This window comes from Anaerostipes sp. 992a (assembly GCF_001940245.1).
In the GTDB taxonomy this organism is placed as follows: domain Bacteria; phylum Bacillota; class Clostridia; order Lachnospirales; family Lachnospiraceae; genus Fimousia.
Window position 1 is genome coordinate 1,037,124 of record NZ_MJIG01000004.1, and the last position, 57,671, is coordinate 1,094,794.

Annotated in this window: 50 protein-coding genes and 2 pseudogenes (2 of these 52 cut by a window edge); 10 read left to right on the forward strand and 42 right to left on the reverse strand. The window is 40.7% G+C overall.

Annotation, left to right across the window (positions count from 1 at the left end):
- The 10 genes and pseudogenes from kdpB to treP all read right to left on the reverse strand — a co-directional run.
- On the reverse strand, nt 1–784 hold the start of the coding sequence (gene kdpB, locus BHF69_RS09250) for a potassium-transporting ATPase subunit KdpB (protein ID WP_075670891.1). The gene continues 1,205 nt to the left of window position 1, outside the view; the window shows 784 of its 1,989 coding nt (coding positions 1–784); it begins with the start codon at nt 782–784; its stop codon lies off the left edge, out of view.
- 22 nt (nt 785–806) lie between these two features.
- Nucleotides 807–2,321 (reverse strand): annotated as a pseudogene (locus tag BHF69_RS14765) (potassium-transporting ATPase subunit KdpA).
- A gap of 194 nt (nt 2,322–2,515) precedes the next feature.
- Nucleotides 2,516–3,916 carry a TrkH family potassium uptake protein gene (locus BHF69_RS09260; RefSeq protein WP_143249525.1) on the reverse strand — a complete coding sequence of 467 codons (1,401 nt, stop codon included), beginning with the start codon at nt 3,914–3,916 and terminating at the stop codon, nt 2,516–2,518.
- On the reverse strand, nt 3,903–4,595 hold the full coding sequence (locus BHF69_RS09265; RefSeq protein ID WP_075670893.1) for a potassium channel family protein: 693 nt from the start codon (nt 4,593–4,595) through the stop codon (nt 3,903–3,905). The genes BHF69_RS09260 and BHF69_RS09265 overlap by 14 nt, the downstream gene beginning before the upstream one ends.
- Complete coding sequence (locus BHF69_RS09270) at nt 4,585–5,022, reverse strand: NAD-binding protein (RefSeq protein WP_075670895.1); 438 nt, start codon at nt 5,020–5,022, stop codon at nt 4,585–4,587. Before BHF69_RS09270 ends, BHF69_RS09265 begins: the two co-directional genes overlap by 11 nt.
- A 13-nt stretch (nt 5,023–5,035) precedes the next feature.
- Nucleotides 5,036–5,392 (reverse strand): tetratricopeptide repeat protein, encoded by a 357-nt coding sequence (locus BHF69_RS09275; RefSeq protein ID WP_075670897.1) that lies wholly within the window; start codon nt 5,390–5,392, stop codon nt 5,036–5,038.
- 240 nt (nt 5,393–5,632) lie between these two features.
- Nucleotides 5,633–6,352 (reverse strand): response regulator, encoded by a 720-nt coding sequence (locus BHF69_RS09280; RefSeq protein ID WP_075670899.1) that lies wholly within the window; start codon nt 6,350–6,352, stop codon nt 5,633–5,635.
- Entirely contained in the window at nt 6,345–7,850 is a 1,506-nt protein-coding gene (locus tag BHF69_RS09285) for a DUF4118 domain-containing protein (RefSeq protein WP_158022575.1), read from the reverse strand. Before BHF69_RS09285 ends, BHF69_RS09280 begins: the two co-directional genes overlap by 8 nt.
- Nucleotides 7,851–7,989: 139 nt before the next feature.
- Nucleotides 7,990–9,627 (reverse strand): alpha,alpha-phosphotrehalase, encoded by a 1,638-nt coding sequence (gene treC / locus BHF69_RS09290; protein ID WP_075670901.1) that lies wholly within the window; start codon nt 9,625–9,627, stop codon nt 7,990–7,992.
- A 69-nt stretch (nt 9,628–9,696) separates the two neighbouring features.
- Complete coding sequence (treP, locus tag BHF69_RS09295) at nt 9,697–11,604, reverse strand: PTS system trehalose-specific EIIBC component (RefSeq protein WP_075670903.1); 1,908 nt, start codon at nt 11,602–11,604, stop codon at nt 9,697–9,699.
- A 210-nt stretch (nt 11,605–11,814) separates the two neighbouring features.
- On the opposite strand from treP, the gene treR reads away from it, so the two are divergent.
- Complete coding sequence (gene treR, locus BHF69_RS09300; protein WP_075670905.1) at nt 11,815–12,540, forward strand: trehalose operon repressor; 726 nt, start codon at nt 11,815–11,817, stop codon at nt 12,538–12,540.
- A 157-nt stretch (nt 12,541–12,697) separates the two neighbouring features.
- Here treR and BHF69_RS09305 read toward each other — a convergent pair whose 3' ends face one another.
- The 15 genes and pseudogenes from BHF69_RS09305 to BHF69_RS09375 all read right to left on the reverse strand — a co-directional run bounded on the left by BHF69_RS09305 (nt 12,698) and on the right by BHF69_RS09375 (nt 29,804).
- Entirely contained in the window at nt 12,698–14,029 is a 1,332-nt protein-coding gene (locus BHF69_RS09305) for an IS4 family transposase (protein ID WP_075670907.1), read from the reverse strand.
- Nucleotides 14,030–14,229: 200 nt separating this feature from the next.
- Complete coding sequence (locus BHF69_RS13815) at nt 14,230–14,352, reverse strand: DUF2292 domain-containing protein (RefSeq protein WP_083651196.1); 123 nt, start codon at nt 14,350–14,352, stop codon at nt 14,230–14,232.
- A 172-nt stretch (nt 14,353–14,524) separates the two neighbouring features.
- Entirely contained in the window at nt 14,525–15,496 is a 972-nt protein-coding gene (locus BHF69_RS09315) for an ADP-ribosylglycohydrolase family protein (protein WP_075670909.1), read from the reverse strand.
- A 37-nt stretch (nt 15,497–15,533) separates the two neighbouring features.
- Nucleotides 15,534–16,211 (reverse strand): vWA domain-containing protein, encoded by a 678-nt coding sequence (locus tag BHF69_RS09320; RefSeq protein ID WP_075670911.1) that lies wholly within the window; start codon nt 16,209–16,211, stop codon nt 15,534–15,536.
- Nucleotides 16,212–16,312: 101 nt separating this feature from the next.
- On the reverse strand, nt 16,313–17,362 hold the full coding sequence (locus tag BHF69_RS09325) for a macro domain-containing protein (RefSeq protein ID WP_075670913.1): 1,050 nt from the start codon (nt 17,360–17,362) through the stop codon (nt 16,313–16,315).
- Between the two features lie 23 nt (nt 17,363–17,385).
- Entirely contained in the window at nt 17,386–20,415 is a 3,030-nt protein-coding gene (locus BHF69_RS09330) for a CotH kinase family protein (RefSeq protein WP_075670915.1), read from the reverse strand.
- 122 nt (nt 20,416–20,537) lie between these two features.
- Nucleotides 20,538–20,750 (reverse strand): hypothetical protein, encoded by a 213-nt coding sequence (locus BHF69_RS09335; RefSeq protein ID WP_075670917.1) that lies wholly within the window; start codon nt 20,748–20,750, stop codon nt 20,538–20,540.
- 475 nt (nt 20,751–21,225) lie between these two features.
- Nucleotides 21,226–22,689, reverse strand: a pseudogene (gene lysS, locus BHF69_RS09340) (lysine--tRNA ligase); the annotation flags it as partial.
- 13 nt (nt 22,690–22,702) lie between these two features.
- A complete protein-coding gene (greA, locus tag BHF69_RS09345) occupies nt 22,703–23,179 on the reverse strand; it encodes a transcription elongation factor GreA (protein WP_075670920.1) in 477 nt (158 codons plus the stop codon).
- A 56-nt stretch (nt 23,180–23,235) separates the two neighbouring features.
- Nucleotides 23,236–24,219 carry a tRNA dihydrouridine synthase DusB gene (gene dusB / locus BHF69_RS09350; RefSeq protein WP_075670921.1) on the reverse strand — a complete coding sequence of 328 codons (984 nt, stop codon included), beginning with the start codon at nt 24,217–24,219 and terminating at the stop codon, nt 23,236–23,238.
- The gene (locus BHF69_RS09355) at nt 24,219–24,986 is read right to left on the reverse strand and encodes a type III pantothenate kinase (protein WP_075670923.1); all 768 of its coding nucleotides are present in this window, start codon (nt 24,984–24,986) and stop codon (nt 24,219–24,221) included. The genes dusB and BHF69_RS09355 overlap by 1 nt, the downstream gene beginning before the upstream one ends.
- A gap of 18 nt (nt 24,987–25,004) precedes the next feature.
- Nucleotides 25,005–25,337 (reverse strand): DUF6145 family protein, encoded by a 333-nt coding sequence (locus BHF69_RS09360; RefSeq protein ID WP_075670925.1) that lies wholly within the window; start codon nt 25,335–25,337, stop codon nt 25,005–25,007.
- A 45-nt stretch (nt 25,338–25,382) separates the two neighbouring features.
- A complete protein-coding gene (locus tag BHF69_RS09365; RefSeq protein ID WP_075670927.1) occupies nt 25,383–26,363 on the reverse strand; it encodes a biotin--[acetyl-CoA-carboxylase] ligase in 981 nt (326 codons plus the stop codon).
- Nucleotides 26,364–26,366: 3 nt separating this feature from the next.
- Nucleotides 26,367–27,359: an ornithine carbamoyltransferase gene (gene argF, locus BHF69_RS09370; RefSeq protein WP_075670929.1), complete on the reverse strand. Its 993-nt coding sequence runs from the start codon at nt 27,357–27,359 to the stop codon at nt 26,367–26,369.
- Between the two features lie 288 nt (nt 27,360–27,647).
- The gene (locus tag BHF69_RS09375) at nt 27,648–29,804 is read right to left on the reverse strand and encodes an iron-containing alcohol dehydrogenase (RefSeq protein WP_075670931.1); all 2,157 of its coding nucleotides are present in this window, start codon (nt 29,802–29,804) and stop codon (nt 27,648–27,650) included.
- Between the two features lie 342 nt (nt 29,805–30,146).
- Between BHF69_RS09375 and BHF69_RS09380 the strand changes: the two genes are divergently transcribed.
- The 3 genes from BHF69_RS09380 (at nt 30,147) to BHF69_RS09390 (ending at nt 34,295) form a co-directional block, all read left to right on the forward strand.
- Complete coding sequence (locus BHF69_RS09380) at nt 30,147–31,232, forward strand: LacI family DNA-binding transcriptional regulator (protein ID WP_075670933.1); 1,086 nt, start codon at nt 30,147–30,149, stop codon at nt 31,230–31,232.
- A gap of 161 nt (nt 31,233–31,393) precedes the next feature.
- Complete coding sequence (locus BHF69_RS09385) at nt 31,394–33,310, forward strand: PTS fructose transporter subunit IIABC (protein WP_075670935.1); 1,917 nt, start codon at nt 31,394–31,396, stop codon at nt 33,308–33,310.
- A gap of 223 nt (nt 33,311–33,533) precedes the next feature.
- Nucleotides 33,534–34,295: a PepSY domain-containing protein gene (locus tag BHF69_RS09390; RefSeq protein WP_075670937.1), complete on the forward strand. Its 762-nt coding sequence runs from the start codon at nt 33,534–33,536 to the stop codon at nt 34,293–34,295.
- Nucleotides 34,296–34,433: 138 nt separating this feature from the next.
- Here BHF69_RS09390 and BHF69_RS09395 read toward each other — a convergent pair whose 3' ends face one another.
- The 7 genes from BHF69_RS09395 to BHF69_RS09425 form a co-directional block, all read right to left on the reverse strand.
- On the reverse strand, nt 34,434–35,348 hold the full coding sequence (locus BHF69_RS09395) for an SPFH domain-containing protein (protein WP_075670939.1): 915 nt from the start codon (nt 35,346–35,348) through the stop codon (nt 34,434–34,436).
- Complete coding sequence (locus BHF69_RS09400; protein WP_075670941.1) at nt 35,345–35,791, reverse strand: NfeD family protein; 447 nt, start codon at nt 35,789–35,791, stop codon at nt 35,345–35,347. Before BHF69_RS09400 ends, BHF69_RS09395 begins: the two co-directional genes overlap by 4 nt.
- A gap of 30 nt (nt 35,792–35,821) precedes the next feature.
- Entirely contained in the window at nt 35,822–36,595 is a 774-nt protein-coding gene (locus BHF69_RS09405; protein ID WP_075670943.1) for a TrmH family RNA methyltransferase, read from the reverse strand.
- 148 nt (nt 36,596–36,743) lie between these two features.
- A complete protein-coding gene (pfkA, locus tag BHF69_RS09410) occupies nt 36,744–37,751 on the reverse strand; it encodes a 6-phosphofructokinase (protein ID WP_075670945.1) in 1,008 nt (335 codons plus the stop codon).
- Nucleotides 37,752–37,822: 71 nt separating this feature from the next.
- Nucleotides 37,823–41,290 (reverse strand): DNA polymerase III subunit alpha, encoded by a 3,468-nt coding sequence (locus BHF69_RS09415; RefSeq protein WP_075670947.1) that lies wholly within the window; start codon nt 41,288–41,290, stop codon nt 37,823–37,825.
- Nucleotides 41,291–41,311: 21 nt separating this feature from the next.
- Nucleotides 41,312–42,403 (reverse strand): zinc ribbon domain-containing protein, encoded by a 1,092-nt coding sequence (locus tag BHF69_RS09420; RefSeq protein ID WP_075670949.1) that lies wholly within the window; start codon nt 42,401–42,403, stop codon nt 41,312–41,314.
- A 44-nt stretch (nt 42,404–42,447) separates the two neighbouring features.
- Nucleotides 42,448–43,254 carry a hypothetical protein gene (locus tag BHF69_RS09425; RefSeq protein WP_075670951.1) on the reverse strand — a complete coding sequence of 269 codons (807 nt, stop codon included), beginning with the start codon at nt 43,252–43,254 and terminating at the stop codon, nt 42,448–42,450.
- Between the two features lie 133 nt (nt 43,255–43,387).
- Between BHF69_RS09425 and BHF69_RS09430 the strand changes: the two genes are divergently transcribed.
- From BHF69_RS09430 to BHF69_RS09455, 6 genes are read left to right on the forward strand one after another with little or no spacing between them, the layout of a single operon-like run.
- Nucleotides 43,388–44,857: a UDP-N-acetylmuramoyl-L-alanyl-D-glutamate--2,6-diaminopimelate ligase gene (locus tag BHF69_RS09430; protein ID WP_075670952.1), complete on the forward strand. Its 1,470-nt coding sequence runs from the start codon at nt 43,388–43,390 to the stop codon at nt 44,855–44,857.
- A gap of 31 nt (nt 44,858–44,888) precedes the next feature.
- On the forward strand, nt 44,889–46,244 hold the full coding sequence (locus tag BHF69_RS09435; RefSeq protein ID WP_075670954.1) for a UDP-N-acetylmuramoyl-tripeptide--D-alanyl-D-alanine ligase: 1,356 nt from the start codon (nt 44,889–44,891) through the stop codon (nt 46,242–46,244).
- A 43-nt stretch (nt 46,245–46,287) separates the two neighbouring features.
- Nucleotides 46,288–46,584, forward strand: a complete 297-nt coding sequence (locus tag BHF69_RS09440; RefSeq protein ID WP_075670956.1) for a thiamine-binding protein — start codon at nt 46,288–46,290, stop codon at nt 46,582–46,584.
- Nucleotides 46,553–47,317: an ABC transporter permease gene (locus BHF69_RS09445; protein ID WP_075670958.1), complete on the forward strand. Its 765-nt coding sequence runs from the start codon at nt 46,553–46,555 to the stop codon at nt 47,315–47,317. Before BHF69_RS09440 ends, BHF69_RS09445 begins: the two co-directional genes overlap by 32 nt.
- On the forward strand, nt 47,314–48,354 hold the full coding sequence (locus BHF69_RS09450) for an ABC transporter substrate-binding protein (protein WP_075670960.1): 1,041 nt from the start codon (nt 47,314–47,316) through the stop codon (nt 48,352–48,354). Before BHF69_RS09445 ends, BHF69_RS09450 begins: the two co-directional genes overlap by 4 nt.
- On the forward strand, nt 48,354–49,100 hold the full coding sequence (locus tag BHF69_RS09455; protein WP_075670962.1) for an ABC transporter ATP-binding protein: 747 nt from the start codon (nt 48,354–48,356) through the stop codon (nt 49,098–49,100). The genes BHF69_RS09450 and BHF69_RS09455 overlap by 1 nt, the downstream gene beginning before the upstream one ends.
- A 64-nt stretch (nt 49,101–49,164) precedes the next feature.
- On the opposite strand, the gene BHF69_RS09460 is transcribed toward BHF69_RS09455, so the two are convergent.
- The 10 genes in view from BHF69_RS09460 to BHF69_RS09505 are tightly spaced (at most 15 nt apart) and all read right to left on the reverse strand, a layout consistent with a single transcriptional unit that may run on beyond the window.
- On the reverse strand, nt 49,165–50,547 hold the full coding sequence (locus tag BHF69_RS09460; RefSeq protein ID WP_075670964.1) for a proton-conducting transporter transmembrane domain-containing protein: 1,383 nt from the start codon (nt 50,545–50,547) through the stop codon (nt 49,165–49,167).
- A gap of 12 nt (nt 50,548–50,559) precedes the next feature.
- The gene (locus BHF69_RS09465; RefSeq protein ID WP_075670966.1) at nt 50,560–52,029 is read right to left on the reverse strand and encodes a proton-conducting transporter transmembrane domain-containing protein; all 1,470 of its coding nucleotides are present in this window, start codon (nt 52,027–52,029) and stop codon (nt 50,560–50,562) included.
- Between the two features lie 15 nt (nt 52,030–52,044).
- Entirely contained in the window at nt 52,045–53,520 is a 1,476-nt protein-coding gene (locus BHF69_RS09470; protein ID WP_075670968.1) for a complex I subunit 5 family protein, read from the reverse strand.
- Between the two features lie 12 nt (nt 53,521–53,532).
- Nucleotides 53,533–55,029 carry a complex I subunit 5 family protein gene (locus BHF69_RS09475; protein ID WP_075670970.1) on the reverse strand — a complete coding sequence of 499 codons (1,497 nt, stop codon included), beginning with the start codon at nt 55,027–55,029 and terminating at the stop codon, nt 53,533–53,535.
- On the reverse strand, nt 55,030–55,404 hold the full coding sequence (locus tag BHF69_RS09480) for a sodium:proton antiporter (RefSeq protein WP_075670972.1): 375 nt from the start codon (nt 55,402–55,404) through the stop codon (nt 55,030–55,032).
- A gap of 2 nt (nt 55,405–55,406) precedes the next feature.
- Complete coding sequence (mbhE, locus tag BHF69_RS09485) at nt 55,407–56,399, reverse strand: hydrogen gas-evolving membrane-bound hydrogenase subunit E (protein WP_075670974.1); 993 nt, start codon at nt 56,397–56,399, stop codon at nt 55,407–55,409.
- Nucleotides 56,392–56,649, reverse strand: coding sequence for a hydrogenase subunit MbhD domain-containing protein (locus tag BHF69_RS09490; RefSeq protein WP_075670976.1), 258 nt, complete (start codon nt 56,647–56,649; stop codon nt 56,392–56,394). Before BHF69_RS09490 ends, mbhE begins: the two co-directional genes overlap by 8 nt.
- Nucleotides 56,646–56,969, reverse strand: coding sequence for a cation:proton antiporter (locus BHF69_RS09495; protein WP_075670978.1), 324 nt, complete (start codon nt 56,967–56,969; stop codon nt 56,646–56,648). The genes BHF69_RS09490 and BHF69_RS09495 overlap by 4 nt, the downstream gene beginning before the upstream one ends.
- The gene (locus BHF69_RS09500; RefSeq protein WP_075670980.1) at nt 56,962–57,285 is read right to left on the reverse strand and encodes a monovalent cation/H+ antiporter complex subunit F; all 324 of its coding nucleotides are present in this window, start codon (nt 57,283–57,285) and stop codon (nt 56,962–56,964) included. The genes BHF69_RS09495 and BHF69_RS09500 overlap by 8 nt, the downstream gene beginning before the upstream one ends.
- Nucleotides 57,282–57,671, reverse strand: partial view of a Na+/H+ antiporter subunit E gene (locus tag BHF69_RS09505; RefSeq protein ID WP_075670982.1) — the 3' portion only. 87 nt of this gene lie beyond the right edge of the window; 390 of the gene's 477 nt are visible here — the last part of the coding sequence; the start codon falls outside the window, past its right edge; its stop codon occupies nt 57,282–57,284. Before BHF69_RS09505 ends, BHF69_RS09500 begins: the two co-directional genes overlap by 4 nt.

The window sequence follows — 57,671 nt, forward strand, 5'->3', positions numbered from 1 at the left end:
TGGTAATGGATGTTGGATTTTCAATACCTGCCTGCTTTGCAGAGAATATAGAGTATGTATAAAGTGACATAGTTACCATAATAAAGATAATGGATAAGGCAACAAGAAAAATCTGTAATGCGATTTCATTTGGTGTTTTCTTACGGTTTGCACCTTCTACCATGGCAATCATCTTGTCCATAAAAGTCTCCCCTGCTTCACTGGTAATTTTTACAACAATCCAGTCAGACAAAACCGTCGTTCCTCCAGTTACCGCACTGCGATCCCCTCCGCTCTCACGGATAACAGGTGCAGACTCACCGGTAATTGCACTTTCATCTACAGAAGCAGCACCATCTACGACTTCTCCATCGCCAGGAATCTGTTCCCCTGCTTTTACAAGAACATAATCCCCTTTCTTCAAGCTGACAGAAGAAACAATTGTACCTTGATCTTTCTTGTGCGGTGATGAAATTTTATATGCGTCTACATCTTTTTTTGCTTTTCTTAAAGAATCTGCCTGTGCCTTTCCTCTGCCTTCTGCAATTGCCTCTGCAAAATTCGCAAACAGTACCGTAAACCACAGAATAACTGCAATCGCACAGGTATAACCGGTAGGAGCATCTCCGATTCCAAAAAACAGGGATACCAGCCAAAGTCCGGTAGTCATAATCGCTGACAGGTAAACCAAGAGCATTACCGGGTTTCCTGCCTGTGTTTTTGGTTTTAATTTTATAAACGAATCTTTTATCGCCCTCATTACCATATTTTTATCAGAAAGGGCTGTTTTTTGCTTTTCTGCCATTTTTGATTCCTCCATTTTCTACTTATCCTAAAAATTCTGCAACTGGACCAAGTGCAAGTGCCGGGAAGAAACTTAAAGCACCAATCAATAACACAATTACAATCAGTAAAAACACAAACATACCATTACTTGTAGATAAGGTTCCTGCCGTAACAGCCAGTTTCTTCTTCTGTACCATACTTCCTGCAATTGCAAGGATTCCTGTAATCGGCAGGAATCTGGCTATCAGCATTGTTACCCCAATGGTACAGTTCAGAAATGGAGTATTGGCATTAAATCCGGCAAATGCAGAACCGTTGTTTCCTCCAGCGGATGAATAAGCATACAGCATTTCTGAAAATCCATGTGCTCCACTATTATTCAGACTGTCTGCAACTGCGGGAACTGCAGCTGCAATCCCACTAAATACCAGAATAGCAATCGGTGTTGCCAGGCAGACCAGAACTGCCCATTTCATTTCATAAGGTTCAATTTTCTTTCCAAGATATTCTGGCGTTCTTCCAACCATTAATCCTGCAATAAATACGGTCAGAATTGCAAAGCCAAGCATACCATAAAGTCCACATCCTACACCACCGAATACAACTTCTCCAAGCTGCATAAGAAGCATAGGGATCATACCACCAATTGGAGTGTAGCTATCATGCATGGAGTTAACAGATCCATTGGATGCAGCTGTTGTCCAAACTGCCCATGTAGAAGAAGATCCAATACCAAATCTTGCTTCTTTTCCCTCCATGTTACCACCAGGCTGTTTAATTGCAACCTGGCTTGCTGCCATACCAAGAGGTACAATTTCTTCTGTAACAACTTCAGCGTCTTCTACGACTTTTCCATTCATTGTTACTACATTTCCATTAATCTGGGCACCTTCCAGATAATTTCCTTCAGAATCAAACGCAACTGGTTCTGTTAACTCTACAGATTCAGCAGTTTTTAATGTTTGTGGAACACCCTGAGAGGCGATAAACAGGGCGCAAACAAGAGACAGTGGAATTAAAACATACAATGTAGCTCTTGTTAAATCTTTCCAGAAGTTTCCGACCCCTTTGCCTTTCACTCTGGTAAATCCACGGAATAATGCATACAAAACTGCAATACCTGTTGCCGGTGTCACAAAGTTCTGTACCGTCAGACCCAATGCCTGAGACAGGTAGCTAAGCTGTGATTCTCCGCTGTATGCCTACCAATTCGTATTTGTCATGAAACTGATTGCCGTATTCAAAGACAGATCCCAACTCATTCCTTCAATATGCTGTGGATTCAATGGCAAATATTTCTGTGCCATCTGAATGATAAACAGCACAAGAAAACCAAATACAGAGAATGCCACAACACTTCCCAGATATTTTTTCCATGACATATCTTCTTCCGGGTCTATATGCAAGACTTTATAAATTCCTTTTTCACAGGGTGCCAGGATTTTCGTCAAAAAGACTTTCTCTCCATTCATTGCTTTGCTAATATATTTTCCTAAAGGAATTGCCAGCAAAACAAGCACCGTAAAATAAAATAAATATTGAATGACTGTTCCCATCACATTTTCTCTCCTTTCATCAATATTACAAAATAATAAATCAGTAGTGCCACAGCACAGATTCCTATAATTGCTGTAAGAATACTCATTTTCATACCTCCTATTCGTAAATTACGTTATTACTGTACTACTTTCATTTATAAATTTCTGTTAAGAGCATTTCTATGCATTTAAAGAAGTTATTAAAAATTGTATTATTTTTTACAAAATGCCTGCAATAATACAAAGATTTCCAATCTTCCAAGTACCATTCCAGCAATTTCAATCAAAAGACAGAGTGATGATGTGTCTGCACTTGTAATACCGATAGATAAACCTACTGTTCCAAGCGAAGATGCGAATTCAAACGCGCCTTCTACTAGCGTAGATCCGGAGAAAAAGGTCAATGCAAGCGTTCCTACTATATAGATAATAAGATAGCTCTCTGCATATGTAGATGCTTCTTCCACCTGCTCTCGTTCCAAAAGCTCTTTTTCTGCTCCTCTGTGATAATAAGCAAGTGTGACCGTTCGGTCTGGCAGCATCATACTCTTTATATTTCTCATCAGATTTTTCATCAGCTTACAAACACGACCCAGCTTAATCCCCCCTGCAGTAGAGCCGATTCCTCCACCGATGATCATCAGAAGAATCATAACGGCAAGAGCTGTCTCAGGCCAGTCAGTATAGCTGCAGGTAGAATATCCTGTTGTGGACAATGCAGAAAAAGCATTAAATAGTGAAAGTTCCGTTCCTTCTCCTGCTGTTACCCCACCTTGTATGAGAAAAAATGCCATAGCAGGAACGGCAACTGCCGTCAGTCCTGCCAGGAATTTTACCTCGCTGGCTTTAAAAAATTCCTTCACTCTGCCTTTAAACAGCAACAGCAACAGCGAAAAATTTGTCGTGCCAATCAACATTAACAGAATCGTGATCCACTCAATCGGAAGAGAATGATAATAGCCAATACTATCTAACCGATTGGAAAATCCTCCCGTAGACAAAGCACACATAGTATGTACGATACTATCAAAAATTGACATTCCAAACATAGCATAGAGTATCGTTCCGACAACCAGGAAGAACCCATACATCATGGCGATTACCTTTGCTGTTTTTCCAATATTGGGCATCAATTTATCCGGATGTCCTTCCGCATGGTACAACCCTGCAGAGTCCTTTTCCTGTATAAAAAGGAGCATCATCATCACAAATCCAAGACCACCTACATATTGTAAAAACCCACGATAAAACAGAAAAATCTGTGGTGTACGTTCCACATTCAGCACGGACAACCCGGTAGTAGTAAATCCACTGACGGACTCAAATAAAGCCTGGACCGGAGTAACATTCCCATATAACCAGAATGGAACCGCTGCAAGCAGAAATCCATATATCCACGCGAATACTACCAGCTGGCTATTGTTTAATAATTTTTTCTTTCCCTGACAAATTACCATTCCCATTCCAATGGAAATAATCGCTGGCAGTATAAACTGCCAGGAAAGAGCAATTTCTTCTCTATAGAAAGGAAGTACAAGCAGCGGTACTAATAAAATACTTCCCTCCAAAATCATCATTTTCCCAGTTACAGGCACTCCTTCACGATGCATCATATCCAGTCAGCTCCTTCATCTCTTCCAACTTGTTTTTATCGGAAGTAATCATCAAAAGTACATCTCCCTCCGTAACTCTGGTATCGCCCCGCGGAATCAGACTCTGATCTCCCCTGAGGATACAGCCAATAATGATCTCCTTTGGAAGATTCAACTCCCAGAGCTTTTTTCCAGCTACCTTAGAGTTTTTTAAAATGGGTATTTCCATAATATGAATTCTTCCCTCATCAAAAGGAACCATCTTTGTCATTTCATCCATGACTGCCTGTTCTTCCATAATATTGGTAATCATGTTCAACGCACAGACTACCCGGTCAATTCCCATCTGATAAAAGAAATTTGTTTTTGAAGGATCATTTAACAAAGCTACCGTCTTTTTTACAGAGAAAAACTGTTTACACATTTCGCAAATAACAAGATTGGTCTCATCACTGGCCGTCAATGCAATTGCAACCTGACATTGGTCCGCTCTGGCATCTTCTAAAATGAATCGTTTGCTTCCATCTCCATAAATTACATTCAGCTTATTGATTTCCGCAAGCTTTTTACAATCTCTGTACTCCTTATTAACAACAGTAACCTGGTATCCTTTTTTCAACAGTGCATTAGCAAGAGATTTGGCTTTATGAAAACCTCCCACGATTAGAATATTTCCTCGTTCTTTCCTTTTACCCCACATGCTTTACACCTCCAATTTCAATATAATTAGAAATTTCTTTTTGTGACAGCTCTGATGGACATATCATATCGATTCCCATATTTTCCATTAATGCTTTTTTGTCCTGATCATAAATCCTAGCCACCACCTTTGGTATATGAAATACCTTCTTTGCAATCTGCGCAGCGCAGATATTGACACAATCACGATCTGTAACCGCAAGAAAGACCGTTGCATCTTTTACACCTGCAGCGGTTAGTTTTTCAATATCCGTTGCATTAGCTGTCATTGTCAATCCTCCATATGAATATGGCAGCTTTCGAAACGCTGTTTTGTCACAGTCCAAAATCATAACATCTTTTTTCTGATCAGAAAGCTTTCCTGCGATACTCGCTCCCAGACGTCCACATCCGACGATCACCGTATATTCATTTTCTTTTTTTTTCATAATGATTAACCTCCTATTTTCTCACAAGATGTCCTACATGCCGTTCATCATAAACAATTTTGAACTGTGAATCATTCTGAAACGGACAATCTTCTTCCGAATATGCCCATTTCCCTGACGGATGCATCTCTCCAAACTGTTCCATATTGTATCGTGCCGGAATATATGTCGGATCTAGTCCATATGCTGCCCGAAAATGTCTCATAGCAAGAACATGATTTCTTTTTTTCTCCATTAAAATGCCCATTAAATTATGAGGAATTGCTGAATGAGGATCCTTAGCCATTGCTTCTCCTATTTCCTTTTCACATTCTTTATATTCCTGTCTGGCAATTAATTCTTTACATCTTCTTTCCAGTTTATCAATCATAATACCTTCCTCCTTTTTGTACTTAAAATATATATTTTTTTGTGTGATAACAGTGTTAGGATTGCCTGACAAGTTGTGAGAATTGTGTGAGATTTTTCACAATATATAAAAAACATGTGAGATTTTAAAAAGGATGTGAGAATTGTGTGAACCCGTCCAATATACAAAAAGAAAAAGGATGCAGATCTGACTGAGAAGAATCTCATTCAGTCACAATCTGCATCCTTTTTCTATATAAAGTTATTTTTCTTTTTCGTGTTCGCGCATTCGATAGCCAATGCCAATCTCCGTCTCAATATATTCTGGCTTTGCAGGATTATTCTCGATCTTCCTGCGAGTAGATGCCATAACAGAACGAAGCACCTGAGTATCTTCTCCATATCCTTCTCCCCAGATCTTTCTGAGTATGGTATGATATGTAAGCACCTTACCCACATTTTGCATAAACAGCAGTACCAACCGGTACTCCAGCGGTGTAAGATGAATTTCCTGTCCATTCTTATAGACAACATGGGCTCCATTATCCATTCGAAGTCCACCGTTAACATAGACCGTATCATCTGGCTTATTCTCTTCTTTTGCATGGCTCATCCGGTAATAATGTCGCAGTGCCACACGGATTCTTGCCATCAGCTCTGTAGCGGAAAAAGGCTTTGTCAGATAATCATCTGCACCATCATCCAATGCGGCTGCTTTTTCTTTATCCTGATCTCTTGCGGAAACGATAATAATAGGTACTTCTGACCACTCTCTGATTTTATGAAGGACATCCATCCCATCTATATCGGGCAATCCAAGATCCAGTAGAATTAAATCTATATTTTTTCGTACCATATAATCAATCCCTGCTTTTCCACTTACCACACCTTCGACTTCAAATCCAGCATTTTCCAGTGTGTATATCATAAAATTCTGTATTTGCACATCATCTTCGATCACAAGTATTTTTTCTTTAAACATCTAATCCCTCTCCTTCCGTAAGTGGAAGCGTAAAGATAAATTCCGCTCCTCGCCGATCCATCCGGTTTCTGCCGAGAATCGTTCCTCCATGTGCTTTTACAACCGTTTCACATATGGTAAGCCCCAATCCAATTCCCCTCTTCGCATCAGAGGAACGTTTCTCAGAAGTATAAAAAATCCGAAACAGATTCGGTATCTCTTCCTTATCAAGTCCTTCTCCTTCATCCCGTACGGCAATGGATACGTTATTTTGTGTATAACCGGCCGAAATGGTAATCGCTTCCTGGATTGTTGTATGCTTCACTGCATTATCCAGCAGATTGGTAATAACCTGCTCGATCAATTTTGCATCCATTGGAACAAGACGAAAATCTTCTGGTGTCTCCACCTGTATCTCTCTCTTCGGAAAGCTCCTTTCCACATGTGCAACTGCACAACCAATTACTTCTTCAATGGCTTCCATCTCTTTGTGGATCAGAATTTTTCCATCCTGCAGTCGGGTCAGGCTTAAAATGTTTTCCACCAGCGATTTCAGCCAGTCTGCATCCTGATAAATTCCTAAAAGCAGTTTCTGGCGCTTATCTTCTTTATCCGTCATATCCATCAGCATCTCTGATGTACCCATAATACCAGACAAGGGTGTCCGAAGATCATGAGAAATCGCACGAAGCAGATTGGCCCTCTCTCTTTCTCGCTCCATATTCTCCTTGTCTCTAATCCTTTCTATTGTTACCTCAATTCGCTCCATTGCCATAGAAACATTCTCAAGAATAGAATGAAACAGTTTTTGCTTTGCGTGAAGCTCCTCAACCGGAGCCTTCTTATCAATTTCCACCACTCCCAGAAGTTTTTCTCGACCATTGACAGGATAATAATAGGCATCCTTATCTTCCAGATATTCCGTTCGTAAATTAGAAAATTTCCTTTGCAACTCTTCCGGCTTCGATACATTTCTGTGAATCTGTTTTTCTCCTACCTGTTGAATATGCATAGCATCTTCCCGTATGCCGATATAAACGCATCCAACATTTACCTGTATTAACCGGCTAATACTTTCTACCGCAATTTTTAAAATATCTTCCATATCAGCTGCATCTGATAATTTGCTGGAAAGCATATATAAAATCTGACTTTCCTCGCCTCTTTCATTTGCTTCCTTCGTTAAAAGCTTTTCCTTTGTTGTCAACGCACTGGTTACCAAAGAAGTGGCCAACATAATCGAAAAAGTAATCAGATAGCTTGGATCATTAACGGCTAAAGTATGATATGGAGCTGTAAAAAAATAATTAAAACACAATAAGGAAACTACTGCTGACAAAATACCATACTGATATCCCTGTGTAAATCTTGCCACCAGTAATACAGCCAGCAGATACATTACCACAATATTAGTCTCAGAGAATCCAAGCTCCACAAATATCTTCCCTAATACTGTTGCAGATGATACAATTCCTATTAGTTTCACCAGGTTTTGTAAAATCATCTTCCATCTATTCATAATCATTCCTCTTTTCATTTCTACTTTATTCCCATTCAGTATAGCATAAGAGGTTGTATTTTCCAATTATAAGAGCTATGCGATTCCCTTCAATAATAAGATAAGCCAGTTTTATTTTTACTATGCGTATTTTATATGCCTATGCAATGGCAACACATTCGTAAGGACGAAGCACCAATCTTTTCTCTATAACATTTTCTTTTTCATAGTTACCAAGAAACACTTTCTTTTTCAAAAATATTTCTGGCAATGAAACCGTCATATTTTCTCCTGAAAAATTACAGAGCACAAGCATATCTTCTTTCTCATTATATCGATGATACCCGATTATCTGATCCATATCATCATAAAGGAATGCAATCTTACCATCTGCTATCACCAGCCTGTCCTTTCTGGCTTGAATCAATTTCTGATAGAATGCAAAGATGGAATTCTCATCTGAAACCTCCTGTTCCACATTGATCCATTCATAATTATCCGGTGGGAAAATCCATGGAGTCCCCGTTGTAAATCCTGCATATTCAGAAGCATTCCATTGCATTGGTGTACGACCATTATCTCTGGATCTTTCCCCAATAATCTTTAATGCCTCTTCTTTCGTTTTCCCACCTGCTATCATAATATCATAATAATTCAGGCTTTCTACATCTCGATATTCCTGTATACTTTGATAATATGCATTGGTCATCCCGATTTCTTCTCCCTGATAAATATAAGGCGTTCCCCTCATAAAATGAATGCACATAGCAAGCATTTTGGCAGATTTTTCCCAGGCATTCTTATCATCTCCAAATCGTGAGACTGCACGAGGCTGATCATGATTGCACCAGAAATTGGCATTCCATCCATTATATTTCTGCATGCCCTCCTGCCAGGTCTTAAATAACCTCTTTAATTCCTTCATGTCCGGCAGCATGATTTCCCATTTATTCCCATTTTTATAATCTACCTTCAGGTGATGAAACTGAAATACCATAGAAAGTTCTTTTTCGTCTGGATTAGAATAGCGAATACAGTTTTCAAGAGAAGTAGATGACATTTCCCCCACTGTAATCATATCTGTAATGCCCGTATCCTCTGCCAGTTCTCTCAAATATTCATGAACATGAGGACCATCTGTATAGAATCTTCTTCCATCCCCTTCCAGATCATCTTCAAAAATCTCCGGCTTAGAAATCAGATTGACCACATCAAATCGAAATCCCTGAATTCCTTTCTCCTTCCAGAAACGGATCACCTGCTTCAATTCCTCTCTGACTTTCGGATTATCCCAATTTAAATCTGCCTGAGTCACATCAAATAAATGAAGATACCATTTTTTCAGATGGGGAACATACTCCCATGCGCTTCCTCCAAATTTAGACTGCCAGTTTGTCGGAGGCTGGTCCTCTTTCCCATCCCGAAAGATATAGTAATCCATATATTCCGGATCCCCTTCCAGAGCTTTTTGAAACCACTGACTTTCTGTAGAGGTATGATTAAAAACCATATCCAGCATAATTCCAATCTGTCTTTTTTCTGCTTCTTTCACTAATTCTTCTACATCATCCATCGTTCCAAACATGGGATCTATCTCATAATAATTTGCTACATCATATCCATTATCCCTCTGAGGCGATGTAAAAAATGGAGTAATCCATATATAATCTGTGCCTAGTTTTTTAATATAATCTAATTTTTCTATAATACCTCTTAGATCACCAATTCCATCTCCATTTGTATCGTAAAAAGATTTTGGATAAATCTGATATACAACCTTATCTGCAAAATGATTCATTCTTATTTTCCTTTTTCTTTCTTCCCCAACTATCTATTCCTATAGCAGTGGGAAAAATCTCCCACTTAGTTATAAAGATGCAACGATGTCCTGTCCTGCTGTTACCCGATTTCCAGTATGGAAGGTAATCTGATTACCTGCATCATCAGCAATGACCATCACCGTCACCAATGGATGTCCTTTTTCTCTGATTTTATCCATATCAAAGCTAATTAACTTATCCCCAGCCTTTACCCGGTCTCCAGCTTTTACATGAGGAAGAAATCCGTCCCCATTCATATCTACCGTATCCAGACCAATATGTAATAATATTTCTATTCCATTGGCAAGCTTCATACTGCACGCATGATTACTCCCTTCTATAACTACGGTAACTTCACCATCCGCAGGCGCTTTTAAGACATCGTCTTCTGGCTCAATTGCCATACCGTCCCCTAACACTTTTTGAGAAAATACCTGATCCGGCACTTCTGTAATATCCATGGTTTTACCAGATAAAAATGCTTTTAGCTCTGTTACTTCTTCCGCTGCCTCTATTTCTTCTGTTTCTTTGATTGTTCCTTTTCCAATTCCCTTTTTCTTACCAACGATGACTGTCAATACAAACGGAACTGCAATCGCAACCAACATTCCCATCAGAAAAGTCAACATGTATTTCGGCTGAATGGATAAGATCCCTGGAAGACCTCCAACCCCTATTGCATTGGCAGTTGTAGAAGTTGCGGTAGACACGACTGCTGCACATGCAGATCCGATCATACCACAGACAAATGGAAATGTATGTTTTAAGTTAACTCCAAACATAGCTGGTTCTGTTACACCAAGATAACAGGAAATACAGGATGGCACATTAACTTCCTGTGCATCAGCATTATTTTTCTGTAAAAAAATCATACCGAGTACAGCAGAACCTTGCGCAATATTAGAAAGTGCGATCATCGGCCATAACATAGTCCCTCCAAAATCGGCAATCAGCTGTAGATCAATGGCATTGGACATATGATGCAATCCCGTAATCACCAATGGTGCATACACAAAACCAAAGATTGCTCCAAAAATAACCTTAAACTGTCCAGAAATTCCTGCATAAACAACAGAAGAGATAACAGAACCTATCTTCCAGCCAATTGGACCTAAGACAAAATGTGCTGCCATAACTGCCAATAATAAACTACAGAATGGCACTACGATCATGGAAATTACAGATGGGCAAATCTTTCGGAAGAATTTTTCCAGATAAACCAGTGTAAATGCCGCTAAAATTGCCGGAATCACCTGTGCCTGATATCCAACCATATTAACCTGGATAAATCCAAAATCCCATACAGGAATATCAGCCACTGCTGTTCCCGCTACCGCATAAGCGTTTAACAACTGTCCAGATACCAGTGTAAGACCAAGAACAATCCCCAACATCTGCGTCGTTCCCATTTTCTTCGTTACAGACCAGCAAATTCCAACTGGAAGCATATGGAATACTGCTTCCCCAATGAGCCATAAAAAGCTATCAATTCCTCTCCAGAACTGACTCAAGTCGCAAAGTGTCTTTGTTCCATTTTCAAATAAATATAAACTATCGATACAATTTCGGAACCCTAAGATCAAACCCCCTGTGATCAATGCCGGAATTAATGGAGCAAAAATTTCTGCCAAAGCTGTCATCACTCTCTGAATCATGCTCTGATTCTGTTTTGCCGCCTTCTTCACTTCCTCCTTAGAAACACCAGAAATTCCTGCAACCTCAACAAAGTCATTGTAAAAATCTGCAACCGTATTTCCGATGATAACCTGGAACTGCCCAGCCTGAGTAAAGGTCCCTCTTACGACCTTCATCGCTTCAATCCCCTTAATATCTGCTGCATCAGGATCATTTAAGACAAATCTCATTCTCGTAATACAATGAGAAACTGCAGCGATATTCTTTCTACCGCCTATCAAACGTAATAATTCTTTTGAGTCTTCTGTATATTTACCCATATTTTTTCCCTTTCATTATTCCTTTACTTTTGCTAACTCGTTTGAACATGTTCATGTTTTATTTATACCATTCTTGTTTGAACATGTCAATATTCTTGTTTAAACAAATTTATTTTTGGCATTATTATGAAATTTTACCTTGATTTTTGTATGAATTTTACATATACTAAGGTTGTTCAAACAAGATTATTTATAAAGGGAGAATTTCTTATGCCAAAAGCAAAATACGAAGATATCTATAAAGATATCAAAAAGAAAATTGAAATCGGAGAATATTCCTATGGAACCCTTCTTCCTTCCGAAAATCAGTTCATCAAAATTTATAACTGCTCAAGAAATACTGTTCGGAGAGCATTATCTATTCTGATTTCCGATGGTTATGTTCAATCTATTCATGGAAAAGGTGTTCGAATTATTTATCAAAATATGAATCATCGCACTGCATTTACAGTAGGAGGAATCGAAACTTTCAAAGAAACTGCAAAAAGAAATCAACTACAATCAATTACCACCGTAAAGGAATTTTCTTTCGTTGTCGTAGATGAAGAACTAGCAAAAGAATCTGGATTTCCTGTTGGCACTACACTATACAAAATCGTTCGAATCCGTTACTTAGATGGCAAGGCACTCATTCATGATCGAAATTATTTTCTGGCATCCCTTTTACCCAATCTTACACCAAAGATTGCAGAAGAGTCCATCTATGAATATTTGGAGGATACTCTTCATATCCAGATTGCTACCAGCCAACGGCGAATTACGGTAGAACACGCAACAGTGGAGGATCTTCAATATTTAGATCTTGGCAATTATGACTGCCTGGCTGTCATTACCAGCCATACTTACGATTCCCACGGATTCTTATTCGAGTATACCCAGTCCAGACATCATCCGGAATATTTTTGTTTCGAAGATACTGCTGTTAGAAAATCATAGATAGTTTATGATAGTCATGACCACCCGCTTAGCACAACATCATAAACTTAACGCTAATTCAAATAATAATTAAAATAATAATCCTTATTTTTTCATATGTTAAGAAGCTTTTACTGAAAAAAAGCCCAGATTTCACCATATAAAGAATCTGGGCTTTTTAAAAACTATTTTTCTGATTATTTTTATATTTATTAGTCAGGTTTTTCTTACGTTCATGATCGGGAAGATTTCTTATAGGAAGCACATATTGTTCCATTTCAGATTGTAATCTCGTCAGCAATCTTCCTCTTTTTTCAGCATTTTCTTCCAGCAGTATTTTTATCATGCATTCCTTAAATAATCCAATCGCAATATTTTCGTTGGTATGCATAGGATATCTCTTCTTTTTCATATGTTCTTTTTTCACTACTTCTTGATCGGCGCTCCTCTGGATATCATGCATCATATTATATACCAATATCTGCGCATAAAAATCCTGATAGACATAGATAGACGCTTTTCCTGTCACACTTTCAAATTTCATCTTGTTTTTTAGTGTATGGTACTTCTTTTCTATCTCCCACCGTTTATAATATAATTCCTGTATCTGATCAGACGTAAAATTTTTCGGCAGATCCGTCATCAATACAAGTTCTGTTCCAGAAGGAAGTTCCTTATTCAGGATACGTGTCCTGGTCACTTCTTTTTCCCTCATATGTTCCCAACGATCCGGATGTTTTTTCTGTATCTTGGCAAGTCGTGCATGGGTATGTTTTAAGTATACATATTCATCCGATGATCTCATGTTTTCTCTCTCAGCTTTATAATCATTTGATGAGAGCCGGAACAGGTAATGTATCCCATTTGTTTCCAGATGATCAATAAATTCCAATGATGGATATCCTCTGTCAAATACTGCCAGGATCGGCAGATCGATCCCTGTTATTTTCAGATGATCCAGATTTTTCTTGGCTAGTTCATTCTCACTTGTACAAATATGAGCGATCTGGATATCCAGATAAAATCCGTTCAGGATATCATACATGCCACTGATCAATGCACGTGCCTGGCCTTGTTTTGAATGCTGGTTACTACTGGTTCCAAAATTTCTTCTGTTTTCCATTGAATTCGGGATCTCCACCTTACTCCCGTCGATAGCAAGGAGCAGGTAACCATTCCATAACTCGGTCTCTGATGAGTGATAAAAATCTGCCAGGTATTCATCATTTAAGTAAGAAAAAACATCTGGATTTAAACGTTTTCTTTGCTGCAGATAACCTTGTGTTGATATTTTCATGTCTGTCCCCTTTTTTTGCTTAAAAAAATTTCTAAGTTCCAATACGGTTGTCATTCCTTTTTTTGCAAGACAGCACAATAACATGTCCTTCAATGGCATTTTGCGATTTCGTGAAAAAGTATTACTATTTTTTATCCTGGCATGGCTTGGCAGATCAGGATGCGTTAATTGTTCGGAAAGTTTTTGAAATCTTTTTCTATAAGTTTTTTTCATATCCACCCCTGTCTATATTTTACCACGCAAAAAAGAACCTGCATATATCTACACAGATTCTCTTAAGTTTATGATGTTGTGCATAGCAGGTGGTTTATTTTATTGTTACACAACAAAAAACCAGAGGTCTGTTCATACATTCGACAAATCCTCTGGTTTTCCAGTCAGTTCTATAATCTGTATTTTTCTGTTTTATCTATTTAGACAAGTTTTCCACCTTGAATAATCAGTGTAACACTTCCATATTTCATATCATTTAATAATTTTTGAAGAGTATCTAAATGGGAACTATTCAAAAATTTTCTTTTTTCCTCTTCCTTCATTCATATTCGCCTCCATCCGGATAAATTCGATTTGAACATTGGCAGTTTCCTATTATTTTTGTATGTTTTGTATGTTTATAATTATATTTTGCAATATTTCTCCTGTCAACATTTTTGCCACATTGTGGTAATATATTATTCCTTTTATATTTCATAGGTTATTTCTATTTTCCTATTTGGATCTAATGCATATTGCCACTCTTCTACACATATTCTCAACATACTCCCGCTTTTGTAACACAGAAAGCCACTGATTCGGAATTGCTTCATAGCCATAAAATAATCCCGCCAGTCCTCCTGCGATTGCGGCAACTGTATCACTATCATCTCCAAGATTTACTGCCTTTAACACACACTCCTGAAAACTGTCTGTTGTGATCAGACACCATACAGCTGCTTCTATAGAATCGATTACATATCCACTGCTTTTTATCTTCTCTTCCGGCACCTTTGCAAATGTACTAAGATGAAAGATTCTTTGAAAATGCTCCAGTTCAGAAAGGCATTCTTTATCAGAACTATAATATTGAATCCCTTTCTCTATCCCCTTCTGTAGGCATGCCTGAAGCTCCATATCACGATGATCGACAATCTCTTTTGCCATAAAGTAATAGAATCCACAAGCCATATTACTTCTTATATGATTATGGGTAAAGCTTCCTGCAGCATGAATTCCCCGAATCGCTTCCTCATCCAGTCCGATATTTTGCTGATCGATATAGTATAAACATATGGGAAGAATTCGCATCAATGCTCCATTCCCGTTTGCATATTCTCCTGTCGCTCCACATGTTTTCCAGTCTCCCTCTTTGACAAACCGATCAATAGCATTGGTACACGTGATTCCTTCATCAAACGCCTGCCCAAACGGTGTATATGCTCCCTCAAACTTCCATTTCACAAAGTTTTTCATAATATTATCCGGATCAATCTTATTCTTATCCAGAATGCTATCCAGTGTCGCCAGAGTCATACTACTGTCATCTGTCCAGGTTCCAACCGGCATATGAAAGGTCCCATAGCCTTCCATTCCTGTAACACTCCCTCTTCTCTCAATCGCTTCCCGACTTAAAAACTGTACGGGACAACCCAGCGCATCCCCGATCACCAATCCCATAATTCCATCTAACCATATATTTTTCATCTTCCATTCACTCCCTCTATATTTTCAAATATGATGTTTATCGTCTCACATGGCGTCTTTTATAATCTGCCTCAATTTCCTCTGCCCAGTTCTCATTTTGATCAAATGCTTCTGCTGCCGTAGAAGCCGTACATGATCTTACTCTTGAAACCGTTTTACTAAGAACTTCATAGTTGAGCCTGGTTCCCTCTGCATCACATTCATAATTGACCGCTCTATTCGCCGGAACTCCAAACCTTCCAGCTACAGAAATCGCATCTATATTGGCTCCCAGAAATAAGAATTCCCATCCATATCGGCTTTTCTGACGTTCTACCATATGCTTCACTTTACTGTATGTATATCTGACACTTGCATTTTCCATACCATCTGTGGTAATGATAAACAATGTCTTCTCTGGTCGATCCTGTTCCCTGGCATACCGATGTACATTTCCAATATGATGAATAGCTCCGCCGATGGCATCTAAAAGTGCTGTACATCCTCTTACATAATATTGCTTATCATTCATCGGTTTGATCTTCTTAATTGGTACACGGTCATACAAAACTTCCTGTCGATCATCAAATAGGACCGTAGAGATTACCACTTTGCCTTTTTCTTTTTTCTGTTTTTGAATCAATGAATTGAATCCACCAATGGTATCTGCTTCTAGTCCGCTCATGCTTCCACTTCTGTCTAAAATAAATACTAACTCTGTTAATCCCTTTCTCATGCTAGAAATCCCCTTTCCACTTCTTTTGTTATCTGATGTTGAAATCATACCACAAGAGGAAAAAAATAAGGTCGCCATAAAAGCGACCTTAAACTATAATATTACGAAATCAGACATGGAAGCCCATGTTCTTCTAATTGAATATCCAGCTCAATCATATCATAAATGCCTTTCTCGATAAAATAAGAAAAGATAATATCTGTCTTATCACAGGGAGACAATGCATATCCTGCTCTTGCAAGCAAATCCACCGCCTCATCCAGATTCAACTTTGCACCAATACACAGACACATGGCTGTCATTTTCTTCGGATGGGCATGAGGATTATTTTTTATCTTTGAAAAGACCTTCTTATCTACAATTCCACGCTTGTAAACTTCCGCATTGGTCATCCCCTTTGACTCAATGAGATATAAAAGATACTCAGAAAAAGTATCCGTAAGATGCTCCATTCGCTGCTCCAAAGCGCTTTTATGCTCATCAAAACAATCAACATCCACTGCTTCTTCCGGTATCTCGGCCTCTTTGATCCCACTTTCAGGAAAAACTGGAACACGATTCATAATCCGTCTTCCATATTCATAGGAAAACTCTTCATATTCTTCTTTTCTACGGTCTTTCACATAGTTTTCATCAATATAGGACTCCAAATCCGGGTAGATGTGACTTCCAAGGTTGGTAGCTCCTCTTCCAAAAACAACCAGATAAATCAACATCTCGTGTGTCAGTAAAAAAGCATTGATCTCATCCACTGCAATTCTCATGCCCTCTTCCTGCGGATAGCCAAAACCACCCGTAGAGATCAATGGGAAGGCAATGGAATGGATTCCCCGCTCAGCTGCCAACGCCAAACTTTTTTTATAGCAGGATCTTAGCTTTTCTTCCTCACCACTGTTCCCATCTACATAAAATGGACTGACTGCATGAATAATATATTTGGCCGAAAGATCAAATCCCGGTGTTAAAAAAACTCCTCCCTCTTCCACATATCCAATCTTTTCCTTTCGATATGACAATAGCTGCTCGTATCCTGCAGCCTTGTATATCGCATAATCGCATCCAGTTCCCACTGTAGGATAATCGTTGGCTGTGTTTACAATGGCTTCACAGTTCATTTTTGTTATATCATTTCTAACAATCTTAAAAGGCATTTTTGCACTCTATCCTTCCCAATTTATTTTTTAACGACTACTTTCTTCACACCCGCTTTTCTTAACAGCTTCTGGTAACGCTTCCTATCTGCTTTCTTTGCAACCAGTGTTACCTTAGAAGCTGTTCCAGAAAATGCTTTTTTGCCTATTTTCTTTGTCTTGCCTCCCTTAAATGTGACCTTCCATAATTTTTTACAGCCAGAAAATGCTCTTTCTCCAATGTTCGTCACATTTTTACCGATGGTAATCTGTCTGATGTTCTTATTTCCGGCAAATGCCTTCTTTCCAACGCTTACAACCTTATATTTCTTCTTATTGATCGTAATGGTGGATGGAATCGTAACCTTCGTGTGCTTTTTATCTGCTATACCAGTTGCCCTTACAGTACCACCACTCTTTGTCATGCTGATTACTGTATAGTTTAACTGATTCCTTGTCACCTTACTGCCTGGTTTGATTTCCACATCGCCCACATTGACTGTACAGCAACGCGCAACCAACCCTTCTTCTCCGTATAATACAGCAACGATTTGCGCAGTTCCATTCTTTTTCGCATGTACAATACATTTGTTTCCAACTTCTTCAATGGAAACCGTATCATCTGAACAGGTCCATGTCATATCTGCATTAGCGGTTTCATTCGGATATAATTTCGTTTCCAGTACCAGGCTCTCTCCCTTTTTCAGATGGACTTTTTTCTTATTCAGCTCCATATCAGAAGCATACTCATACTCATCATAGTTATTGGTTACATGAATCTTACATTTGGCTTTTACCTTTCCGTCTTTAGAAGCTGCAGTGAGAACTGCATCTCCGATCCCAACCATCTGAAATTGACCATCCTCCAATGGTACAATGACCTTATCATCAGACGTTGACCACACAATCTGTCCTGGAAGTCCACTGCCTCCGATCACACCATATGGAATATATCCCATATTATCCTCTTCGCCCAGATCTTTCTCATATACCTGTATTATGCTGTTATAACCAAGAACAATTTTGCGAATCGGCTTAATATCCTTCTTGGCAACCCATCTTGCATATAAAATCATATCCTCATAGATGCTTGTACTATTATCGACCAGATAAGTTTCACCAGAATCATCCTTTGCATACCATCCGCCAAATACATACCCTTTTTTTGTACTCAGTTTTGGGAAAACAGGAGTATCCCCATTAAATACTTTTTGTGTTTCCACGGTTTTCTTTCCATCTTTAAAAGTAACCGTATAATAAACCGCTTTCAACTGGCTGATATTTTCATCTACCCATTCTGTACGTTTTGTCATCCACTGTTTTAACTGTTCCACATTCTGATCAAACGTATAGGAATTCTGTTCCTCATCATAGTTATTTCCATATAAGTCAGCATTATAATTCATGGAATATGCAATCTCATCTGCATACTGATCAAGCTTTCCTCCATCCTTGCATACCTGCTGGATCTGATCTTTTACACTCTCCCACTCTTTTATCACTTCATCGGAAAATACGTCATCTTTGAACAATTGTGCAAACCACATCGTATCTTTATGCCACCAGTTCTCGCACTCATAGAAGCCGTAATCATTATTGCCCCATGCTACATAATCGAAGTCCCAAAGTGGTCCCCAATAAAGTTTATCATTTCTTTTTTTATAAAGATAAGAACTGTTACTGATAAATCCATCGCCATTGGCACTAAATTCCTGTATCCAATAGTATTTGGCCGCTGATGTCACATCCATATATTCACGATAAGATGTTCCTTCATTCTGAAATTGGGTATCATAGATTGCATCTTCGGTTTTCTGCACATAATTTTTAATATAATTGTACTGAGCCTCATTCTCCTGTTCTTCAAAGGTCGGACTTTCAATCAAAAAGCTATTCTCTCTGGACGTAGAAAACGCCTTCTTCCCAGATTCTTCTTCATCCGGACTCATGGATAGCAGATATCCTCCTGTAATCGTGGGCTCGTCCACCGCATCCGGCGTATCCTCCAGATTATCAAGATCCACTCGTTGGGAATCCAGTCGTACCTGCTCACTGAGCAGATAGCTTCCATAATATTCTCCATTCATGACCACATCCACATACACACATTCCGGTGTATATTCCATGCCCAACTGCTGACCAATCCAGTAAGTGGCTTTATTTCTCATATGGGTCGGATCGTAATAATCGGCCAAAAGTACCCAATGTTTATTCTTTCCCATATTGAACAGATTCTGTTTTTTAGCAAATTTCATCTTATATGGCTTTTTCTCTGCCATCCACGTAGAATTTCCCCGTCCTCTGATATATTCCAGCTCATATGTCTCTGTCTTTAGATTATCGGTATTGCCATCTGCATCTGTATATTCACATTGGTATCCATCCGGAATCTCGATCGTAACATCCCCATAGCATTCCGCATCATGTTCCGGAGAATTATTCATGGCATCAATACTTCCCTTCATTTCATCGATGTTAAAATACATCACTGGCACTGTACTTTTGGCAAATGTCACTGTTCGCAGTACAAAGCTTGCCTGACTCTCTTCATCTGTCTGTACGATTCGGAAGGATATCGTATGCTCACCTGAAATCTTCTTATCATAAATACTAATAGACTGATTCGTAACGTACCACTTACCCTCTCTCTTCTGACTCTTTACATCCATCTCTGCGAAGCTTTCCGTCTCATCATCCAGATAAAAACAGATCTTTAATTGATTTCCTTTTGCTGCCAATGCATCTACATTGAGCCTTCCGATCACTCCTTCTGAGAAATCAAATGGCTCCGTAAACGTAAAGACGGTATTGGCAAGATCCTCTTTTGTTCCATTGACCAGAAGTCCATCCGCACTTTTGCTATATTTGACAGACATCTCTCCCTGATTCGACAGGACAAGCTTACCATTCTCATATAGATCAGACAAATTCTTCTGCTGAAAAGCTTCGGCAATGGTTGTCTGCTCCTGTTGCGCACCTTCCGCTAAAACTGTCGTTTTCATCTTTCCCATGGTAAACATCATAACTGCCACCAATGCGAAAAAGAAAAAACAACTTCTCCATTTTCCTTTCATTTTGTTCCCTCCTCTATTATATCGTTAATTACAACATAATATGGTTTCTGTCAGGAGTCAATTCTTCCAGGAAAAGCTTAATAAATGTTTCAAAAAGCTTAACTATTTACCGATCTATTCTCTCATACTTTCTGAAGCTTATTCTTTTCATTCATGACAACATGATCCCCTTCATTGATATCCAGATCATACAATCTTTGATCTTCCTGTCGAATTTTTAATTCTTCACCATTTTCATCCAAAAGAGTTACGATTGCCATAATTGGTTCATCTTCACTTCTTTCTTCACATCCGAAATCAATATCTTCCTCTATTCTTAAAACTGTATATTTCATTTCAAATCCATCCTTTCTGGTCCTTGTATATTACTTTCCAAACCGCTTAAACCTTTTCATCCAATTTCCGCAGCTCTGCCAATTGCTAGTACTAATTCCTCATCCGCTACACATGTATCATCAATTGTGCTTACCCTACATATTTAGAAAATCCTTTAAAATGTTCTTCTAAAAACATATCATAATTCGCCATTTCGGCTTTGAAAGACGAAAGACCCTTGTGAATTGATTCCAACATATCGCTCCTTCGACATTATCATATATTTTAATATGAATACACTTTTTCTTAAGTTTATAATATTTCGTATGGCAGGTGGTTTATTGTATCGGTATGCAATAAAAAACAGCTGGGTGTACCATTTTTTCAGGTACAACCAACTGTCATATTTTGATTACACTTATCTCCACACCAATACTTTTGCAAAACCTTCTAAAAAGCCCGAGTTTTCAAGAAAAATCTATGCTCTTACTTATCGAGTGACTTCATCGTCGGGAACAATAACACATCTCTGATCGCAGCACTGTCTGTTAACAGCATGCACATTCGATCGATACCGAATCCGATACCACCTGTTGGAGGCATTCCGATATCCAATGCATTTAAGAAGTCGTCATCTGTTGTGTTTGCTTCTTCATCACCCTGTGCCAATAATTCTTCCTGTGCTTTGAAACGTTCTCTCTGATCGATTGGATCATTTAACTCAGAATAAGCATTTGCCATTTCCCAGCCGTTCATGAAGAATTCAAAACGTTCTACGTAGTTTGGATCTTCTGGTTTTTTCTTCGTTAATGGAGAGATCTCGATTGGATGATCCATAACGAAGGTTGGCTGAATCAGGTGTTCTTCTACAAACTCTTCAAAGAATAAGTTTAAGATATCTCCACGTTTGTGACGTGCTTCGTATTCTACATGGTGTTCATCTGCCAACGCACGTGCTTCTTCTAATGTTTCTACTGTGCTGAAGTCTACACCTGAATATTTCTTAACTGCATCTACCATCGTGATACGTTCAAATGGTTTACTTAAATCCATTTCGATGCCATTGTAAACAATGGTAGTCGTTCCTAATACTTCCTGTGCTACGTGACGGTACAGATTCTCTGTTAAATCCATCATTCCGTTGTAGTCTGTATATGCCTGGTATAATTCCATTAATGTAAATTCCGGATTGTGACGGGTATCCACCCCTTCATTACGGAATACACGGCCGATTTCGTAAACTCTTTCTAAGCCACCTACGATCAGTCTCTTTAAGTATAATTCCAGAGAAATACGTAATTTAAAGTCTTCTCCCAGGGCGTTGGAATGTGTCACAAATGGTCTTGCTGCTGCTCCACCAGCGTTGGCAACCAGCATTGGAGTTTCTACTTCCATGAATCCCTGTCCATCGAGATACTTACGAATCGCACTTAAGATTTTAGAACGTTTGATGAAAGTATCCTTTACTTCTGGGTTCATGATCAGGTCTACGTATCTCTGACGGTAGCGAGTATCGGTATCTGTTAATCCGTGGAATTTTTCAGGAAGAATCTGAAGACTCTTGGATAACAGTACTACTTCTGCTGCGTGAATGGAGATTTCTCCAGTCTTGGTCTTAAATACGGTACCTTTGATCCCAATGATATCACCAGCATCATATTTCTTAAAGTCTTTGTATGAATCCTGGCCAATTTCATCTCTAGCCACATAAGCCTGAATCTTGCCTTGCAAATCCTGAATGTTACAGAAGGAAGCTTTTCCCATAACACGTTTGAACATCATACGTCCAGCTACGGTTACTTCCTGTCCTTCTAATTCCTCATAGTGATCCTTGATTTCCATACTATGATGTGTCACATCATATTTTGTGATCTCAAAAGGATTCTTTCCTGCATCCTGCAGATCTTTTAATTTATTTCTACGAACTTTTTGTAATTCATTTAAATTCTGTTCAGCCATTTTATCCTCCAAATTAGCGTGTAATATCTAACACTTCAAATTTGCAAATTCCATCTGGTCCTTCTACTTCTACTACCTGACCGATTCCTGCACCAATCAGTGCCATACCGATTGGAGATTCATTGGAAATCTTATTCTGTAAGATATCAGCCTCTGTAGATCCAACCAGACGATATTCCACTTCTTCATCAAAATCAAAATCGAACAGTCTTACGGTACATCCAATATTGATCTTACCCTGTTCAAATTCTGCTTCATCGATCACTTCTGCGTTCTTTAAGATTTTTTCCAGCTCTTCAATTCTAGCTTCAATGTCGCGCTGTTCATCCTTTGCTGCATCATATTCCGCATTTTCTGATAAGTCTCCCTGCTCTCTGGCTTCTTTGATCTTCTGGGCAACTTCTTTTCTACGAACTACTTTCAGATCCTGTAATTCATCCTCTAATGCTTTTAATCCGTCATATGTCAAAATATTTTTCTTTTCTGCCATGATATCGATATCCTTTCTAATATTGAAATGATCATTTTTAACCACAATATTATATACTAGTGCTCACTTGTTGTCAATGATTTTGCGTATTCCACAAGCAGTCCCCGGAAGTCCTCCATGGTTTCTACTTCGTTGATTCTGCCACGCAATTTGGCGGAGTTTGGATACCCAAAGGTATACCATGCCACATGCTTTCGCATCTCTCTCATTCCGGTATATTCTCCCTTAAAGTCCAGCATCATCTGCCCATGCCTTAAGATCATGTCAATGACTTCGGTGAACTCCGGCTTCGGAAGCAATTCTCCCGTATCCATATAGTGATTCATCTGCTTGAAAATCCATGGATTACCCTTGGCTGCCCTTCCAATCATAAACGCATCACAACCAGTTTCCTCATACATTCTCTTAGCATCCATCGGCGTTACAATGTCACCATTGCCAATAACCGGTATCTTCACCGCTTCTTTTACTCTGCGGATGGTATTCCAGTCTGCTTTTCCAGAATAATACTGGTAACGAGTCCGCCCATGGACAGCAATGGCGCTGGCACCATTTTCCTCAATGATTCTGGCAATCTCAGGAGCTGTCTCTTCCTCTAACTCAAATCCTTTTCGGATCTTCACAGTAACAGGCAGCTTCGTCTTATCGGAAACTGCCTTTACAATCTTCCCAATCAGCTCCGGATTCTTCATCAGCGCAGATCCTTCCCCGTTATTTACGATCTTAGGAACCGGACATCCCATATTGATATCAATGAAATCAAAGCCTTTGTCCTCAATCTGAACTGCCATATCTGCCATCAGCTCCGGATCAGAGCCAAATATCTGAACTGCAACTGGATGCTCCTCCTGGCTGGTTTTTAACAACGGTTCTGTATTCTTATTCTTATAATAGATGGCCTTTGCACTGACCATTTCGGAATACAACATCCCACATCCCATCTCTTTACACAAAAGGCGAAAAGGCCAGTCTGTAATTCCTGCCATGGGAGCTAATATAAAATTATTCTTTATTACCTTATCTCTAATCTTAAATTCCATTATTTCTGTTTTTGATATAAAATCTCAAGTCCCTTTAGGGTCAAATTCTGATCATAAACATCAATCATGTCTACCTCATTGGAAATAATCTTTCCAAGCCCTCCGGTAGCCACCACCTTGAGATCTTTATATTGACTTTCTTCTTTAAATTTTCGGATAATATAACTGGTTTCTCCAATACAGCTAAAATATACGCCAGCCTGCATGCTGCTTACGGTATCCTTTGCTAAAATGGTCGGTGGTTTTTTTATTTCGATTTCCGGCAGTTTTGCTGCTGCCTGCCATAAGACATTGGCAGAAGTCTGAATCCCAGGTACGATAACTCCTGCAATGAATTCTCCTTTTTCAGAAACCAGGTCATATGTAGTTGCAGTTCCATAATCAATGACAAGAACTGGTCCTCCATAAATCTCATAGGCTGCTACTGCATCTACGATTCTGTCTGCCCCCAGCTGCTTCGGATTTGCTGTCTTAATACTGATTCCTGTCTTGATTCCAGGTCCAACAATGATTGGATTTTTTCCAAAATACTTATAAACCGCATTGGTAAAAGAATACATAATCTTTGGTACTACCGATGCAATGATCGTATTCTCAATGGCTTTTGGATCATATCCCCTTCTGCGAATCATCTCATATAACAATACACCATATTCATCTGACGTGCGGGTATTCTTCGTTGTCATTCGGAATGTCGTTAATATCTTTTGTCCTTCCATAATACCCATCGTAATATTGGTATTCCCAACATCTACAACTAATAACATATCATTTTCTCCTAATAATTATTCCAAGTCTTCTCCTAAGAAAAAGACTTTATAATAAAGCTCCAGGGTTTCCCACAATTCCCTTTTCTTTATCTGCATATCTTTAATCTTTAATGCGCTGCCGATTTCATCGAATAACAAATCATTTTCTTTCGAGGATGCCACAATGTCCAAATTCCCATCCTGGTCAAATTCCATCGTGATCACTCCTCCAACTTCCGCTGTATACAGCACACATGTGATTTTTAGTTCATCCTTTACCTGCTGTGGCAAAGATGAGAAATCTTCATTCAGATAAAATTTCTTCTCATATGCACTGGCACCACATAGGACCACTTTATCCTGGTACATAAACTTTCTCCTTTCCACATAGAGGCAGGGATATCTCCCACTGAGTTATACATATCCATATAAGCCCCGGACAGAAACTTCTCCAGAAAAGATGATTTCCGTTGTTCCGTCGCTCTTCGCCACGATCAGCTCTCCAAGTTCATTGATTCCCAGAGCCTTTCGTACCCGCTCTTCTTTTTTCTTAATAATCTTGACTTCTCTTCCAATATTGATCAGATAGGATTCATATTCTTCCTTTAAAAATGCCAGATTACCCATTTCTAAAAACCGTTCATAGTATTGCTCAAATTGAACGCAAAATTCTGCGATGAAAGCCGCTCTTTCTACTTTCTTGCCACTTTCCAGATAAATAGAAGTCGCTCTGTCCTGAATATCTTCTGGGAAGCTTTCCGTGTTCGCATTGATTCCAATTCCTACTATAATATAATGAATTTCCTCAAGCTCTGCACTCATCTCGGTTAAAATTCCACAGACCTTCTTCCCATTAAGAACCACATCATTGGGCCATTTGATTCTGATCTCCATGCCAGTTATCTTTTCCATTGCCTTAGTCATGGCAAGTGCCGCCACAATGGTAACCATAGAAGCCTTTTGCGGTTCCACTTTAGGACGTAGAAGAAGTGACATCCAGATACCGGTACCCGGTGGAGATACCCAACTTCTTCCCCTTCTGCCTTTTCCGCCAGTCTGTTCTTCTGCTACTGCCAGAAGTCCTTCTTCCCTGCCTTTTTCAGCAAAATCATAAATTCTCTGATTGGTTGAATCCGTCACTTCAAAATATTCAATAGATTTCCCAACCCAGGATGCTTGATTTCGGCTTAAAATCTCGCTAGCTGTAATCCGGTCTGCGGTCTGAAGAAGACGATATCCTCTGCGAGTGACGGACTCGATTTCATAACCTTCCTCCCGAAGCTGCTTGATATACTTCCAGATGGCTGTCCGGCTAACGCCAAACTTCTGGCTCAGCTGTTCACCGGATAGATACGTATCGCTATTTTTTAAAGCTTTTAGTATCTCTGTTTTCATAAATTAATATTCTCCTATCGTTGCAGCAATCACCGCTTTGATCGTATGCATACGGTTCTCTGCTTCATCAAACACTTTGGACTGAGCAGATTCAAATACCTCATCAGTTACTTCCATATCAGTAATTCCAAAGCGCTCATAGATTTCTTTTCCTGTCTTGGTCTTCAGGTCATGGAAGGCAGGAAGACAATGTAAGAAGATCGCATCCTCTCCTGCTGCTGCCATCACTTCTTTTGTCACTTTATAAGGAGTCAGTTCTTTGATACGTTTTTCCCATACTTCGTCTGGCTCTCCCATGGATACCCATACGTCTGTATAGATGATATCTGCATCCTTTACTCCTTCTGCCACATCCTCTGTCAAGGTAATCACAGACCCAGAAGCCTTGGCATATTCCTGACACTGGGCAACTAAAGCATCATTTGGGAAATATTCCTTTGTGGTACATGCTGTAAAATCAAGTCCCATCTTAGAGCATGCGATCATCAGAGAATTCCCCATGTTATATCTGGCATCTCCCATGTAAACCAGCTTTAACCCTTTTAACTTGCCAAAATGTTCACGAATGGTTAACAAATCTGCAAGCATCTGTGTCGGATGGTATTCGTTGGTCAGCCCGTTCCATACAGGAACATCAGAATATTTGGCCAGTTCTTCTACGATGTCCTGTCCATATCCACGATATTCAATTCCATCATACATACGACTCAACACTCTTGCAGTATCTGCAATACTTTCTTTCACTCCGATCTGTGAGCCAGTTGGTCCAAGGTATGTGCTTCCCATGCCAAGATCAGATGCAGCTACTTCAAAAGAGCATCTGGTTCTGGTGCTGCTCTTTTCAAAAATCAAAGCAATATTCTTACCAGTACACCAGTCTACGGTCTCTCGATTCTTCTTCTTTGCTTTCAGATCTGCTGCCATATCCAGCATAAATTCAATTTCTTCCGGTGAAAAATCTTTTAATGTTAAAAAATCTCTTCCCTTTAAGTCCATGGTATCTTCCTCCATTAATCGAATACTATCATTGGTATATCCCAAAGAATTTCATTCATCTTCTATAAATTCATTATTGACTAATTATATACTAATGACCCTTGGTTTTCAAGAAAAAGGGGCATATATCAAGGGAAAAAACGAAAAACAGGAACACCTATGCCCTCAGTGTTCCTGTTTTCAAGTAGAAGGATATATTGTTTGTCTAGGCAGCATCTAAGATATCATTCCCTTATCCTTCAGACTGCCACCCAGTCAAAACCTTTTTCATATGATTTTATATCATAATTAAAGCATATTTGTAATATCTTCCAATGAATTTACGATCATATCCGGTTTGATATTGCTCTTAGCTACATCATCTAAAGTCGCTTCCCCAGTCAAGACCATAATAGAGGTTACTTCACTTCCATCTGCAACTGCGATATCGGTATATAACCGGTCTCCTACGATTGCGATTTCATTCGGTTTATAACCACTCTCTTTGATCATATAATCCAAGGTGTGTTTGGACGGTTTTCCAAAGAAGTCTGGCCATCTTCCAGTGGACCCCTCGATCATCTTTGCCATGGAACCACAGTCTGGAATAAATTCTCCACCTTCAATTGGACAATTCCAGTCTGGATTGATTCCAAAATATACACAACCATGACGGATGGCATGACATGCCTTTTCCATCTTCTCGTAAGTTAAGCTGGTATCAAATCCCAGTACCACGATATCCGGATCATCCTCTACCAGGTTCATATCAAAGGATTTGAATTCATTGATCAGGGATGGGGTTCCTACCACATAAATGGATTTTCCAGGATAATTTTCCTGCAGATATTTGATCATTACATGACTTGAGATCATCATCTGCTTTGGTTCAATGTGAATGCCCATTTTATCCAATTTATCAATATATGCCTGCTGGCTCTTAGAAGAGTTATTCGTAAAGAAGTACATCTCTCTTCCTGTCTCTGTCACTTTATCTAAAAATGCTGGTGTAAATGGGAATAAATCCTGTCCAAGGTAGATGGTTCCATCCATGTCCAACACAAAGCATTTTAGTTCATCAATCTTCTTCTGATATTTTTCCTGGAGCATATCCTTATACAGCTTCTGATCATGTGCGAAGTAATCTGCAATTTTTTCTCCCATTTCCTCTGCAATACCAAGATCCCATAATAACTGAAGCAGTCCATAGCGGTTTCGTACTTCTTTTGCCACAACAATACTGTCTGCAACCATATCACTGCCGACACCGACCTGTTCTGGATTATATGGAGCCCCAAGCTTAAATAAAATATTTTCAATATAAGAAGTATCTGGAAGAGCCTCCTGCACCATCGCCTTGATCTCTGGCCATTTTTCTTCAATTACCTGAATTCTTTCTGCATGTTTTTCTTTTGAGTTCTTCTGAACCTCTTTTTCCAGGGCAATGACTCCTGGCGCAGATACCCCATATAAACGGGTCATCTTTTCCGCCCATTGATCTTCATCGTAAGCTGCTACGACTTCCTTTGCTTTGGCAAAATCAATTTCTTTGTCCATCAGCATCTCATACAGGCGGATGATCGCAACCGTTCCAATGGCAACCTTAGTCCCATGAAATGCAGGTTTTCTACCTTCGAATAAAAATTTCATTTCCCAGTAATGAGAGATATGATGCTCGCTTCCAGAAGCCGGTCTTGAATTTCCAACAAAGCTCATGGCAATTCCCGTACCGATCAGGGCCTCTGTGATGGCAGCAATGGCTTCTGGAGAACGAGTTTTCACCTGATCTGCTGTTTCCACAACTTTTTTAATATATCCTTGCACCATCTTTACAATGGCATCACAGTAATATTCTCCATTAATAATAGAAGATAATTTCCAGTCACAAAGGCAGGTATACTTTCCTAAGATGTCTCCCAGACCTGCTGTAATCATATCCATTGGTGCTTCCTTTAATACATCCACATCTGCAAAAATAGCTTTCGGAACATGACAGTCTACGGTTGTTTTCAAATTATTCAACATCAATGCTGAACCGATAGAAGCAAATCCATCCATAGAAGGAGCCGTTGCACATACCATATAGTCCATATTCAGTCTGAAACTGATATATTTACAAATATCATTGATGGTTCCACTTCCTACTGCAATGATCAAATCATAGTCCTTCTTCATGCCAAGAATAACACCCATAATGGTCTTTTCATCTGGCACTACATCACCTGTTGCAGGAATCACATAGGTATCTTCCCCGATTCCTGCTTCCGTTAAGATACCTTCCAAAGCCGCTCCTGCTGCTTTGTATGTATTTTGATCTGCTACCACATAGACACTGGTAGCACCTTTGCTCCTTAAATACTCTGGAACCTTTGTGAAAGCCCCCTGGGAGATTTCCACCAATTCCATATTGGTATCATGCACTTTACCACATGCACAATCAAAAATCTTTAATGCGTTTACATCCATTTTCACGTTCCTGCCTTTCCTTACTGATTTCTATCTTTATCTTCTTAATTTATTACCATTGTTACTATAATCATATAACCACATGATTACCATTTTGTCAACCTCCGTAAACCCTTGTTTTATCTAGTGTTTTCGCACTTTTTATTAATATATTAATACTTTTCCCTCTGTTTTTCAGAGCTGTTTTTTTACCACTGGTAACAACCCTTATTTTCAGCCATTTCTGGAGAATCCAATCATACTGACTTATTAATAAATTTAAAAATATTAATAAATCATTGTAAGAAAAAAATTTTTTCGATATACTTCATTTATAATGAATTTTCTAAGGAGTTGATCGATATGAACGTAAAAAAGAAAGTTACTACCATTGATATTGCCAGACGAGCTGGTGTTTCCCAGTCCACGGTTTCTATGATATTAAATGAAAAAGAAGGTGTCTCCTTCTCCCCGGAAACCAAAGAAAAGGTATTAAAGGCCATGAAGGAGCTAGGCTATAAAAAAAAGATAAAACCAGAAAAGCTAAAAGAACAGTCCTTGAACAACCTGATACTGATCGTCTGTCCCATTTTGTCCAATATCTATTATACAATGCTGATCCACGCCATTTCCCAACAAGCGGATGCCTATGGCTATCAGATCATCGTAGTTCCTACTATGCGGAATGTAGCAAAAGAGCAATCTGCAACGCAGATATTTTCTAACTTCCCAATTGCCGGCATTATCTTCCTCTATCCGATTTCTAATATGGAAGAGCTTCAGAATCTGCCAAACCATATTCCTATGGTATCCATAGGAGAAAAGGTTGCCAATCATCGGTTTGATGCCATCGATCTAAACAGCTCCAAACCTTCTTATCTGATTGGCGAACATCTGATTTCCTTAGGCCACAGAAAGATTGGATATATCTCTACGCCGTTAGAACAAAAGGAACTGGCAAGAGTCCAACGCCTTGCCGGACTTCGCTCCTGCTTCTGGAAACAGCACATGGAGCCGGATGATCATGTCTTCGTTATGTCTCCCACCGAAGAAGAGTTCAGTACCTATCCTATTGATCGCCTGGAATATGAAACTGGCTATCAGATGGCATTAAAACTTCTTGCCAAAGAGCCTGACATTACCGCTTTTGTCGGTGTCAATGATATGATCGCTGTGGGAATCATGGATGCTCTTTACGCAAAAAAATTTAAAATCCCTCAGGACTTTTCCGTATGTGGTTTTGACAACACTCCTTTATCCTCCTACCGCAAAATCAGTTTAACGACGGTGGACCATTCGGTAGAACAAAAGGGAAAAGAAGCCATTGAAATCATCCATCGTAAGAACACTTCCCACCGTGGTGTAAAGCACAAAAACTTCATTATGCGTCTGGAATATGAACCCGAATTGATCAAGCGCTCCAGCACGGGACCTGTACGTAAACAATAACTGCATTTTTGACCTCTTTTGCATCTATTTTATTTTTTTTGATTGTAGTTTATTATTTTTTGATTTATTTTGATTGTATTTGCTTGATTTTGACCGCTTTTTTCGGTATAATAAAACCATGGATGGTTACTATGAATAACATAATCAACAAGGAGGTCGCTATGCGCATTACAGATTTATTGAAGAGCAGCGGATTAGCTCTTCAGACAACTGCCTCTAGCAAAGAAGAGGTATTCGACTTATTAATGGACTTGCATGTAAAGAACGGAAACATTAGTGACAAAGAAGCTTTTAAAGCTGGAATCATGGCTCGTGAAGAACAGGGACCAACTGCAATCGCTGATGGGATTTGCATTCCTCACACAAAGAGTCAGGCAGTCAAGCAGCCAGGACTGGTAGCTGCAACGGTACCTTCTGGTGTAGATTGCAACGCATTAGATGGAAATCCTTCCACTTTATTCTTCATGATCGCTGCACCTGCTACTGGAAGTGATGTACATTTAGAAGTATTATCCAGACTTTCCACTATTCTTATGGATGGAGAATTCCGTGATGCTCTTCTCGGTACAACAGATCCAACAGAATTCCTGTCTATCATCGATCAGAAGGAAAAAGAGAAATTTGACGAAGAACCAGCTGCACCAGCTGCTTCTACAAACACTTCTGCGACTGGATATCGTGTCCTTGCAGTAACCGCATGCCCAACTGGTATTGCTCACACTTATATGGCTGCAGAAGCATTAGAAAACAAAGGACAGGAACTTGGCATCCCTGTAAAAGCCGAGACAAACGGATCCGGTGGTGCTAAGAACATTTTAACAAAAGAAGAAATCGAAGCCTGTGACGGTATCATCATTGCAGCTGATAAGAATGTTGAAATGGCCCGTTTTGATGGAAAACCAGTCATTAAGACAAAGGTTGCTGATGGAATTCATAAACCACAGGAATTAATCGAAAAGATCGTAAATAAAGAAGCTCCTATTTATCATCACGCTGGAGGCTCCGATACTTCCGAATCTATGGAAGATGATGAATCTTTAGGACGCCAGGTATACAAGCACTTAATGAACGGTGTATCTCATATGCTTCCATTCGTCATCGGTGGTGGTATCCTGATCGCCTTAGCATTCTTATTAGATGATTACAGTATTGACCCAAGCAACTTCGGTATGAATACACCAGTGGCTGCATTCTTTAAAACAGTCGGTGGAGCAGCATTTAACTTCATGCTTCCAATCCTGGGTGGATACATTGCCATGAGTATTGCCGACCGCCCTGGTCTGGTTGTTGGTTTCGTAGGTGCTCACCTTGCTAATGTTGGCGTTACCTTTGCAAACCCTGCCGGTGGCATTTCCTGCGGTTTCCTCGGGGCATTGATTGCTGGTTTCCTTGGCGGCTACGTAATGAATCTGTTAAAAAAGGTATTTGATAAGCTTCCAGATGCTTTAGAAGGAATCAAACCGGTATTGCTTTACCCTGTAGGTGGTGTTCTTTCCATCGGTGTGATCATGTGTGCCATCAACCCATTTGTGGCTATGTTAAATACTGCATTGACCAATGGCTTGAACTCTTTAGGTGGAGGAAGTGCAATCCTTCTCGGCGCCGTATTAGGTGGTATGATGTCCATCGATATGGGTGGTCCATTTAACAAAGCTGCTTATGTATTCGGTACTGCTGCAATCGCAAGTGGAAATTTTGATGTTATGGCCGCTGTTATGATCGGAGGTATGGTTCCTCCAATTGCCATCGCATTGGCAACGATCGTATTTAAGAATAAATTTACAGAAAATGAACGTAAATCTGGACCTGTTAACTTTATCATGGGACTTTGCTTTATCACAGAGGGTGCAATTCCATTTGCAGCTTCCGACCCTGCAAAAGTCATTCCTTCCTGTGTGGTAGGTTCCGCAGTTGCCGGTGGATTGTCCATGGCATTTGGATGTACTTTACGTGCTCCTCACGGCGGCATCTTTGTATTCCCTGTAGTTGGAAATCCATTCATGTACATTGTTGCATTGGTAGTAGGTTCCGTCGTGGGAATGCTCCTTTTAGGATTACTGAAAAAAGAAGTAAAATAATAACTACTAACTATTTATGTATACCATAATAAGACTCCTCTATATACCATAAAATAAACGACTCTCGAAAGATCTTCTCCTGTACTCTGATATTTTTCAGACTCAGGAGAAGATTTTTCTTTTCCTATTTTAATCTTATTCTAATCTTTCCTTTTTATACTATAACCATAATAAAGAGAACAATCACCATTCATAAAGTGAAAAAAGAGAAAGGAAGTGCAATATGAAAAAATTATTTGTAATCTTATGTGCAGCTGTATTAACTTTTACAACGATCCTTCCAGCAAATGCAGCTTCTACAAAGCTGATCGGCAAGGATAAGGCCAGATCCATCGCAAGAAAAAGTGCAACGGATCTAAAAGGAAAGACTCTTTCCGTAGTATTGGATACCGATGATGGTGTTCGTTACTACAAAGTGACTGGAAAGACATCTTCCCGCAGCTATAAATTTGAAATTGATGCTTATAGCGGCAAGATCTTAGAACGTGACTGGGAATCCAGAACAAAGAAAAAAGGCACAAAGTCCCTGACCAAAGCCCAGGCCAGAGCAAAGGTAGACAAGCAGGTAACTGCCCGCAAGAATCAGAAATACTATTCCTGTGAAGTCGACTACGAAAACGGCATCAAATTCTATGAAATTGAATTTAAGACAGCAACCCGTTCTTATGAGTTAGAAGTAAATGCTACAACGGGATACTTTACCGAACGTGACTGGGAGCTTCGCAATAAGACTCCTAACATCCCTACAAATGCCAAAATCACAAAGGATGAGGCTGTACGCATTGCCAAAAATACTGTAAAATCCAAATTGGGTCTGACCACAGAACAGGCTAATAATATCAAATTAATCAGTTGTGAATTGGAAAAAGATGATGGAATCTACGAATACAACGTGGAATTAAGATACAAATCTTATGAATGCGAAGTAGAGATCAATGCCCACAGCGGTGCTGTCATTGATTATGATATTGAAATTGATGATTAACTTTAAAAGGGGTTGTCAAGAGATCGGCAGTTCTAATCAGGGAGAGGTATGACTCACATGAGTCACACCTCTCCCTAAATTTTTTTAAAAATAGGCGCCGAACGAACCGTTCGACGCCTTTGTCAGCTTTACAACCCCTTATTCCTGAGAACCCACTTCTGTAACAGATTTTACCAGACCTGCCAGACTCTGAATTTCAGATGGAATAATAATCTTGGTTGCTTTTCCATCTGCTGCCTTCGCAAAAGCTTCTAAGCTCTTTAACTGAATGACACTTTCATCTGCAGATGCTTCCTTTAAGAAACGAAGACCATCTGCATTCGCCTGTTGAATACTTAAGATCGCCTGTGCTTCCCCTTCTGCTTCCCGGATCTTAGCTTCCTTCACCGCTTCCGCCTTTAAGATAGCAGCTGTCTTATCCGCCTCTGCCTGAAGAATGACAGATTCCTTATGTCCCTCTGCACGAAGAATTGCTGATTTCTTTTCTCCTTCTGCGATCAGAATCTGTTCACGACGTTCACGCTCTGCTTTCATCTGCTTCTCCATAGCATCCTGAATTGCTGCTGGTGGGATAATATTCTTGAGTTCTACACGATTTACCTTAATTCCCCATGGATCTGTTGCTTCATCCAGAGTTGCGCGCATCTTAGTATTGATGGTTTCTCTTGATGTCAATGTCTCATCCAATTCCAGATCACCGATGATATTACGCAGTGTGGTTGCGGTCAGATTCTCAATGGCCATGATGGGATTCTCCACTCCATATACAAACAGCTTAGGGTCTGTAATCTGAAAGAATACAACCGTGTCGATTCTCATGGTTACATTATCCTTTGTGATTACTGGCTGTGGAGCAAAATCTACCACTTGTTCCTTCAAGGTTACCTTCCGTGCAACCCGGTCAATCAAAGGTACCTTCATATGAAGCCCCGCCGTCCATGTGGCCTGATACGTTCCTAATCTTTCTAATACATAAGTATGTGCCTGTGGCACGATTTTTACACAGGATGCTAAGATCAGAATAATAAAAATAACAAAAATCGCTAAAATCATTTGGTTCCCTCCTTCACGATCGGTTCTACTAATAGCTTCACTCCCGAAATCTCTCGGATGATCACTTCCGTTCCTGCCTCTATGACACTTTCTCCATCCAGAGGCCGTGCTGCCCAATCCACATCATTGATGCGAATGTTCCCGGCAGGCTCTGTTGGGTCAATGGTCACTGTCACTCTGCACTTGCGTCCAACCAGTGCGTCCGCATTGGTCTTTTCCACTTTAGAATTCATGTACTTTACCGCTACTGGTCTTGTAAGTACCAATAAAATCACGGATACCACAATAAAGCTTCCAATCTGAAGCAGCATTGGTCCATGAAATGCCGATACAATGGCTGCCACAACGGCGCCTCCTGCAAACCAGATACTGGTAAGACTTACGGTAGCAATTTCAATTAATAGTAGTATTGCCGCACCGAGCAGCCAGTATACTGTCATCATACTCTTCACTCCCTTCTGGCATGTTGCATGCTAAGATTCTTGTCGCTGTCTCATAGTCTCATACATGAGAACAGTCGCTGCAACCGCAGCATTCAGCGATTCCACCTGGCCACACATTGGAATCCGAATATACCGCTCTGCCATGGCACTTAAGCCATCACTGAGCCCATTTCCTTCGTTTCCAATCATAAATGCACAGCTTTCTTTCAAATTACTTTGATATACATTCTCTCCATCCAGACGAGCTGCATAGGAATGAATCTTATGCTCATTTAATTCCTTCATGACTTCTTTCAAATCCTCTGCATAAAAGAACGGAACCCGGTAAATCGATCCCATCGTGGATCGGATCACTTTCGGATTATAGATATCTACCGTATCCCGGCTCATGATCACACCGGTCACTCCAGCTCCTTCTCCAGTACGAATCATCGTCCCCAAATTACCTGGATCCTGAATGTTTTCCAAAATCAAAAGGCATGGCTGGCTGGAAATCCCTAAAATCTCATCCAGCTTCCACTGCTTCTGCCGTACGATTGCCAGCACCCCCTGAGGCGTTACCGTATCTGAAATCTCTTTGAAAATCTTATCATCCACTAATTCATAGCTTACGCCGGCAAAGAGGATTTCATGTTTATCAAAAAAACTTTTTGTTGCATAAGCCTTCACTACACGGTCCTTTGGAACCTCCTGAAACATCCGAATTCCTTCTACCAGAAATACCTTCTGCTTTTTCCGTTCTTTGGACTGCTTTTTTAATTTTAAAAGATTCCGAATCTGTTGATTGTTCTTGCTCTCGATCATGCTTTCTTTCCTTTACCTGTTATTACAAAGAGTATATCATATTTTACAATATCTGTTTATTAAAAGGATGTTAAAGATGTTAAAAAAGGATGTTCTTCCATTAGAAAAACACCCTTTTATAGAAACATCTTTAATTTTCAATCACATCTTATGCGTTTGTTCCCATTGTCTTTCCTAAGATCTCAGCGATTTCTAACTGATAATCGTCAATATCTTTTGTCATTGCCAATGCTTCTTCAATATCAAAGTCAACATATTCACCATGCTTATATCCAACTACACGGTTTGTGCCACCTTTGATCAGTAAATCTACTGCATATGCGCCCATCATAGATGCATATACACGGTCTTTTGCAGTTGGGTTACCACCTCTCTGCATGTGTCCTAAGATAGTTGCTCTTGTTTCAATACCAGTAGCAGCTTCAATTCTCTTAGCCATTCCATAAGAATGTCCAACACCTTCTGCATTTACGATGATATGGTGGTTTTTACCTTTTGCTCTGGATCTTAAAATATTTTCAATGACTGCAGATTCTGTATTTGGTAAGTTTCCATCAAATCTTTCTGGAATTAAGATATTCTCTGCACCTGTTGCAATACCACACCATAATGCGATATATCCTGCATCACGTCCCATTACTTCGATAACGCTGCAACGTTCATGTGACATAGAAGTATCTTTGATCTTATCAATCGCTTCCATCGCTGTATTAACCGCTGTATCAAATCCGATGGTATATTCTGTACATGCAATATCCAAGTCAATGGTACCAGGAAGTGCAACTGTGTTCACACCTAATGCTGCTAATTTACCAGCACCACGGAAAGAACCGTCACCACCAATAACAACCAGACCATCAATGCCATGCTTTCTACAGATTTCTGCAGCTTCCTGCTGAACTTCTGGTTTTTTGAATTCTTCACAACGAGCGGTATAAAGAATGGTACCACCATGAGAAATGGTATTAGATACGCTCTTAGAATCCATATCGATGATTTCTTCTTTTAACAGTCCGCTGTATCCTCTCTTGATTCCCTTTACTTTTAATCCTCTTGCCAATGCTGTACGAACAACTGCACGTGTTGCAGCATTCATTGCTGGAGCATCTCCTCCACTGGTTAAAACAGCAATTGTACTAATCTTCTTACTTTCCATAATTGTTCCTCCATAATAAACTCATACGTGTTAGATTTTCCATACCATAAAAAACTACAATCAATTGTATTTTAATGCATTTTCCTAAAATTATCAATAGCCTTATCAATGACTTTTACATTTCCAAACCCATAATGTGCATGCAGAACCTCCAAAAACTGATCATCGTCTTTGACAGAATAAGATGGAGATAATCGCTTGATCGCTTTTTCCTTCCGACAGAACACAACAACGGGATTCGTTCCCTTATGTTCCTTTAAAATCTGCATAAAATGTTCACTTTCTTTGAAATATGCTTCTTTATCCTCAAACTGGACCCATATCTCCTTTGGAACCTGATCAAACGGCACTACCTGCTCGCAGATCAGCTTGCCTTCCTCTTCTGAGATGGAAGCCCTCCCCCGTATAAACACCTTGGCATCTTCCTTCAGATAATTCTGATAGAGGGCATAATCTCTTGGAAATACAATGACTTCCACTGTACCGCGAAGGTCCTCCAGAGTAATAAATGCCATGTTCTGATTATTCTTTGTTAGTTTTACCGTTTTACCGGCAACAATTCCTCCAAGAATATATGGCACCTGATCCTTCGCCTTTGCATGTCCGGTTTCTTCATCAATGAGAAAATCTGTCGTAGAGGCCGTTACATTCTTTCCAAGAACCTCCTGGTATTCATCTAGGGGATGTCCACTGGCATAGATTCCAAGCACTTCCTTCTCCATCGCCAGCTTCTGCTCATTACTATAGTCCTCCACATCCGGATAAGTAATTTCAAAACTCTTCTTATCCTCATCCGATAAGAAATCAAGCAATGACATCTGCCCTGCCATCTCATTCTTCCTCTCCTTCTGGACATTCTCAATGACCTGGACATAGATAAGCATCTTCTGCCTTCTGCTTCCCTTCAGGCTATCCAAGGCTCCTGCCTTGATAAAGCTTTCCACTGTCCGCTTATTGATTTCCTTGCTTGAGAGTCGCTCTACCAGATCCTTTAGATCTTTAAATTTTCCATGCTTCTCCCTTTCGGCAAGAATCGAATTGATGACCGGCTTTCCAAGGCTCTTGATCGCTGAAAGACCATATCGAATTCCCTGATCCGAAGCAGAGAAATTTCCTTCGCCTTCGTTAATATCCGGTGGCAGGATCTCAATACCCATCTTCCTGCAATTGTAAATGTAATCCGATACCTTTGCACCATTCCCTAACACAGACGTAAGTAGCGCTGCCATAAATTCCACCGGATAATAGTATTTTAAATATGCCGTCTGATAAGCCACTACTGCATAAGCAGCCGCATGCGATTTATTAAATGCATATTTAGCAAAATCGATCATCTCATCGAAAATATGATTAGCCGTCTGTTCCGGAATCCCTCTGGCAATACATCCAGGTACCCCCTCTGCTTCATTCCCATATACGAAGTTTTTGCGTTCTCTGGCCATCACATCTCCCTTTTTCTTAGACATGGCACGGCGTACCAGATCACTTCGTCCAAGGGTATAGCCTGCCAGCTTCATAACAATCTGCATAACCTGTTCCTGATATACGATACAGCCATAGGTCGGTGCTAAGATTTCTTCCAGTTCTGCACAATCATAGCTGATGGATTCCGGATGATTTTTCCCTTCGATGTATTTCGGAATAAAATCCATCGGACCTGGACGATACAGAGAAATCCCCGCAATGATGTCTTCCAGATTATGAGGCTTTAATTCCTTCATAAAGCTTTTCATCCCGGCACTTTCCAGCTGGAAGACCCCTTCGGTCTTACCCTGTCCGATCATCTCATAGACCCCTGCATCTTCCATGTTCAGATGATCCACATCGATCTTCTTCCCGGTATTCTTCTCAATCAGCTTGACTGCATCCTGAATTACTGTGAGCGTACGCAAGCCGAGAAAATCCATCTTCAATAGCCCCAATTCTTCAATGGTGGTCATGGTAAACTGTGTGGTAATCGCATCATCTGCCCCCTTTGAAAGCGGAACATATTCATCCAACGCCTTCTGACCGATCACGACTCCTGCTGCATGCATGGAGGAATGTCTTGGCAATCCCTCCAGACGCATGGACATATCGATGAGATATTTGACCTCTTCATCCGTTTCATAGGCTGTGCGTAAATCTTTCGATGCCTTCAATCCCTTCTCTATTGTAATATTCAGCTCATTGGGAATCATCTTGGCAATGGCATCGACCTTTGCATATGGAATATCCAACACCCTTCCAACATCACGGATGACCAGTCTGGCTGCCATGGTACCGAAGGTAACGATCTGAACTACCTGATCCTTGCCATACTTTTCAACCACATAGTCAATGACCTCCTGCCTCCGTTCAAAGCAAAAATCCACGTCAATATCCGGCATGGACACTCGCTCCGGATTTAAGAAACGCTCGAACAGCAGCTGATATTTGATCGGATCAATATTGGTAATGGCAAGGCAATAGGATACGATACTTCCCGCTGCAGATCCTCTTCCCGGTCCCACCGCAATACCATGATCTCTGGCATAGCGAATAAAATCCCATACGATCAGAAAATAATCCACATACCCCATGTTCTGGATCGTCGTAAGCTCATAATCCAGTCTTTCCTTTAATTCTTTGCCTGGATTCTCACCATATCGTCGGACCAGTCCAGTCTCACACAACATCTTTAGGTAAGAAAAGGCATCATAGCCCTCCGGCACGTCAAACTTTGGTACCTTCTGAACACCAAATTCAATCTCCACCTGACAACGATTTGCAATTTCGTGGGTATTGTCAATGGTCTGACTGGCATATGGAAACAGCTTACGCATCTCCTCTTCTGATTTTACATAATACTGGCCGCCCTCATAGCGCATACGGTCCTCATCGGCTACCTTCTTGCCTGTCTGGATACAAAGCAGAATATCATGGGCATCTGCATCTTCCTTTAATATATAATGACAGTCATTGGTCGCTACCATAGGAATTCCCGTCTCCTTAGACAGCTTTATAATTCCCGTATTTACTATAGTCTGTTCCCTGAGCCCATGATCCTGAAGCTCCAAAAAGAAATTTCCTTCACCAAAGACTGATTGCAGGTGGAGGGCTGCTTCCTTTGCCTTCTCATAATCACTGTGTCTTAAATTGGTCGCCACCTCCCCAGCAAGACAGGCACTTAAAGCAATGATTCCCTCGCTATAAGCCTCAAGTACTTCATAATCCACACGAGGCTTATAATAAAAGCCTTCCGTAAATCCTCTGGTCACAATCTTCATCAGGTTGTGATACCCTGTATCATTCTCCGCCAAAAGAACCAGATGATAGTACCCGTTCTCCTTCTCATGACGGGAGCCTCCGGTCACATAGACCTCACATCCAATAATCGGCTTGATTCCTTCTGCCTTACACGCTTTATAAAAATCAATCACTCCATACATAACCCCATGGTCTGTGATGGCAATGCTGTCCATACCAAGCTCTTTTACCCGCCTGGCCAACTCCTTGATCTTACTGGAGCCATCCAACAGACTATACTCCGTATGGACATGCAGGTGTGTAAAACTCATATTTCTTCCTCCAAAATATCTCTATAAGGTAATATCCTCAAACTTTACATTCATATAAGTATCATCATTATACAATCCTACCCAGAGAATACCATCCTGGTCAAAGCCATAATAATACTGCTTTTTCTTTACCAGCTCTTTCACTTCTTCTCTGGAAAATGTATCATCCATTCCTTCTATCATTATATCATAAAATTCATCATTGAATTGTACAAATTCAGTTAATGGAATCACTTCCATATTTTGTGCATTGAAAATGAAACTATAAAACTCATATTCGCTATCCTCTCCATTGATCATCTCATCTCCATATATCAAAAGGCTGATATGATCATCATCATAATAAGTTACATTGGAATAGAGCGATCCATCTGCGTCTATGCGGTTCTTTTTTGCATTTTCCCCCTTCTTCTCCCAACGTTTGTAAATCTGTTCCAATTCCTTTTGTACTGGAATATCTGCCTTGCTTCCATTTTTAAAAATATCACATACCTCTATATAATATCCATAAGGAATCCCATCTACGGAATACGTATAATCCTTTGACTTCCGATTCTGCAGATAATAGACAGGGTCCCCACTTACATAAGAGGTATAGTCATCGATCGCCAAAAGGTCTGAAAAACCATCCACTGAGATGGTTGCATCCCAATCCTCATCCTCGCCCAATGTATGATCCCAGAATATATCCAGAATCTCATTGATACTTTGGCCTGCTTTCTCTCCCCATTGTTTCACTGGCTCCAGGACTTTGATCACCTTATCATCCATATCATCCAGAAAACTTCCCTCCTCGGGCTTTATATCCAGATGAAAGCCACCAATCTCATTGGCAACCTCTGTAATGTCAGGAAGATCATCTACCACAAATAAGGTGATTCCAACCAAAAGTACCAGAACCCGCAAAAAGCTCTTCTTCTCTCCTGTATCCCTTGTTCTGGTAATCTTTTTCCCCTTATGGATTTTTTTACTGCTGTATGTATCGAACATGCCATCATCCAGACGCTGCTGCTGCTCCCGAAACTCCCTTTCCTTCTCCGGCTCGCAATGGGGACAATAATCTCTCTCTAAAACACGCCCACATTTGGGACAAAACTTAAAATATTCCGCCATAGATACCCCCCTTTCTTCTTATCCAGCTTCATTGCCAAATAACATTAATAAGATAAGATCTGTTCAATCTCCTTCTTCATTCCAGGCATGATAAAAGCCTCAGACAGACTTCTAAGTGCCTCTCTACCTTCCTGACGCTTGCCCTCTGCCAGAAGAAGCTTTCCTTCCAACAAACGATAGGTATAGGCCTTTTCATAAGATTTCTGTGGAATGGAAATCTCATCAAATGCCTCTCTGATCTTTGCTACTTTTGCTTCATCCATCTTATCTTTCGCAAGTGCAAAGGTCAGCTTACTGATCACATAGTGATTCTTAAGCTTTTTATCTTCTTCGTACTTTTTAAATAATTCCTGATGCTCTTTATAAACAGCTTCTGCCTGATCTAGCTGACCAAGGTGTACATAATTTAAAAACCGCTGATTATAAATAGCTGCCATCTGGCCCTCATTGAGATATTCATCCTCAATCTTCTCAATAACACCATTGGACTTCTCATACTGTCCATCGTGATAATAAGCTGTCGCAATATTGATCAAGAACATAGTACGATACGTCTTATTATCCACCTCTTTATAAAGACGTTTATTCTGAATAATATAATAATCGATTCTATGATTGTTGATCAAATCCCGGTTCAGATCATCTAACTGCTTATCAATCTTTTTATACTGGTTCCCTCTCTTTCTTCCCACCAGATACATTGCCAGCAGAATCACGATATAGAGTACCATCTTAATATTAAATCCAATGATGGGCTCCAATAATTCTCCAATCTTTGGAATCCCGATCAGGATAAATGCAATTGCTACAATTGTTCCAATGAATAATAATGTTTTTTCTGACTTTTTCATACCAAAAAGGTTCCTTTCTACCAAAAATTTTCATCTACTAATTTTACCATAGATTCATTTTAAATACCATGTAATTGACAAAAAAACGGCTCTAGAGTATCATTGAAACAAGATTAAGAAATGAGGTGTTATAATGAAAAAATTAAAAGATTTATTGCAAGAAATCCCTTATTCCCTCGTAAAAGGAAGTTTAGATACAGATGTCTCCGATATCATATATGATTCCAGAAAGGTCGGGAAGAATGCTGCTTTTCTATGCATCAGCGGAACTACCGTGGATGCCCATAAATTTATCCCGGATGCAATCGAAAAAGGCGCTTCTGTCATCATCATCGAAAAAGATGTAGATGTGGAGGCTGATGTCACAGTAGTAAAAGTAGAATCTGCAAGAAAAGCATTGGCTTATCTATCCGCAGCATATTTTGATTACCCTGCCAAGAAGCTGACTACCATCGGTCTGACTGGTACCAAAGGAAAGACAACTACTACTTATATGGTAGAAGCCATCTTAAAGCATGCCGGAAAGAAAGTCGGTGTCATCGGTACCATCGGTGCTGTCGTAGATGGTAAAAAGTACCATACCGACAATACCACTCCTGAATCCTATGAAGTACAATACCTGATGAGTGAAATGGTAAAGGCCGGCTGTGACTATATGGTCATGGAAGTATCCTCCCAGGGACTGATGATGAACCGCGTGGATGGATTTGATTTTGACTATGGCGTATTCACCAACCTTTCTCCTGACCACATCGGTCCAAACGAGCATAAAGATCTGGACGAATATATCTACTACAAGAGCCTGTTATTCCAAAGATGTAAGGTTGGCTTTTTTAACGCCGACGATTCCCACTTAGATGCCATCTTAAAGGGGCATACCTGTGAGGTCAAGACCTTTGGATTTGCGGAAGATGCCGATCTTCGTGCTTCCAACGACCATCTCTTCAACGAACATGGTCACTTGGGCATCAAATTTGACTTAAGCGGCGACATCAATACAGAGATGATCGTAAACATCCCTGGCAAATTCAGTGTATACAACGCTTTAGTCGCTCTTTCCATCAGTCATGCTTTGGGTATTCCAGTAGATGATATGAAGGAAGCGCTAAAAGTCATCCGCGTAAAAGGACGTGTGGAAATCGTACCAATTTCTAAAGATTTCACGATCCTGATCGACTATGCACACAATGCCATGAGTATGGAAAGCATCTTAGAAACCCTTCGAGAATACCATCCAAATCGCCTGATCTCCCTATTTGGCTGCGGTGGAAACCGTTCCAAGCTACGTCGCTATGAGATGGGCGAAACCTCTGGAAAGATGGCAGATCTATCCATCATTACTGCAGATAACAACCGCTTCGAGGATATTAAGGATATTCTGGCTGATATTAAGATCGGACTGGCAAAGACCGACGGTAAATTCGTAGAAATCGAAGATAGAACCGATGCCATCCACTATGCCATTGACCATGCCGAGAAAGGGGATATCATCGCTCTTCTTGGAAAAGGACATGAAGAATATATTGATGTAAAAGGTGTCAAATCCCATTACAGTGAACGTGAAATTATTGAAGCCTACGCAAAAGAAAAAGGAATGATCTAATTCCTCCCAAAAAACAAAAAAGGAATTTATTATGGAAAATATAACAATTCAGGACGTGCTTGCTGCTACTGGCGGCACGCTCCTTTGTGGAAACAAAGACAAAGTCATTACTCATTTTTGTATTGACTCTCGAGAAGCCGATGAAACCAGTCTGTTCGTGCCGATCATTGGAGAACGAGTGGATGCCCATAAGTTCATGGCATCCTGCCTGGATGCCGGTGCTGCAAGCTTTACTCAGGAACACGATGCCTATGAGCATACCCAGCCAGTCATCGCAGTGAAGGATACCATAAAGGCCATGCAGGACCTTGCCATCTTCTATCGCAATAAGATGAACCTTCCTATTGTGGCAGTTACTGGAAGCGTTGGAAAGACCACCACCCGTGAGATGATCACCTGTGTCTTAAAGGGTAAATTTAAGGCCTTTGAGACTTCTGGCAATCAGAACAGTCAGATTGGCGTTCCTCTCACCATCGATAAGATGAGCTTTGACGATGAGATTGCAGTCTTAGAACTTGGTATGAGTGAACGAGGACAGATCACAACCTTGACCAACATTGCCCAGCCAAATGTAGCTGTGGTTACCAATGTAGGCGTGGCTCATATCGAGCAGTTAAAGACAAGAGAGAATATCTGTCAGGAAAAATTAGATATCCAAAAAGGATTAAAGGAAGATGGTGTTCTCTTCATCAACGGAGACAACGATATGCTGTCCAAGTATGCACCAGAGCTGGTAACCCATCCATATCGTTTTTATGGTTTTGGGGAAAATTGTGATTTTCGCGCTACCGATATGACCGAAGCAGACGGTCAGGCCAGTTTCCTCTGCCACTTTGATGGAAGATCCTACCCAGTTACCATCAATACCCTTGGAAAACATAACGTATTAAATGCACTGGCTGCCATCGCCGTAGGCAATCACTTTGGCGTTCCTGTAGAAACTGCTGTAAAGCAGTTGATGCAATTTAAGGGACAGCGTCAATCCATCCGTGAAAGCAACGGATATACAGTCATTGACGATACTTATAACGCAAGCCCAGATTCCATGAAAGCAAGCTTAAGCATCTTAGATACCATGAAGGGAAAAAATCATAAAGTAGCTGTCCTTGCTGATATGCTGGAATTGGGAGAAAACTCCCCTCTCTATCATAAAGAAGTGGGAACCTATCTTGCTGGTACTTCCATCACTTATCTTTTCGCTGTGGGCGATCTGATCGACCACACCATTGAAGAAGTAAAGGAAAAAAATCCTTCTGTCATCGTCCGCAAATTCGATGATAATGAAAGCCTTACAGCTGCATTACAGAAATTCTTACAGCCAGGAGATGCCGTTCTTCTAAAAGGCTCTAATGGAATGAAATTAAAAGAAGTCGCTGCGGCTTTATAGTCACCAAAAAATGGAAAAGGAATCACACGAAAGGAGAGAGAACATGAATGCAAGCGTAGCAATTCAGACATTACCAGCTGCTCCAAATGATGAGGAATTAGTCCGCATCGTGGATGAGGTCATCGCTTATATTAAAAGCACTGGTAACAACTATTATGTAGGACCATTTGAAACAACAATTGAAGGAGACTACGATGAATTAATGGATATTGTAAAAGAGTGCCAGCATATTGCCATTAAAGCCGGTGCACCTTCGGTTGCTGCTTATGTGAAGGTAAGCTATAAACCAGAAGGAGATATCTTGACCATTGAAAAGAAAGTTACCAAACATCACCAGTAAACTGCCTTCCATCCTTACCATCTGTCTGATCTTAGTCATCTGGCAGGGTGTATCGATGGCAGGCATCATACCAAGCTTTATGCTTCCAGCTCCGGTTACGGTAGGAAAAGCGTTCATTGGTGATTTTCCTCTTCTGATGGAACACACAAAGGTAACGGTCTTAGAAGCATTTCTTGGACTGGGAGCCGGTATTGTCATTGGATTTTTTTGTGCGGTGCTGATGGATCACTTTGATTCGGTCTATAAGGCCTTATACCCGATCATTGTCATCACACAGACCATTCCAACCGTAGCAATCGCCCCTCTTTTAGTCCTTTGGCTTGGATATGAAATGGCACCAAAGATCGTATTGATCATCCTCGTTACCTTCTTTCCGATTACCATCGGATTGTTGGAAGGCTTCCGTTCTGCAGACCCGGATACCATCCGTCTGCTTCGTTCCATGGGAGCAACGAGAACTCAGATTTTCTTTCATATTAAGCTGCCCAGCTCTATGAATCAATTTTTTTCCAGTCTGCGGATTTCTGTATCCTACTCTATTGTAGGAGCTGTGATTTCTGAGTGGCTGGGAGGATTTTCCGGTTTGGGCGTTTATATGACAAGGGTCAAAAGCGCATTTGCCTTTGACCGGATGTTCGCAGTCATCTTTCTTATATCAGCCGTAAGCCTTGTGCTGATGTGGCTTGTAGAAATACTGCAAAAAAAATGTATGCCTTGGGAGAATGTAAAATGAAAAAGAAACTAACTGCATTATTATTAACCATACTTCTTGTTTTTGGTTTGACCGCCTGCGGTGGTTCTTCTGATTCTAAGAAGGAAGAGACCAAAGGCTCTGACAAGAAGGAAATCACAAGTGAAGAATTAACAGATATTACCGTTGTATTAGACTGGACACCAAATACCAACCATACAGGTCTGTATGTTGCCCAGAAGAACGGCTATTACAAAGAAGCCGGACTGAATGTTGAGATCGTTCAACCACCAGATGACGGTGCAGAAGCTTTAGTCGGCTCTGGGAAGGCTCAATTCGGAGTATCCTTCCAGGATACTTTAGCTGCTACCTTTGCAAGCGACGATCCACTGCCGATCACTACGGTGGCTGCTCTTTTACAGCACAACACTTCCGGTATTATTTCCCGCAAGGGAGACGGCATCGATCGTCCAAAAGGAATGGAAGGTAAGAAATACGCTACCTGGGATCTGGATATTGAAAAAGCCATCATTAAGGACGTAGTCGCAGAAGATGGCGGTGATCCAGAAAAGATTGAGATGATACCAAGTACCGTAACTGATGAAGTCAGTGCTTTAAAATCCAAATCCGTAGATGCCATTTGGATTTATGAAGGCTGGGCAGGAATTGCCGCTCAGGTTGCTGATTTTGACTATGATTACTTTGCATTTAAGGACATCAATGATACCTTTGATTACTACACACCAGTTTTAATCTCCAACAATGACTTCTTAAAGGATCATCCGGACGAAGCCAAAGCATTCCTGGCTACAACTGCAAAAGGATATGAATATGCCGTAGAAAATCCAGATGAAGCAGCTAAGATCTTATTAAAAGAAGCCCCAGAACTGGATGAAGAGCTAGTAAAGAAAAGCCAGGAATATATGGTTGACCAGTATATTGCTGATGCCGATCAGTGGGGATACATCGACGCTAAGCGCTGGAACAAATTTTATAACTGGTTAAATGAAAAGAATTTAGTGGATGGAACCTTAAAGGAAAATGTTGGATTTACCAATGATTATCTGGAAACAAAATAATGGCTGAATTAATTACAAAACACATTACCAAACAATTTGATAACCGTACGATCATTAAGGATATTTCCATTGAACTTCATGATCAGGAGATCGTAAGCCTTCTGGGAGTCAGCGGTTCCGGTAAAACTACCCTTTTTAATATCATTTCCGGCCTGTTAAAGCCGGAGGAGGGACAGGTCCTGTTAAATGGAACCGATATTACCGGGCAGGCAGGGATGATCAGCTACATGCTGCAAAAGGATCTTTTGCTTCCCTATCGGACCATTGAAGATAATGTAAGCCTTCCGCTGATCATCAAGGGCACGAAAAAGAAAGCGGCCAGAAAGATGGTACGCCCTTATTTCGAAGAGTTCGGATTATCTGGTACGGAAAAGAAGTATCCAAGCCAGCTTTCCGGAGGTATGCGCCAAAGAGCTGCTCTCCTTCGGACCTATATGTTCTCCAATGAGATCGCTCTGCTGGACGAACCTTTCAGCGCACTGGATACCATCACAAAGTCCGCCATTCATCGGTGGTATTTGGATGTAATGGAAGAGATCAAGCTTTCCACCCTCTTTATCACCCATGATATTGACGAGGCCATCCTGCTCTCTGACCGCATCTATCTGCTGACCGGCAGCCCGGGGCAGGTTACCGATGAGATCATCATCAAAGAGCCAAAGCCTCGACGAAAGGACTTTAATCTGACCAGTCAGTTCTTAGAATATAAGAAGACGATTATTGAAAAATTAGAGAATACTAGATAATAAAGTAAATAAGTTGAACGGGCGTATAGTGAATTGATGATCACTATACGCCCGTTCTCACTTCTTAAAACAACAAATACACCAACGTAATAAATAATCCAATGCTAAATAACATCAACCCAAAGGACACACTTCTGGCAACCAGACTGGATGTGGTCTCCAATTCTTTTTTGGCCACTGCAATCCCATTGACAAAAGATTTCTTGATCGGATGCCCATATAAGATGGTCTTATTGAGTATCAGAATGATCTCGTCACATACCACACCTGCCACATAGGTAAATGGTGTTCCCACCTTATCCCAGACTCTCTGCTTAGAATCCCGGTATATGGTTCCACGAAGCAATGCTACAATTCGATCCGGCAGCTGATCCAGTGCTCGAAACAAAACTCCAAAGAAGAATGGCAATGCTTTCTGGAATACAGGACGATATAAAATCCTCTCCAGAGAACACCATTCCAGATCGATCACTTTTCCGATTCCCTCCTTGCCAGACCATACCCGGTCTGCCTGCCAGAGGGCGATACAAACAATGATTCCTGCCAAAAGACACATCCATGGAAACTTATGCAAGACTACAACAATCATCTGTATTCCCCAGACAAGGAATAACAGACTCTTATGACTGGCCGTCTTCGTTGACCAGCTACACACGCTCATAGCAGCCACATAACCGATGATCACCATCCAAAGCATGGATTTTTCTGCAAACACCATCAGGCATAAAAGCCATCCTATCTCTGCCATAGCAACTGCTCCCAATACCTTCCTTGCTTCTTTTCCAAGCAGACATTTGAAAGCTGCTGCTACTACCGTAAGAAATCCTAAAAATAAAAGAATCTGATCCCACTGATCATTTCCATGGCATAATCCAAAAACAATCTGATAGATTCCCCATAAGCCTGACGGCATCAGCAAAACTGCTGTCAGATAGCCTTCTCCATCAGACATCCTTGGCAATGCGGATTCCATCCAGGAATGAAGCAGGATGATTCCACAACGATATCCATACCCAATGATACAGCAAAAAACAGCTGCGAATATCCATCCTGTCTGTATCTTTGGATATGCCATTTGAGTAAAAGTCAAGGTTCCCATATGATGATCGATAAGAAACATTCCCATGGTAAGAATCATCCCGGTTATGACTTGCCACATCAGATAGACTTTTTTCCCTTCTCCATCTCCAGTCAGCCAGAAACAGGATAGGAATCCTGCAATCTCAAAACAGACAAACGCCGTAAACAAATCCTGCGCTCCATACATGCCGATGACTGCTGCCACAACTCCTGCTGTAGCCGCCCGTATTCTCATTTCTTTCTGCTCCCTGATCATGACGACCACTCCACTGCACACCGTCACTGTAAGCAGCAACAACATCCAGAATTCCGATGGATAAAAGAAGGTAAGCCCTTCTTCACATATTCCGTTCCATACTATACTCATATCATCCACCTCCTAAATCCTTCCAAATGCAATCTGCTCCAGAAACCGAAGCAACGGTCCCGAATACACACCGATCAGAATCACGGCCACGGTCAAAAGCACCAGTGGAGCCTTCATATACCAGTTTGGATCCTGATTTTTCACTGTTCCTGTCAGATTTTCTGTTCGAAAGAATGCCTTTACCACAATGGAGAATAGATATACCGCAGTCAAAAAGGCGGAAAATAAGATTGCTGCCACTCCCAGCATCGCATATCCATTCTGACTGGTCACGGCTGCTGTAAGAATCGTCCATTTGCTGACAAACCCACACAAAAGTGGTACTCCCATAACAGCTGCTGATCCAATGGTAAAGCATCCCATGACAAATGGCATGGATCTTCCGATTCCCTTCAGTTCATAAATATATTCTTTGTTGGTCTGATGCATAATCGCTCCGGCACAGAAAAATAACGTAATCTTCATAACTGCATGGGTGACCATATGAGCCATTCCACCGCAAAAGCCACTTGGTGTCATAATAGACGCCCCAAAAATGATATAGGATAGATTACTGATCGTAGAATATGCCAGCCTCCGCTTCAGATGAATCTCCTTCACCGCCCTGGAGGATGCAAATACGATGGTCACAATGGCAAAGGTCATCATCACCGTCTGTGCCCAGGTACCACGTAAGAAATCCGTCCCGAAGCTATAATAGGTAATTCGCATAATAGCAAATGCACCCGCTTTTACCACTGCCACGGCATGCAACAGAGCGGTAACCGGTGTAGGCGCCACTGAAGCTGTCGGCAGCCATCCGTGAAATGGAAAAATTGCTGCTTTTACACCGAATCCAAGCACCGCTATCACAAAAATAAATAAAAGCAGATTTTCCTTTCCTGCAATTCTTCCCGCATCCAAAACTCCTCCATAGACAAAATCGGTTGTGGTCCCATATTGGAGAATAAACATAAAACCGATAAAGGCAAATGCAGCTCCTGCAAGAGAATATACCATATACTTTCTCGCCGCCAAAATGGAGGGCTGATCCAGCTTATGAATCACAAGGGTTAACGTTGACAATGTCAATAGCTCATAAAACATATACAGTGTCATCAGATTTGCTGCAAATGCAATGCCGATGCACACGCCATATGTCATAGTATAAAAGGAGAAGAACAGATTATTTCGTCCCTCATGCTTCATATACTCAAAAGCATATAATGTAGCCAGCGGCCAGAGTCCGGCAATGATGCCTGCAAAGACTCTGGAGAAGCCATCAATGTGAAAGTGAATGGTCAGATTATGTGCCATCACCAATGCCCGACAGGTGCCTTCCACACCTTGAATCAGCATCCAATACACCAGTACCGAATTGGTTACGACCAGTGTCATCACATAGCACATCCGCTTTCTGTCATCCTTAATCGGAAAAAAGTATAAAAGTCCGCCACCGATCATCGGCAGCAAGATTGGAATTAATAATGTCCATGCGTTCATTTTCTACTCCTTTCCCTATCCAATCAACATTTGGGCAATCTGCTCCGCCACCTTAACAAGTGGTCCCGGCCAGATTCCCATTACTATTGCTGCAATTCCAAGTCCAAATACCGGAACGGTAAGCTTCCAGTCTGTCTCTCTCTTCTTCCATTCCTTTTTCTTTCCACCTTTCGGAGCATATCCATCAATGGAAATCATCAGCAGATATCCTGCAGTCAGCACCGCACTGATCAAAAGTATGACCGGTCCCAGCCAATATAATACAGGGATTTGAGACTCCATCACTCCATGTGCAAGGAATTCCTTACTGACAAATCCAGCAGCGGGTGGGATTCCCACCAGAGAAATCGACGCCATCGTAAATCCTGTCATAACGAGCGGAAGTTCTTTTCCGATACCGGCAAGCTGTCTGATTCTCGTCTTTCCCGTTTCATAGATCACTGCCCCTGACATCAAGAATAGCGCCGTTTTTGCTATTCCATGGAACACGATGTGAAGCAAAGCTCCCGTGACTCCTGCCACCGTCATAGATGCCAGTCCCAGCAGGATATAGGAAACCTGACTGACCGTAGAATAAGCAAATCTTCGTTTCATCATCGGTTCCTTATAGGCCATCATAGACCCCAGAAAAATCGTAATCAGTGCCAGAATCAACCACAGCATCTGTACCCAGGTGTCTCGTAAATAATCCACACCAAAGATATAAAATACGGTTCTCATACAAGCCAGTACCCCCATCTTGGTAATGACTCCAGACATAACTGCACTGGCCGGTGCCGGTGCCTGAGGATGCGCCGTTGGAAGCCATCCATGTAGCGGGAAAATCCCTGCTTTTCCGCAAAATCCAACAACCATAATAGCCGCCGCTGCCAGATACAATGTCTCATGTGCTTCAAAGCTTTCCGGTGTAAAGACTCCTCCTGGTATAAAAGCAATGGACGGTGCATAAGCCGCCAGAATGCAAATTCCTCCAAGGGCAGCCGATGCGCCAAAAATGGAATAAAACATATATTTTCTTGCCGCTCTAACTGCCTCTTTGGTCTTAGAATGAAGCACCAGAGGCATAGTAAGAAGAGTCATACACTCAAAACAAAAATACAAGGTCAGAAGATTTCCTGCATAACTTAATCCAACCAGAACACCTTCTGCAATGAGGTAAAAGGTATAATATCGCCGTTCCTCCCCTTCATGCTTCATATATTCCAGTGCAAAGATTCCAGAGCATATCCAAATGACCGAAATCAATCCGCTGAAAAAGACCGATAATCGATCGATATGAAAGTAGATCGGCAGATTCTCCAACAAGAAAAAAGCAAGACAGCTGCTGCCCTCTCTTCCCATCCAGAGCCATACTACGATCAGCTCCAGCCCTAAGGCACCTGTAACATAGATATTTCTTATCTTCTCTCTTTCTAATATCTTCAAACATGGTATCAGCATTCCCATCAGAATCGGAAGCAATACCGGAACAAGAACCATCCATGAATTCATATTACTTCCCTCCTAACAAAACATACGAAGACCTGCTCTTAGCAGATCTACTACTGCATCTGAATGCATACCTAAAAACAGGTTGGTCACAACAAGAGCCCATAATGCAACCGCCATTCTGAAATCTCTTCGGCCATCGGCTCCCTGCTTCTGCCCCTTCAACGGCTGATAGATGACGATCAATGCCCTTATAAAATACACCGCATTCAGAATTGTACTAATTCCCAGTGTGATCACTGTAATGATCATCTTAAACTGATAAGGCGCCTGAATGGCTGCCTGCGCAAAATATACTTTAGAGATATACCCTGCAGTCATAGGAATCCCGACCATGGAAAAGGCGCCTACTAAAAATGCAAAGCCTGCAATTCGATTTCTATGGGCTGCTCCAATCAATTTCCGATAATTACAGCTTCTTCCTGACACCTGGGATAAACCAGAAGCAGATAAAAACATCATGGATTTTGATGCTGCGTGGGACATAATGTGAAAGACTGCTGCCAGCATGCCGGCTGTAGTCCCCAATCCGATTCCCATATAAATATATCCAATCTGGGCCACACTGGAATATGCGATCATCTTCTTTAAATCATCCTGCCGAATGGCACTTAGGGACCCGAAGATCATGCCTGCGATTCCAAATAGAAATAAGATATTCAAAATCTTATTCTGAAAAATAATGGAAAGTCCAATGACCCGGTAATAAATCTTGATTAATAAAAAGATATAGGCCTTTGAAACTAAACTGGATAAAATCGCACTGGATGCCGATGTGGCATAAGTATACGCATCTGGCAGCCAGGAATGAAACGGGAACAGCGCACTCTTCATCGCCAGTCCTACGGATATCAGCGCAATAGCGGATGTGAACGGCACCTGATATTGTCCGCTCTTTACCAGCTGTTGAGCTGCTTCCTGAATATTGGACATCAAAAGATGTCCCGTCAAATCATAAATCAACGTCAGACCGATCAAAATCAAGCCTGATCCAAGCAGACTCATGATCATATATTTTACCGATGCCAGAAGAGACCTTCCCTCTCCACGAATCACAATGATTCCGCAAGCACCGATGGTCATAATCTCTACAAACACATAAGCCGTAAATAAATCGTTGGTATAAGTCAGCGCAAGAATGGCCGCCATCAAAAGATTGACCAATACATAATACAGATTAGAACGCTTCTCCGAAATATCCTCTTCCAATCGCTTCACGCCGCCCAATACGGACAACAACATAATCAAACAGAAAAATGTGGCAAACGCTCCTTCTAAAATTCCAAAGCGAATTTCATTTCCCCACGGTGCCGGATGATGGCCCATAACATAGATATAGCTCTGTTTTGTCTGCCATACATAATAAAGCACCAGGATGGACATGAACAGATTGGCCGTAATTACGGTAAAGGAAACCTTCTTCGCCCATTTTCCATCTAATACTGAATTGATGACTCCCGTTGACATACATAGGAAGATGCCAATAAACGGAAGATTTCTGATAAATTCCATCTATCGCTCCTCCTTTTTTGCCTTCATGGAAATCTCATCTACATCCAGAGATCCATATCTTCGATAAAGTCGAATGGTAAGTGCCAGCATCACCGCAGTCACGCTTACGGAGACGACAATCCCCGTCAGTACCAATCCACTGGGAATCGGATTGATATATGCCTCCTGCTTCTGGATCCCATTTACCACAATGGGTGCCATTCTTCCTTCAATATATCCCTTCGCTGCCAGAAAAAGATAGACCGCTGTATCCATAATATTAAGCCCGATAATCTTCTTGATCATATTTCGATGCAGCAAAAGGGTGGTAAACCCAATTCCAAACAGGATCACGGCTACCGTTTCATAATAATTGTGAAACAAATTTGCTCCCATATCTAGAAATCTCCTTTTCTGAATAATACATAAAACGCATACATCGTACAGGATACCACCGCTCCTACACAGATATTCAATACCAGAATCAGCCCACTGCTTAAGATATGCCCTGGAATCCCCAATGGGATGATGCTTTTTATGTGATTGGCTCCGGTAAAAAAGGAATAGCTTTTTGCTGCCGCATAGGTCAGAAGCCCTGCCAGAGATACCACCCGGAACGTTTTAAGGGTAAAAAACCGCTCCGTTTTTTGAAACCCATAAGCATCCAGATATAAGATCAGCCCTGCGCCGATGATGGCCCCTCCTGAGAAGCCCCCTCCTGGCGACAAATGTCCAAATAGTATGACATAAATTCCAAAAATAAAAATAATCGGTACGAGAAAAAAAGCTGCCTTCTGAAGAATCTTATCGTTCTTCGGTTCTAGCAGTCGGTCATTCTCTGCCTCCTTGGCCTTTTCATCCTCAATATTCTTCTCCTTCCCAATTCCAAGGCGAAGAATGATAAAAACACAGCTTACCGCAATAAAAAGCACATGTGATTCCCCGAACGTATCAAATGCACGATAATCTAAAATCATTCCTGTTACAATATTGACTGCCCCAGTCTCCTGTATCCCCTGCTCGATGTATCGTTTGGATACCTCATTGTTCACCGGATTATCCGAATTTCCGAATTCTGGAAGATAGGAAACCGTGATCAACAGACTTCCAATGACCGCAAGACAGATCAGCACCGCCAAAATACGATATACCCTTTCATAAATGTGTACACCTTTTTCTTCCGGCCAGCTGCGATACTTTGCATAGAGCCTGGCTTCCTTTCGCTGTGCAGTTTTAGCCCGCTCCATATCCTCTTCATATTTTTTTGAGAGTTCTTCATCCGTCAGATGCCACTCCGGGGAAGATTTATATTCTACTGGCATCTCTCCATTCAGCCACTGTGAAAACCGATGCCATTTTGACTGTTCATAATCCTTTCTAACTTTACTCATCCTCTTCCTCGTCTCCCTTCATTACACCAATCTTTTTAAAGGTTACGAAAAACAATATACTGGTCACCCCTGCTCCTACTGCCGCCTCTGTAATAGCCAGATCCGGTGATTGCAACAAAAACCAGATAATCGCCATGATCAGGCTGTATGACATGAAGATGACCACTGATGTCAAAAGATTCTTTGACAGACAGGTCGCAATGGCACAAACAATCAAAAATCCCAATAAAATCAGTCCAATCACTTTCATTCTTTTGGCACCTCACATTCCTGCTCCAAATTCTTATAAATCGTAACCTCCAGTCTGGAGACCAGATGACTGGATACCGGGCTTGCAAACCACAAAAACAAAATGATCAATACTAATTTCAGCGATGCAAAAGAAATACCATAAATGACGATCAATCCAATCATCACCGATGCCAGAGCCAATGTATCACACATGGCTGCCGAATGCATACGGTTTAGCACATAGGAAAATCGATACATGCCGAAGGTGGCCACAGCTGCGGTTATGATTCCTATTATAATAAAAAATGCTCCGATCAAAAAACGAATCCATTCAATCATCCTTATTCTCCTCCTGTTTCTTCTTTTTCTCACGATATACACCCATATATACTTTTGTCAAAACTATCACACCAATAAAGCTGACCATCGCATAGATGAGACAGACATCCAGAAGATAGCTTTCTTTTAGAAGCACAGACAATAGCGCAATGGAGATAATCGTCATGGTGCCTATCATATTACCACTGATGATTCGATCCGTCAGTCTCGGTCCTCGAATCGCGCGAATCAAACATAAAAATATAAGGATTGCCATGAAAAACATGCATATGATAATAAACCCATCCTGAACCTGCATTAACAACTCTGATTTCATCCTTTTTCGCCTTCTTTCTCTTCTAATTGATGCAATAAGCGCACAAAAATAGAATCGTCCATTCCTTCCGCCATGGATTTATCCAGGCAATGTACCAAATATTCGTCTCCTTCCAAAGTAACGGTAATAGTCCCTGGTGTCAATGTAATGGAATTTGCCAGAATCACTCTGGCTAAATCTGTCTTTAGGTCTGTCCGAAACCGTACCAACTTGGGTTCAACTTCCATTTTTGGTGAAAGAATGAGCTGCATCACTCCAATATTAGCCTTTAAGATTTCCAATATGAGAATGACTGCATATCCGATTCCCCATAAAATATTTCGATATACTTTTTTTTCTTTCTGAATGGAATAATCCAGAAATTTACATTGAAAAGCAAAAACAAC

What these genes read in the sequence shown, in the direction of transcription:
- BHF69_RS09260 (WP_143249525.1), bottom strand. Translation starts at nt 3,916, where the DNA reads ATGATGCATCGTGAAGGAGTGCCTGTAACTGGGAAAATGATGATTTTG.
- BHF69_RS09265 (WP_075670893.1), bottom strand. Translation starts at nt 4,595, where the DNA reads ATGTGGGGTAAAAGGAAAGAACGAGGAAATATTCTAATCGTGGGAGGT.
- BHF69_RS09270 (WP_075670895.1), bottom strand. Translation starts at nt 5,022, where the DNA reads ATGAAAAAAAAAGAAAATGAATATACGGTGATCGTCGGATGTGGACGT.
- BHF69_RS09275 (WP_075670897.1), bottom strand. Translation starts at nt 5,392, where the DNA reads ATGATTGATAAACTGGAAAGAAGATGTAAAGAATTAATTGCCAGACAG.
- BHF69_RS09280 (WP_075670899.1), bottom strand. Translation starts at nt 6,352, where the DNA reads ATGTTTAAAGAAAAAATACTTGTGATCGAAGATGATGTGCAAATACAG.
- BHF69_RS09285 (WP_158022575.1), bottom strand. Translation starts at nt 7,850, where the DNA reads ATGAATAGATGGAAGATGATTTTACAAAACCTGGTGAAACTAATAGGA.
- treC (WP_075670901.1), bottom strand. Translation starts at nt 9,627, where the DNA reads ATGAATCATTTTGCAGATAAGGTTGTATATCAGATTTATCCAAAATCT.
- treP (WP_075670903.1), bottom strand. Translation starts at nt 11,604, where the DNA reads ATGGGTAAATATACAGAAGACTCAAAAGAATTATTACGTTTGATAGGC.
- treR (WP_075670905.1), top strand. Translation starts at nt 11,815, where the DNA reads ATGCCAAAAGCAAAATACGAAGATATCTATAAAGATATCAAAAAGAAA.
- BHF69_RS09305 (WP_075670907.1), bottom strand. Translation starts at nt 14,029, where the DNA reads ATGAAAAAAACTTATAGAAAAAGATTTCAAAAACTTTCCGAACAATTA.
- BHF69_RS13815 (WP_083651196.1), bottom strand. Translation starts at nt 14,352, where the DNA reads ATGAAGGAAGAGGAAAAAAGAAAATTTTTGAATAGTTCCCATTTAGAT.
- BHF69_RS09315 (WP_075670909.1), bottom strand. Translation starts at nt 15,496, where the DNA reads ATGAAAAATATATGGTTAGATGGAATTATGGGATTGGTGATCGGGGAT.
- BHF69_RS09320 (WP_075670911.1), bottom strand. Translation starts at nt 16,211, where the DNA reads ATGAGAAAGGGATTAACAGAGTTAGTATTTATTTTAGACAGAAGTGGA.
- BHF69_RS09325 (WP_075670913.1), bottom strand. Translation starts at nt 17,362, where the DNA reads ATGCCTTTTAAGATTGTTAGAAATGATATAACAAAAATGAACTGTGAA.
- BHF69_RS09330 (WP_075670915.1), bottom strand. Translation starts at nt 20,415, where the DNA reads ATGAAAGGAAAATGGAGAAGTTGTTTTTTCTTTTTCGCATTGGTGGCA.
- BHF69_RS09335 (WP_075670917.1), bottom strand. Translation starts at nt 20,750, where the DNA reads ATGAAATATACAGTTTTAAGAATAGAGGAAGATATTGATTTCGGATGT.
- greA (WP_075670920.1), bottom strand. Translation starts at nt 23,179, where the DNA reads ATGGCAGAAAAGAAAAATATTTTGACATATGACGGATTAAAAGCATTA.
- dusB (WP_075670921.1), bottom strand. Translation starts at nt 24,219, where the DNA reads ATGGAATTTAAGATTAGAGATAAGGTAATAAAGAATAATTTTATATTA.
- BHF69_RS09355 (WP_075670923.1), bottom strand. Translation starts at nt 24,986, where the DNA reads ATGTTATTAGTTGTAGATGTTGGGAATACCAATATTACGATGGGTATT.
- BHF69_RS09360 (WP_075670925.1), bottom strand. Translation starts at nt 25,337, where the DNA reads ATGTACCAGGATAAAGTGGTCCTATGTGGTGCCAGTGCATATGAGAAG.
- BHF69_RS09365 (WP_075670927.1), bottom strand. Translation starts at nt 26,363, where the DNA reads ATGAAAACAGAGATACTAAAAGCTTTAAAAAATAGCGATACGTATCTA.
- argF (WP_075670929.1), bottom strand. Translation starts at nt 27,359, where the DNA reads ATGGACTTAAAGGGAAGAGATTTTTTAACATTAAAAGATTTTTCACCG.
- BHF69_RS09375 (WP_075670931.1), bottom strand. Translation starts at nt 29,804, where the DNA reads ATGGATGTAAACGCATTAAAGATTTTTGATTGTGCATGTGGTAAAGTG.
- BHF69_RS09380 (WP_075670933.1), top strand. Translation starts at nt 30,147, where the DNA reads ATGAACGTAAAAAAGAAAGTTACTACCATTGATATTGCCAGACGAGCT.
- BHF69_RS09385 (WP_075670935.1), top strand. Translation starts at nt 31,394, where the DNA reads ATGCGCATTACAGATTTATTGAAGAGCAGCGGATTAGCTCTTCAGACA.
- BHF69_RS09390 (WP_075670937.1), top strand. Translation starts at nt 33,534, where the DNA reads ATGAAAAAATTATTTGTAATCTTATGTGCAGCTGTATTAACTTTTACA.
- BHF69_RS09395 (WP_075670939.1), bottom strand. Translation starts at nt 35,348, where the DNA reads ATGATTTTAGCGATTTTTGTTATTTTTATTATTCTGATCTTAGCATCC.
- BHF69_RS09400 (WP_075670941.1), bottom strand. Translation starts at nt 35,791, where the DNA reads ATGATGACAGTATACTGGCTGCTCGGTGCGGCAATACTACTATTAATT.
- BHF69_RS09405 (WP_075670943.1), bottom strand. Translation starts at nt 36,595, where the DNA reads ATGATCGAGAGCAAGAACAATCAACAGATTCGGAATCTTTTAAAATTA.
- pfkA (WP_075670945.1), bottom strand. Translation starts at nt 37,751, where the DNA reads ATGGAAAGTAAGAAGATTAGTACAATTGCTGTTTTAACCAGTGGAGGA.
- BHF69_RS09415 (WP_075670947.1), bottom strand. Translation starts at nt 41,290, where the DNA reads ATGAGTTTTACACACCTGCATGTCCATACGGAGTATAGTCTGTTGGAT.
- BHF69_RS09420 (WP_075670949.1), bottom strand. Translation starts at nt 42,403, where the DNA reads ATGGCGGAATATTTTAAGTTTTGTCCCAAATGTGGGCGTGTTTTAGAG.
- BHF69_RS09425 (WP_075670951.1), bottom strand. Translation starts at nt 43,254, where the DNA reads ATGAAAAAGTCAGAAAAAACATTATTATTCATTGGAACAATTGTAGCA.
- BHF69_RS09430 (WP_075670952.1), top strand. Translation starts at nt 43,388, where the DNA reads ATGAAAAAATTAAAAGATTTATTGCAAGAAATCCCTTATTCCCTCGTA.
- BHF69_RS09435 (WP_075670954.1), top strand. Translation starts at nt 44,889, where the DNA reads ATGGAAAATATAACAATTCAGGACGTGCTTGCTGCTACTGGCGGCACG.
- BHF69_RS09440 (WP_075670956.1), top strand. Translation starts at nt 46,288, where the DNA reads ATGAATGCAAGCGTAGCAATTCAGACATTACCAGCTGCTCCAAATGAT.
- BHF69_RS09450 (WP_075670960.1), top strand. Translation starts at nt 47,314, where the DNA reads ATGAAAAAGAAACTAACTGCATTATTATTAACCATACTTCTTGTTTTT.
- BHF69_RS09455 (WP_075670962.1), top strand. Translation starts at nt 48,354, where the DNA reads ATGGCTGAATTAATTACAAAACACATTACCAAACAATTTGATAACCGT.
- BHF69_RS09460 (WP_075670964.1), bottom strand. Translation starts at nt 50,547, where the DNA reads ATGAGTATAGTATGGAACGGAATATGTGAAGAAGGGCTTACCTTCTTT.
- BHF69_RS09465 (WP_075670966.1), bottom strand. Translation starts at nt 52,029, where the DNA reads ATGAACGCATGGACATTATTAATTCCAATCTTGCTGCCGATGATCGGT.
- BHF69_RS09470 (WP_075670968.1), bottom strand. Translation starts at nt 53,520, where the DNA reads ATGAATTCATGGATGGTTCTTGTTCCGGTATTGCTTCCGATTCTGATG.
- BHF69_RS09475 (WP_075670970.1), bottom strand. Translation starts at nt 55,029, where the DNA reads ATGGAATTTATCAGAAATCTTCCGTTTATTGGCATCTTCCTATGTATG.
- BHF69_RS09480 (WP_075670972.1), bottom strand. Translation starts at nt 55,404, where the DNA reads ATGGGAGCAAATTTGTTTCACAATTATTATGAAACGGTAGCCGTGATC.
- mbhE (WP_075670974.1), bottom strand. Translation starts at nt 56,399, where the DNA reads ATGAGTAAAGTTAGAAAGGATTATGAACAGTCAAAATGGCATCGGTTT.
- BHF69_RS09490 (WP_075670976.1), bottom strand. Translation starts at nt 56,649, where the DNA reads ATGAAAGTGATTGGACTGATTTTATTGGGATTTTTGATTGTTTGTGCC.
- BHF69_RS09495 (WP_075670978.1), bottom strand. Translation starts at nt 56,969, where the DNA reads ATGATTGAATGGATTCGTTTTTTGATCGGAGCATTTTTTATTATAATA.
- BHF69_RS09500 (WP_075670980.1), bottom strand. Translation starts at nt 57,285, where the DNA reads ATGAAATCAGAGTTGTTAATGCAGGTTCAGGATGGGTTTATTATCATA.